The organism is Xanthomonas sp. JAI131 (assembly GCF_013410075.1).
GTDB classification, from domain to species: Bacteria; Pseudomonadota; Gammaproteobacteria; order Xanthomonadales; family Xanthomonadaceae; genus Xanthomonas_A; species Xanthomonas_A bonasiae.
The window spans coordinates 336,142-393,812 of record NZ_JACCCN010000005.1; the positions used below are offsets into that span (position 1 = coordinate 336,142).

The 57,671-nt window shown below is 69.5% G+C and carries 44 protein-coding genes (2 of these 44 only partly in view); 27 read left to right on the plus strand and 17 right to left on the minus strand.

Annotated elements, in window-relative coordinates; translation table 11 throughout:
* From HDC36_RS21055 to HDC36_RS21065, 3 genes are all read right to left on the minus strand, one after another.
* Positions 1-677, minus strand: the 5' end (the start) of a protein-coding gene (locus tag HDC36_RS21055) for a TonB-dependent receptor (protein ID WP_179570809.1). The gene continues 1,570 nt to the left of window position 1, outside the view; only the first 677 of its 2,247 coding nucleotides appear in the window; it begins with the start codon at positions 675-677; the stop codon falls past the left edge of the window.
* Positions 678-758: 81 nt separating this feature from the next.
* A complete protein-coding gene (locus HDC36_RS21060; RefSeq protein WP_218848611.1) occupies positions 759-2,273 on the minus strand; it encodes a thioesterase domain-containing protein in 1,515 nt (504 codons plus the stop codon).
* Positions 2,274-2,276: 3 nt separating this feature from the next.
* Positions 2,277-3,866: a hypothetical protein gene (locus HDC36_RS21065; protein ID WP_179570810.1), complete on the minus strand. Its 1,590-nt coding sequence runs from the start codon at positions 3,864-3,866 to the stop codon at positions 2,277-2,279.
* Positions 3,867-4,146: 280 nt separating this feature from the next.
* Here HDC36_RS21065 and HDC36_RS21070 point away from each other — a divergent pair, with 280 nt between their 5' ends.
* The 10 genes from HDC36_RS21070 (at position 4,147) to HDC36_RS21115 (ending at position 15,200) form a co-directional block, all read left to right on the plus strand.
* Positions 4,147-4,950 carry a PAS domain-containing protein gene (locus HDC36_RS21070; RefSeq protein WP_179570811.1) on the plus strand — a complete coding sequence of 268 codons (804 nt, stop codon included), beginning with the start codon at positions 4,147-4,149 and terminating at the stop codon, positions 4,948-4,950.
* Positions 4,951-5,346: 396 nt separating this feature from the next.
* A complete protein-coding gene (cyoA, locus tag HDC36_RS21075) occupies positions 5,347-6,288 on the plus strand; it encodes a ubiquinol oxidase subunit II (protein ID WP_179570812.1) in 942 nt (313 codons plus the stop codon).
* Positions 6,288-8,288: a cytochrome o ubiquinol oxidase subunit I gene (gene cyoB / locus HDC36_RS21080; RefSeq protein ID WP_179570813.1), complete on the plus strand. Its 2,001-nt coding sequence runs from the start codon at positions 6,288-6,290 to the stop codon at positions 8,286-8,288. Before cyoA ends, cyoB begins: the two co-directional genes overlap by 1 nt.
* Positions 8,289-8,291: 3 nt before the next feature.
* A complete protein-coding gene (gene cyoC / locus HDC36_RS21085; protein WP_179570814.1) occupies positions 8,292-8,915 on the plus strand; it encodes a cytochrome o ubiquinol oxidase subunit III in 624 nt (207 codons plus the stop codon).
* Complete coding sequence (cyoD, locus tag HDC36_RS21090) at positions 8,915-9,253, plus strand: cytochrome o ubiquinol oxidase subunit IV (RefSeq protein ID WP_179570815.1); 339 nt, start codon at positions 8,915-8,917, stop codon at positions 9,251-9,253. Before cyoC ends, cyoD begins: the two co-directional genes overlap by 1 nt.
* A gap of 235 nt (positions 9,254-9,488) precedes the next feature.
* On the plus strand, positions 9,489-10,337 hold the full coding sequence (locus tag HDC36_RS21095) for a class I SAM-dependent methyltransferase (protein ID WP_343204364.1): 849 nt from the start codon (positions 9,489-9,491) through the stop codon (positions 10,335-10,337).
* Between the two features lie 139 nt (positions 10,338-10,476).
* Positions 10,477-12,366, plus strand: a complete 1,890-nt coding sequence (locus tag HDC36_RS21100; RefSeq protein ID WP_179570816.1) for a tetratricopeptide repeat protein — start codon at positions 10,477-10,479, stop codon at positions 12,364-12,366.
* A gap of 218 nt (positions 12,367-12,584) precedes the next feature.
* A complete protein-coding gene (locus tag HDC36_RS21105; protein WP_179570817.1) occupies positions 12,585-13,256 on the plus strand; it encodes a hypothetical protein in 672 nt (223 codons plus the stop codon).
* 87 nt (positions 13,257-13,343) lie between these two features.
* Positions 13,344-14,729: a DNA repair protein RadA gene (gene radA / locus HDC36_RS21110; protein ID WP_179570818.1), complete on the plus strand. Its 1,386-nt coding sequence runs from the start codon at positions 13,344-13,346 to the stop codon at positions 14,727-14,729.
* An 84-nt stretch (positions 14,730-14,813) separates the two neighbouring features.
* Complete coding sequence (locus tag HDC36_RS21115; protein WP_179570819.1) at positions 14,814-15,200, plus strand: DUF805 domain-containing protein; 387 nt, start codon at positions 14,814-14,816, stop codon at positions 15,198-15,200.
* A 283-nt stretch (positions 15,201-15,483) separates the two neighbouring features.
* Here HDC36_RS21115 and HDC36_RS21120 read toward each other — a convergent pair whose 3' ends face one another.
* The 6 genes from HDC36_RS21120 to HDC36_RS21145 all read right to left on the minus strand — a co-directional run bounded on the left by HDC36_RS21120 (position 15,484) and on the right by HDC36_RS21145 (position 25,135).
* Positions 15,484-16,788 carry a jacalin-like lectin gene (locus HDC36_RS21120; protein WP_179570820.1) on the minus strand — a complete coding sequence of 435 codons (1,305 nt, stop codon included), beginning with the start codon at positions 16,786-16,788 and terminating at the stop codon, positions 15,484-15,486.
* 112 nt (positions 16,789-16,900) lie between these two features.
* Positions 16,901-18,205: a histidine-type phosphatase gene (locus HDC36_RS21125; RefSeq protein WP_179570821.1), complete on the minus strand. Its 1,305-nt coding sequence runs from the start codon at positions 18,203-18,205 to the stop codon at positions 16,901-16,903.
* Positions 18,206-18,356: 151 nt separating this feature from the next.
* Positions 18,357-21,251, minus strand: a complete 2,895-nt coding sequence (locus tag HDC36_RS21130; protein WP_179570822.1) for a TonB-dependent receptor — start codon at positions 21,249-21,251, stop codon at positions 18,357-18,359.
* A gap of 335 nt (positions 21,252-21,586) precedes the next feature.
* Positions 21,587-22,597 (minus strand): FecR domain-containing protein, encoded by a 1,011-nt coding sequence (locus HDC36_RS21135; protein ID WP_179570890.1) that lies wholly within the window; start codon positions 22,595-22,597, stop codon positions 21,587-21,589.
* A 65-nt stretch (positions 22,598-22,662) separates the two neighbouring features.
* Positions 22,663-23,187 carry an RNA polymerase sigma factor gene (locus HDC36_RS21140; protein WP_179570823.1) on the minus strand — a complete coding sequence of 175 codons (525 nt, stop codon included), beginning with the start codon at positions 23,185-23,187 and terminating at the stop codon, positions 22,663-22,665.
* A gap of 223 nt (positions 23,188-23,410) precedes the next feature.
* Complete coding sequence (locus tag HDC36_RS21145) at positions 23,411-25,135, minus strand: IlvD/Edd family dehydratase (RefSeq protein WP_179570824.1); 1,725 nt, start codon at positions 25,133-25,135, stop codon at positions 23,411-23,413.
* Between the two features lie 173 nt (positions 25,136-25,308).
* Between HDC36_RS21145 and HDC36_RS21150 the strand changes: the two genes are divergently transcribed.
* Positions 25,309-26,106: an SDR family oxidoreductase gene (locus tag HDC36_RS21150; protein ID WP_179570825.1), complete on the plus strand. Its 798-nt coding sequence runs from the start codon at positions 25,309-25,311 to the stop codon at positions 26,104-26,106.
* Positions 26,107-26,601: 495 nt separating this feature from the next.
* On the opposite strand, the gene HDC36_RS21155 is transcribed toward HDC36_RS21150, so the two are convergent.
* Positions 26,602-27,597: a LysR substrate-binding domain-containing protein gene (locus tag HDC36_RS21155; protein ID WP_179570826.1), complete on the minus strand. Its 996-nt coding sequence runs from the start codon at positions 27,595-27,597 to the stop codon at positions 26,602-26,604.
* A gap of 151 nt (positions 27,598-27,748) precedes the next feature.
* On the opposite strand from HDC36_RS21155, the gene araD1 reads away from it, so the two are divergent.
* From araD1 to HDC36_RS21205, 10 genes are all read left to right on the plus strand, one after another.
* Complete coding sequence (gene araD1, locus HDC36_RS21160) at positions 27,749-28,756, plus strand: AraD1 family protein (protein ID WP_179570827.1); 1,008 nt, start codon at positions 27,749-27,751, stop codon at positions 28,754-28,756.
* 17 nt (positions 28,757-28,773) lie between these two features.
* Positions 28,774-30,213 (plus strand): aldehyde dehydrogenase family protein, encoded by a 1,440-nt coding sequence (locus HDC36_RS21165; protein WP_179570828.1) that lies wholly within the window; start codon positions 28,774-28,776, stop codon positions 30,211-30,213.
* Positions 30,214-30,310: 97 nt separating this feature from the next.
* On the plus strand, positions 30,311-31,303 hold the full coding sequence (locus tag HDC36_RS21170; protein WP_179570829.1) for an ABC transporter substrate-binding protein: 993 nt from the start codon (positions 30,311-30,313) through the stop codon (positions 31,301-31,303).
* A gap of 12 nt (positions 31,304-31,315) precedes the next feature.
* Positions 31,316-32,830 carry a sugar ABC transporter ATP-binding protein gene (locus HDC36_RS21175; protein ID WP_179570830.1) on the plus strand — a complete coding sequence of 505 codons (1,515 nt, stop codon included), beginning with the start codon at positions 31,316-31,318 and terminating at the stop codon, positions 32,828-32,830.
* The gene (locus HDC36_RS21180; RefSeq protein ID WP_179570831.1) at positions 32,827-33,882 is read left to right on the plus strand and encodes an ABC transporter permease; all 1,056 of its coding nucleotides are present in this window, start codon (positions 32,827-32,829) and stop codon (positions 33,880-33,882) included. Before HDC36_RS21175 ends, HDC36_RS21180 begins: the two co-directional genes overlap by 4 nt.
* Positions 33,879-34,907, plus strand: coding sequence for a galactofuranose ABC transporter, permease protein YjfF (gene yjfF / locus HDC36_RS21185; RefSeq protein ID WP_179570832.1), 1,029 nt, complete (start codon positions 33,879-33,881; stop codon positions 34,905-34,907). The genes HDC36_RS21180 and yjfF overlap by 4 nt, the downstream gene beginning before the upstream one ends.
* Positions 34,904-36,859 (plus strand): glycoside hydrolase family 127 protein, encoded by a 1,956-nt coding sequence (locus tag HDC36_RS21190; RefSeq protein ID WP_179570833.1) that lies wholly within the window; start codon positions 34,904-34,906, stop codon positions 36,857-36,859. The genes yjfF and HDC36_RS21190 overlap by 4 nt, the downstream gene beginning before the upstream one ends.
* A gap of 11 nt (positions 36,860-36,870) precedes the next feature.
* Positions 36,871-38,823, plus strand: a complete 1,953-nt coding sequence (locus tag HDC36_RS21195) for a glycoside hydrolase family 97 protein (RefSeq protein WP_255432852.1) — start codon at positions 36,871-36,873, stop codon at positions 38,821-38,823.
* Positions 38,824-39,032: 209 nt separating this feature from the next.
* On the plus strand, positions 39,033-39,653 hold the full coding sequence (locus HDC36_RS21200; RefSeq protein WP_179570835.1) for a glutathione S-transferase family protein: 621 nt from the start codon (positions 39,033-39,035) through the stop codon (positions 39,651-39,653).
* A gap of 98 nt (positions 39,654-39,751) precedes the next feature.
* Complete coding sequence (locus tag HDC36_RS21205) at positions 39,752-40,471, plus strand: hypothetical protein (protein WP_179570836.1); 720 nt, start codon at positions 39,752-39,754, stop codon at positions 40,469-40,471.
* A gap of 124 nt (positions 40,472-40,595) precedes the next feature.
* On the opposite strand, the gene HDC36_RS21210 is transcribed toward HDC36_RS21205, so the two are convergent.
* Positions 40,596-41,873, minus strand: a complete 1,278-nt coding sequence (locus HDC36_RS21210) for a hypothetical protein (protein ID WP_179570837.1) — start codon at positions 41,871-41,873, stop codon at positions 40,596-40,598.
* 279 nt (positions 41,874-42,152) lie between these two features.
* Positions 42,153-42,419: a DUF2798 domain-containing protein gene (locus HDC36_RS21215; protein ID WP_179570838.1), complete on the minus strand. Its 267-nt coding sequence runs from the start codon at positions 42,417-42,419 to the stop codon at positions 42,153-42,155.
* Positions 42,420-42,562: 143 nt separating this feature from the next.
* Between HDC36_RS21215 and HDC36_RS21220 the strand changes: the two genes are divergently transcribed.
* Positions 42,563-43,489, plus strand: a complete 927-nt coding sequence (locus HDC36_RS21220; RefSeq protein ID WP_179570839.1) for a LysR family transcriptional regulator — start codon at positions 42,563-42,565, stop codon at positions 43,487-43,489.
* A gap of 27 nt (positions 43,490-43,516) precedes the next feature.
* Here HDC36_RS21220 and HDC36_RS21225 read toward each other — a convergent pair whose 3' ends face one another.
* Positions 43,517-44,785, minus strand: a complete 1,269-nt coding sequence (locus HDC36_RS21225) for a cation:proton antiporter (RefSeq protein ID WP_179570840.1) — start codon at positions 44,783-44,785, stop codon at positions 43,517-43,519.
* Between the two features lie 244 nt (positions 44,786-45,029).
* Between HDC36_RS21225 and HDC36_RS21230 the strand changes: the two genes are divergently transcribed.
* The gene (locus HDC36_RS21230; protein WP_179570841.1) at positions 45,030-46,193 is read left to right on the plus strand and encodes a membrane dipeptidase; all 1,164 of its coding nucleotides are present in this window, start codon (positions 45,030-45,032) and stop codon (positions 46,191-46,193) included.
* 95 nt (positions 46,194-46,288) lie between these two features.
* Here HDC36_RS21230 and HDC36_RS21235 read toward each other — a convergent pair whose 3' ends face one another.
* Positions 46,289-47,245, minus strand: coding sequence for a DJ-1/PfpI family protein (locus tag HDC36_RS21235; protein WP_343204365.1), 957 nt, complete (start codon positions 47,243-47,245; stop codon positions 46,289-46,291).
* A 169-nt stretch (positions 47,246-47,414) separates the two neighbouring features.
* Entirely contained in the window at positions 47,415-48,551 is a 1,137-nt protein-coding gene (locus HDC36_RS21240) for a DJ-1/PfpI family protein (RefSeq protein WP_179570843.1), read from the minus strand.
* 731 nt (positions 48,552-49,282) lie between these two features.
* On the opposite strand from HDC36_RS21240, the gene fusA reads away from it, so the two are divergent.
* On the plus strand, positions 49,283-51,346 hold the full coding sequence (gene fusA, locus HDC36_RS21245; RefSeq protein ID WP_179570844.1) for an elongation factor G: 2,064 nt from the start codon (positions 49,283-49,285) through the stop codon (positions 51,344-51,346).
* A 127-nt stretch (positions 51,347-51,473) separates the two neighbouring features.
* Positions 51,474-51,947 (plus strand): hypothetical protein, encoded by a 474-nt coding sequence (locus tag HDC36_RS21250; protein WP_179570845.1) that lies wholly within the window; start codon positions 51,474-51,476, stop codon positions 51,945-51,947.
* Positions 51,948-52,045: 98 nt separating this feature from the next.
* Here the strand turns inward: HDC36_RS21250 and HDC36_RS21255 are convergent, their stop codons facing one another.
* Complete coding sequence (locus HDC36_RS21255; protein ID WP_255432853.1) at positions 52,046-53,638, minus strand: alpha-L-arabinofuranosidase C-terminal domain-containing protein; 1,593 nt, start codon at positions 53,636-53,638, stop codon at positions 52,046-52,048.
* 621 nt (positions 53,639-54,259) lie between these two features.
* On the opposite strand from HDC36_RS21255, the gene HDC36_RS21260 reads away from it, so the two are divergent.
* Complete coding sequence (locus tag HDC36_RS21260) at positions 54,260-55,312, plus strand: aldose epimerase family protein (RefSeq protein WP_179570846.1); 1,053 nt, start codon at positions 54,260-54,262, stop codon at positions 55,310-55,312.
* Positions 55,313-55,470: 158 nt separating this feature from the next.
* Here HDC36_RS21260 and ccsA read toward each other — a convergent pair whose 3' ends face one another.
* Positions 55,471-56,265 (minus strand): cytochrome c biogenesis protein CcsA, encoded by a 795-nt coding sequence (ccsA, locus tag HDC36_RS21265; protein WP_179570847.1) that lies wholly within the window; start codon positions 56,263-56,265, stop codon positions 55,471-55,473.
* Between the two features lie 253 nt (positions 56,266-56,518).
* On the opposite strand from ccsA, the gene ffh reads away from it, so the two are divergent.
* On the plus strand, positions 56,519-57,671 hold the 5' portion of the coding sequence (gene ffh, locus HDC36_RS21270; RefSeq protein ID WP_179570848.1) for a signal recognition particle protein. 227 nt of this gene lie beyond the right edge of the window; 1,153 of the gene's 1,380 nt are visible here — the first part of the coding sequence; its start codon is at positions 56,519-56,521; the stop codon falls past the right edge of the window.

Genomic DNA, 57,671 nt, shown 5'->3' on the forward strand with positions numbered 1-57,671 from the left:
GGGTCCTGGCGCTGGAACAGGCTGACCCGCAGCGCGAAGCGGTCGGAGAACGGCAGGTTCACCGAGGTGCGCGCGTTGTAGCCGGAACCGCCGTGCGCGGCCGTGGAGCCGCCGGCCTCGACGCGGCCGAAGGTCGCGCTGGTGTCCGGATCGGTCATCACGTACTTGATCAGGCCGCCCATGCTGCTGGCGCCGTACAGCGTGCCCTGCGGGCCGCGCAGCACTTCGATCTGCTGCAGGTCGGACGGGTCCAGGTCGGGGATGGCACCGGTGCTGAGCGCCGACCCGTACGGCACGTCGTCGATGACGATGCCCGAGGTCGGGCGGCTGCCGAGGCCGGAGTCGGTGGCGATGCCGCGCAGCACGATGTTGCTGCTCATCGGCGACTGGATGTAGGACAGGCCCGGCAACTGCGCGAAGTAGTCGGCCAGCTTGTAGCTGCCTTCGCTGCTCATCTTCTCGGTGTTGAGCACCTGGATCGACATCGGCACGTCCTGCAACCGCTCGCTGCGCTTCTGCGCGGTCACGGTGATGGTGTCCAGCTGCTTGGCCGCGGTGGCGCCGTCGTCCTGTTGGGCGAGCGCGATGGACGGCAGCAGCAGGAGCGCGCTGGCCGGGCAGCACAGGGCGCGCGAAATGAACTGGGAGAGACGGTTGCGGCGGGCTACGGATGACATGGGCGGGACTCGTCTGGCGGGCGGTGGGCGGGATGGGTGGAGCGCGAACCACGGGTGCTGCGGGGACTGCGGAATGTCATGTCACCAGGTGCGGCGGACCATCTGGCGGATGTCGTCGGCGAGGCCGGCGGCGGTGCGCTCGACCGTGTACATCATGTGTCCGCCCTCGTAGTAGCGGGTGCGGACCTGCTGCATCGGAAACCCCGACTGCGCGGCGAGATAATCCATCGCGCCGATCGTGGTCTGGCTGTCGTAGTAGCCGTTGCCGACCAGCAGCCGGCACGTCGGATTGGCCACCAGCAGTTCGCGCAGTTGCCCGACCCACGGGTAGTCGCCGAACGGCGATTTGTTCGCGTCCCAGTCCCAGGCGTTGAAGTCGCTGGAGGTCGGCATCGCGGTGGAGTAGTGGCCCGCCTGCGCGGGGACCTTCAGCACCTGCCGGTAGTAGCGCTCGGCGGCGGCGTTGTAGTCGGGCACGCTGCCGGAATTGCCCTGCGCATCGAGCAGGTAGCGGCCATCGCTGGACGCCAGGATCCGGCCCGGGAACAGCTGGCGCGCGTAGGCGACCTTGGACAGTTTCAGATCGGCCTTGAGCCAGGCGTCGGCCGACAGGCCGGTGAAGCCCTGCAGCGCCTGCGCCACTTCCTCGCGCTGCTGCGCGCTGGCGCGGTTGCCGAGGAACAGGGTGCTCAGGTAGCGCTCGCGGCCGTAGGCGGATGCTTCGTCGACGAACTGCGCCAGGCTGCGGCCCTTGCGCTCGACCTTGCCGTGGTACCAGCCGAGCGCGGCCAGGGTCGGCAGCGACACCGCGTAGCTGACGATGTTGTCGCGGCGCTGTGCGTATTCGAGGATGTTGGCGGCCTGGCCGAGCAGGACGATGCCGTCCACCGCGATGCCGGCGGCCTGCAGTTGCGTGGCCGCTTCCGGCGCGCGCAAGGTGCCGTAGCTTTCGCCCAGCAGGTACACCGGCGAGCCGCGCCGGCCGTGCCGGTCCAGCCATGCCGCGACCAGTTGCGCGAGCTGGCGCGCATCGGCGCGGGTGGAGAACTGGCTGGCTGGCGCCACGCCCTCGGCGACGCGGCTGTAGCCGGTGCTGGCCGGATCGAAGATGACGATGTCGGCCGCGTCCAGCGGCGAATAGCGGTTGTCCACCAGCTTGAAGCCGGCGGCGTCGGCCTGCAGGTCGTTGGGCACGGCCAGCCGCTGCGGGCCGAGCAGGCCGAAATGCAGTGGCGTGCTGGCGGCGATCGGGCCGCCGTTGAAGGCGAAGAGCAGCGGTCGCGCGCTGGCGGCGGACGTGGCGACGTAGGCGGTGGAAACCAGGCGTGCCGCCGGGCGCCCGTCGGCGTCGGTAGTGGCATAGGTTTCCACCGTCGCGGCGTAGGCGATGCGCTGGCCGTTGAACACGCCGCGGTGCAGGGTGGTGACCGGCGAGGGCAACGACACCGGGCCCAGCGTGGTTGGATCGACGAAGCCCGGCTCCGCGGCGTGCGCGGTGCCGGCAGGCAAGGCCATCGCCAGGGCCAGCGCCAGCAGCGGCTGCAGCACTCGGGTCTTCGGCGGCACAGGGCCGGTGCGTGCGGTCGCGGAGCGCATGGGCTAGTCCGTGCTGGGAAGAGAGGGAGAGGCGGCGAGGAAGGCTTCGAACGCGTGGCGGCCCTGGGCACGGCTGGCGCGTTCGGAGTACCACATGTGTCCGCCCTGCAGGCACAGGTTGGTCACCCGCGCCGCGTAGCGCGGGCCGGCGGCGCGTGCGGTTTCCACCGAGCTTTCGCAGGGCCAGCCGTCGTAGCGGCCGCGCAGGCTCAGCACGCGCAGCTGCGGGTCCTGGTCCATCGCCTTGCGCAGCGGCGCGTCGGCGCCTTCGGGAAGCTTCTGCGAGAAATCCCACAGTTGCGCCATCCAGTCGTCGGGCATTCCGGACTTCGGGTCGACGTAGCGCGGCAGCGGATGGAAGGCGTTGCCGAACGGACCGCGATACAGCAGGTCGCTCTCGAAGCCGAGCTGCTGGCGCAGGTAGCGGTTGAACACACGCGAGGTGCCGTTCATCAGGCCGGCCATCGGCAGCAGACTCGGGTCGATCCCCGGCATCCACGGCGCGTCCTTGGCACGGCGCGGCGCGGTCATGCGCAGGTCGTAGCGGCCCAGCTCACGGCCCTGGTCGGCGAGCAGGCGGTCGGCGAAATCGGCGGTGGAGATGGTCAGTTGCTTGGCGTCGATGTCCTGCGCGCGCAGGCCGCTGAAGCGCGCCAGTGCGGCCAGGATCCGGCGCCGCGCCTCCGGCGTCTGCGCCGCCGGGGCGGCCAGGAACGGCAGGTAGTCCTGCTGCGTCCACGCCTGCGCCTGCGCCACCGCGGTGGTTTCGTCGAGCGCCTGCAGCGTGGCGTCGAGGCGATGATGGTAGTGCGCGGCGGCGGTGAACTGCGGCACGTTCAACGCGTCTTCCGGGTAGGCCGACGGTGGCGTGCCCAGATCGAAGTTGTAGGACACCAGCACCACGCCGCGCACCGGCATGCCGCGCCGCTGCAGCGCCGCGGCGACCAGCATCGCGCGGGTCACGCCATAGCTCTCGCCGGCCAGGTACAGCGGGCGGTCCCAGGCGTCGTGGCGGGTGAGATAGACCCGGATCGCTTCGGCGATCGTTTCGGCATCGCCATGCGAGGTGTACAGCGTCGGCAGGTCCTTGGCCTCGACTGCGCGGCTGTAGCCTGTGCCCAGCGGATCGACGAACACCAGATCGCTCGCGCCCAGCCAGCTGTCGGCGTTTTCGACCAGCGGCCGCTCGCTCTGCGCCGGCGTCCAGTCCGGCAGGCGATCGGCGGTGTCCAGGCGGCGCGGGCCGACGCCCATGTGCAGCTGTGCCGCATTGGAGCCGGGGCCGCCGTTCCACAGGAAGGTGAGCGGCCGCACCGCGCCGGCACTGGCGGGGGCGCTGTAGCCGACGAAGAACACCGACGCCATCAGCCGCCCGGTCGGATCGTCGTGGATCGGCAGCAGCCCGGCCTCGGCCGCGTAGCGCAACGTGCCATGGCCCTCGACGGCGACGCTGCCGGCCGAGCGTACCTGCACGTCGGCATGCGCCGGGACCGCCGCCGCCGCGTTGGCGACGCCGGCCAGCCACAGCGCCGACGCAACTGCGAACGGACGCAGCCAGGCGTTGGCGCGACAGCACGATCTGACGGACGGCATGGACGTCGACATGGTCTGCTTGGTTGTCCCCTGGAGCGTGGCGCCGCGCCCGATGCGAGGGCGCGACGGTGGTTGACCGGCCCGCGGAACCGGTGGCGCCGCCGGCCGAATGTTGCTTCAACAGTTTGTTGATATACAAAAATAATTTGTATGTCAAGAGCGCGTCACATGGTTCCTGTGCGGACATGCGCGGTTGCGTTGCCGTCTCGACGCCCGCGGGCGTAGCCGGCAAGATGGCCGGTGCGCATTCGCCGGGCACTGCTCAGGACGGGACGATTCGATGGCAATAGCGAAACAGGGCGGGGCGCCGCACAAGGGCGCGGCACCCGCCGCCAAGCGCAAGCGCGGCAAGGCGGCGCATGCGCCCGCGCCTGCGCAAGGGCTGGGCGCGGGCGTGCAGGTGCGCGACCTGTTCGAACTGCTCAAGCCGGTGGTGGCGCTGCTCGGCGGGGTGATCGGCGAGAACATCGAAGTGGTGCTGCACGACCTGTCCGCGCCGGGGGCCTCGGTGCTGGCGATCGCCAATGGCCATGTGTCCGGGCGCAATCTCGGCGATCCGATCCTCAGCGGCCCGCGCGAGGACGCCGGCTTCAGCGAGCTCTACCGCGACGTGGCCGGTACCGGCACGATCAGCTGGGCGATCGTCGACGAGTACCAGACCACCAATGCCGCCGGCCGCCACCTGCGCTCGGCCACGCTGCTGTTCCGCGACGGCGCCGGCCAGCCGGTGGCCGCGCTGTGCCTCAACGCCGACATGACCGTGTTCGAGATGGCCCATGGCTGGCTGGAGCAGATGCTGCACCGGAAGGCGAAGCCGCCGCGCAGCGAGGCGCCCGCCGGCGAGGTCGGGCTGGAGGCGATGATGCAGGAGATCATCGACGACGCGGTCAAGCGCTTCATGAAGCCGCCGGCGCTGATGAACAAGGAAGAGAAGATGTACGCGGTGGAGGCGATGATGCATCGCGGCCTGTTCCTGATCCGCAACAGCGTGGAACAGGTGGCCACGGCGCTGGGGGTCAGTCGCTTCACCATCTACAACTACATCGAGCAGATCAAGCAGAAGAAGGCGGCGGCGCGGCCGTAGCGCTGGAGCAGGGGCGGCCGGGGCGTGCGGCGCTCACGCCATGGCCGGTCGCTACGGTCGCTCCTCGTTGAAAGAACGTATGCCGCGCCGACGCGGGTGCCGGTCGCGCCCGATTTCATCTCAAATTGTAACGAGATCGACGTCGCCGGCTGCGCGTCGCGGACCGCATGCGGCGATCCGTCGCACGCAGGTGCGGCAATGTGTCGCACGCAAAAACACGCCTGTGCGCACGCTCGGCCTTGTCAATGGCTTTCGGAGATGCCGCACGGCAGCATAAAATGCGTGGTCGATCGCGCATGCCGGCCAGGATGCCGCAGGAAACGCGGAAACGCCCGTCCGGGCCGCTCCCCGTTCGCCGTTGCGCGGTCCGCATCCCCTACGCAATTGGATCGTTCGATGATTCCGTTGAAACAACTCCGGCGCTCGCTGCGCTCCGGTCTGTTGCTCCTGCCCGCGCTGCTGCTGGCCGGGTGCGACGCGGCCATTCTCAACCCCAAGGGGCAGATCGGCCACGACGAAAAGACGTTGCTGATCACCTCGGTGGTGCTGATGCTGCTGGTGGTGGTCCCGGTCATCGTGATGACCCTGGCCTTCGCCTGGCGCTATCGCGCGTCCAACACCAAGGCCCGCTACGAGCCGAACTGGTCGCACTCCACCGCGATCGAGGTGGTGGTGTGGTCGATCCCGTGCATGATCATCCTGGTGCTGGCGGTGCTGACCTGGCGCTCCTCGCACGAGCTGGATCCGTACAAGCCGCTGGACTCCAAGGTCAAGCCGATCGTCATCGAGGCGGTGGCGCTGGACTGGAAGTGGATGTTCATCTATCCGGAGCAGGGCATCGCCACGGTCAACGAGATCGCGTTCCCGGTGGATACGCCGCTGAACTTCAAGATCACCTCCGACACGGTGATGAACTCGTTCTTCATCCCGCACCTGGGCACGCAGATCTACGCGATGGCCGGCATGGAGACCAAGCTGCACCTGATCGCCAACGAGCCGGGCGACTACTTCGGCCTGTCGGCGAACTACAGCGGCCACGGCTTCTCGAAGATGGGCTTCACCGCGCACGCCACCGACCAGGCCGGCTTCGACGCCTGGGTGGCCAAGGTCAAGGCCGCGCCGAAGGCGCTGGACCAGGCCGAGTTCCAGATCCTGGCGGCCAACCGCAACGACAAGGCGCAGTACCCGGTGACCTACTACTCGTCGGTGCAGGACGGCATGTTCAAGTCGTTGCTCGACAAATACATGATGGGCAAGGGCCACAAGATGGAAGGCCACGACGCCCATCCGGCATCGGCTGCTGAGCCGGTCGCCATGTGCACTTCTGGAGACAAGTGATGCTAGGCAAACTCACGCTCGAGGCGGTTCCGTACCACGAGCCGATCATCATGGCGGCGCTCGGCGGCGCCGGCCTGCTCGGCCTGCTGGTGGTCGCGGCGGTCACCAAGTACAAGCTGTGGGGCTATCTCTGGAAGGAGTGGTTCACCTCGGTCGACCACAAGCGCATCGGCGTCATGTACATCCTGGTGGCGCTGGTCATGCTGCTGCGCGGCTTCGCCGACGCGGCGATGATGCGCACCCAGCAGGCGATCGCGCACGGCGGCAACGAGGGGATCTTCCCGCCGCACCACTACGACCAGATCTTCACCGCGCACGGCGTGATCATGATCTTCTTCATGGCCATGCCGTTCATGACCGGCCTGCTGAACCTGATCGTGCCGCTGCAGATCGGCGCGCGCGACGTGGCGTTCCCGTTCCTGAACTCGCTGAGCTTCTGGCTGTTCGTGGCCGGCGCGGCGCTGGTCAACATCTCGCTGGGCGTGGGCGAATTCGCCCAGACCGGCTGGCTGGCGTATCCGCCGCTGTCGGGGCTGGAATACAGTCCAGGGGTCGGCGTCGATTACTACATCTGGGCCTTGCAGATATCGGGTCTAGGCACATTGCTGACCGGCATCAACTTCTTCGTGACGATCATGCGCATGCGCACGCCGGGCATGACCCTGATGCGCATGCCGATCTTCACCTGGACCGCGCTGATCACCAACATCCTGATCATCGCCGCGTTCCCGATCCTGACCGTGGCGCTGGCGCTGCTGGGCGCCGACCGTTACCTGGGCACCCACTTCTTCACCAACGACGGTGGCGGCAACGCCATGATGTACGTCAACCTGATCTGGATCTGGGGCCACCCGGAAGTCTATATCCTGATCCTGCCGGCGTTCGGCATCTTCTCCGAGCTGATCGCCACCTTCAGCCGCAAGCGCCTGTTCGGCTACACCTCGATGGTGTATGCGACCTCGGCGATCGGCGTGCTGTCGTTCATCGTGTGGCTGCACCACTTCTTCACGATGGGCTCGGGCGCCAACGTCAACGCGTTCTTCGGCATCACCACGATGATCATCTCCATCCCCACCGGGGTGAAGATCTTCAACTGGCTGTTCACCATGTTCCGCGGCCGGGTGCGCATGACCGCGCCGGTGCTGTGGACGATCGGCTTCATCATCACCTTCACCATCGGCGGCATGACCGGGGTGATGCTGGCGATCCCGGCGGTGGACTTCGTGCTGCACAACAGCCTGTTCCTGATCGCGCACTTCCATAACGTGATCATCGGCGGCGTGGTGTTCGGCTACCTGGCCGGCCTGACCTACTGGTTCCCGAAGGCGTTCGGCTTCAAGCTCAACGAGACGCTGGGCAAGGCCTCGTTCTGGTGCTGGATCATCGGCTTCTTCATCGCCTTCATGCCGCTGTACGTGCTCGGCTTCATGGGCATGACCCGGCGCATGAACAGCTACAACCACCCGGAGTGGGCGCCGTGGCTGATGGTGGCCGCGGCCGGCGCGGCGATCATCGGCATCGGCATCTTCCTGAACCTGGTGCAGATCGGCTACAGCGTCTGGAAGCGCAAGGACAACCTGGACCTGACCGGCGACCCGTGGGACGGGCGCACGCTGGAGTGGGCCACGTCCTCGCCGCCGCCGTTCTACAACTTCGCCGTGCTGCCGCACATCGACGACCGCGACCAGTTCTGGGAAGACAAGCTCAAGGGCAAGGGCTGGACGCGTCCGGCCAAGTACGAACCGATCCACATGCCGCGCAACACCGCGGCCGGGGTCTGGATCGGCGCCTTCAGCGTGGTGCTGGGCTTCGGCTTGATCTGGCACATCTGGTGGATGGCGATCATCGGCCTGGTCGGCATGATCGGCAGCTTCATCGCGCGCACGTTCGACGACGACGTCGACTACTGGGTGCCGGCAGAGGAAGTGGAACGCATCGAGAACGCGCGTTTCGCCCTGCTGGAGCAGCAACAGGCGGCACATGCCGCAAAGGCGGTCTGAACCATGTCCTCCACGACGCTCGACAACCACGCCGTCCACGCCGACGGCCACGACGACCACGCCCACCACGACAGCGGCGGCAACACCGTGTTCGGGTTCTGGGTCTACCTGATGAGCGACTGCCTCATCTTCGCCGGCCTGTTCGCGACCTACGCGGTGCTGGCCGGCGCGACGGTGGACGGCCCCACCGCCAAGGAACTGTTCGACCTGAAGTTCGTGCTGGTGGAAACCTTCCTGCTGCTGTTCAGCAGCCTGAGCTTCGGCCTGGCGATGATCTCCGCGCACAAGCGCAGCCTGGGCGGCCTGTATGGCTGGCTGGCGGTCACCGCGGCGCTGGGCCTGGGCTTTTTGGGCATGGAAATCTACGAGTTCCACCACCTGATCCACGAAGGGGCCGGCCCCGGCCGCAGCGCGTTCCTGTCCGCGTTCTTCACCCTGGTCGGCACCCACGGCCTGCACGTGGCCTCGGGCCTGCTGTGGATGGCGGTGCTGGTGATCCAGATCGCCAAGAACGGCCTGACCCCGCGCAACACCACCCGCCTGGCGTGCCTGAGCCTGTTCTGGCACTTCCTGGACGTGATCTGGATCGGCGTGTTCACCATCGTCTACCTGCTGGGAGCGCTGTAATGGCCAACCACCATCCTTCCGACGCACACGCCGAGCAGTCGCACGGCAGCGGCCTGAAGTCCTACCTGATCGGCTTCGTGATGGCGGTGGTGCTCACCGTGATCCCGTTCGGCATGGTCATGAGCGGCGCGTTCCCCAAGGGCGTGACCGTCATCGTCATCGCGGTGCTGGCCGCGGTGCAGATGCTGGTGCACCTGATCTACTTCCTGCACATGGACCGCTCCGCCGAGCAGCGCTCCAACGTGCACGTGGGCCTGTTCTCGCTGCTGATCATCGGCATCGTGGTGGTCGGCTCGCTGTGGGTTATGCACAACCTCAACGTCAACATGATGCATTGAGGCCGGGCAGTCGCCGCATCGAACAAGGCCGCCTCCGGGCGGCCTTGTTCGTTTCGCGTTCGCGGTGGCTGCGCCGCTGCGGGCAGGTGGACATGCTGCGCGGCAGCTTGCGCATGGCGGCGGGCGGCAGGCGCCGACCGCGGCGGCGCAGCGGTGTTGCGGCGGCGCGTCGTGCCAGGACGTCGCACCCGCGACATTGACAGCAACCGCCCGCGTTTGTAGGTTCGATGGCGGCTTGCTGCGTGCCGAAACGCTGGGCCAAGCGGTTTCCTCCGCGGACGGAAGCGCGCACGCGCCATGCGTGGCCGGCGCAGACGGGACGCCGGACGCCAGGCGTCGCGTTCGATTGGCGCGGCAGCGTCGGTGTTTCTCGCAAGCGGATCTTCGGAGCACAGACATGACGCAAGGCACGCCATCCCCGTTTGCCGACCCGACCGCCGTCGCCTCCTATGCGGCGGACGCGCCACGCAAGGTGCCCGGCCTGGCGGACCTGCATCGCATGGCAGGGTTGCTGCTCGCCGAGCGCGCGGCGGCCGCGGCGCATGTGCTGGTGGTCGGTGCCGGCGGCGGGCTGGAACTGGCGGCGCTGGCCCAGTCGCGGCCAGCGTGGCGCTTCACCGGCGTCGATCCGTCGCCGGCGATGCTCGATCTCGCGCGCCGGGCCGTGTCGCCGTATGCCGATCGCATCGTGCTGCTGGAGGGCACGGTCGACCAGGCGCCGGCCGGTCCGTTCGACGGCGCCACCTGTCTGCTCACCCTGCATTTTCTCGATCGGGCCGAACGGCTGCGCACGTTGCAGGCGATCCGTCGCCGCCTCGCACCGTCCGCCACCCTCGTGATCGCGCACCATGCCGCTGTCGGCGACGACCCGCAGCGCTGGCTGGCGCGCTCGGCCGCCTTCGGCGATCGCGCCGACGTCGATTGGGCCAAGGCGATGGCCAGCGGCGAGGCGATGGCGGCGCGGCTGCCGCTGCTCGCGCCGGCCGAGGAGGAGGCATTGCTGCGCGAGGCCGGCTTCGCCGATGTCGCGCTGTTCTATGCCGCGCTCTCGTTTCGCGGCTGGGTGGCGACCGCGACGGCATGATCGCGTCGCGCCAGGATGCAGACCTGCAGCGACGAATGTCTGCGGGCGGCGCGAGGCATGACCAATGGCATAGAGCGCCAGCGGACGGCGGGCATAGGATCGTGGGTCGCTCGTCCGCCTTACCCCCACTGGAGACCCCATGACCAAGTCCACCGCCTGGATGGCGCCGCTGCTGCTGGCCGCCACTGTCGCGTTCCAGGCCTCGGCGCAGACTGCGCCGCCGCAGGACGTGCCGTTCGCCGGCACGCTGAAGATCGATGTCGATGCCACCGACCTGGCGCACCGCATCTTCCGCGTGCGCACCACGATGCCGGCCGTGCCGGGTCCGATGACCCTGCTGTATCCGCAGTGGATCCCCGGCAACCATTCGCCGACCGGGCCGATCGACAAGCTGGCCGGGCTGGTGATCAAGGCCAACGGCCAGGTGTTGCCGTGGAAGCGCGACCAGTTCGACGTGTACGCGTTCAAGGTCGAGGTGCCGCAGGGCGCCAGCGAGATCGTCGCCGAGTTCCAGTTCCTGTCCTCGCAGGGCGACGGCCAGGGCCGGGTGATGATGACCCCGGAACTGCTCAACCTGCAGTGGAACACCACCGCGCTGTACCCGGCCGGCTACTACGCGCGCAACATCAAGGCCCAGGCCAGCGTGACCCTGCCGCCGGGCTGGAGCTACGCCACCGCGCTGGAGACCGCCACGCGGGTCGGCGACACGGTGACGTTCAAGCCGATCGACTTCGACGATCTGGTGGATTCGCCGATGTTCGCCGGCAAGTACTACAAGCGCATCGCGCTGGATGCCGGCGGCAAGGCGCCGGTGTACCTGAACGTGTTCGCCGACGAGGCCAAGTCGCTGGAGGCCAGGCCCGAGCAGATCAAGGCGCACGCGGCGCTGGTGCAGCAGATGGACAAGCTGTACGGCGCGCGCCATTTCGACCACTACGAATTCCTGCTGGCCCTGACCGAGAAGCTCGGCGGCATCGGCCTGGAGCATCACCGTTCCAGCGAGAACAGCGGCCCGCTCAACTACTTCACCGAGTGGGACAAGAGCTGGGACCGGCGCGACCTGCTTGCGCACGAGTTCAACCATTCCTGGAACGGCAAGTACCGCCGCGGCGCCGACCTGGCCACGCCGAACTTCAACGTGCCGATGGGCGACAGCCTGCTGTGGCTGTACGAAGGCCAGACCCAGTTCTGGGGCGAAGTGCTGTCCGCGCGTTCCGGTCTGTGGACGCAGAGCCAGGCGCGCGACATGCTCGCCGACGTCGCCGCCACCTACCAGCGCGGCCGCCCCGGCCTGGCCTGGCGCGCGTTGCAGGACACCACCAACGATCCGACCATGTCGATGCGCCGGCCGCGCGCCTACCGCAGCTACCAGATGAGCGAGGACTACTATTCCGGCGGGCAGATGCTGTGGCTGGAGACCGACGCCAAGCTGCGCGAGCTCAGCGGCAACAAGCGCTCGATCGACGACTTCGCCAAGGCCTTCTTCGGCATGCACGACGGCGCCTGGGACGTGAACCCGTATACCTTCGAGGACATCGTCGCCACGCTCGACGGCGTGGCCAAGTACGACTGGGCGACGTTCCTGCGCAGCCGCGTCGATGGCCACGGCTCGCTGGTCGGCGGCATCGAGGCCAGCGGCTGGAAGCTGGTCTATACCGACCAGCCGAACGAAGCGATCAAGACCTACGAAGCGACCAAGAAGGGCGTTGGCCTGACCTATTCGCTGGGCCTGAGCCTGGACGAGAAGGGCAGCGTGCAGGACGTGCTGTGGGACGGTCCGGCGTTCGATGCCGGCATCATCGCCGGCAACAGCGTGGTCGCGGTCAACGGCCGCGAGTTCAGCGCCGACACGATCAAGGAGGCGATCACCGCGGCCAAGGGCGGCACCGCGCCGATCGAGCTGCTGGTCAAGCGCGGCAACCGCTACGACACGCTGCGCATCGCCTACCACGGCGGCCTGCAGTATCCGCACCTGGAACGCATCGCCGGCAAGCCGGACCGGTTGAGCGAGCTGTACAAGGCGCGCTGAGCGCTGCGTGCATTCCACGACGCCGACGTTGCAAGATGTGGAGAGCGAGCTCACATGAAAGCGCGCAGCGGCAAAGGGCGGTCTCGAATCACGATGAGCGCCCCAGTCGATGATTTCGGTTGATCGCTGAACGCCAGGGTCCAGGTCATGCCGGCACCACCGGTGCAGTCGATGGCCCGGATGTATGCATTGTGCAAAAGGTCGCTTAGGAGAAGCCCGTGACAACCATGCTCGTCAATTCCAGCCGCAAGGCCATCGCCGGCTCCGTCAAAGGCGGCGTAAGGAGCCTTCTCGGTAGCAGACAGAGCATCCATTCTTCTGGATGGGCGCTGAGCCTGGTTGTGCTGCTAACAGCCTCGGCGGCGTCAGCCGCGCCAGGCGATGCGCACGCCTTGCAGGTTATGTTGCAGGCGTCGTCACCTGGCTCTGCCGTGGCCTGCACCAGCGACACGCACGGTAACCCTGCCTGCACCATTGACGGCATGGCGGTCGACGCCGGCGATGACTGCACCTCGAACCTGTCGTTCGGCGCTGTTGCAGCGGAAAACGGCGTCACACTCAAGGACAGTTTCAAGCCAGCCGCAGGCAAGCCCGTCGCACATGTCGGAGTAAACCAGCTGCTCTGCCTGCGGGCGGCCCAACGCAGGCAAGGGGTTTTGGTTCGTGCCCTGGTCATGGCGATTCCAACCCGTACCGTGAAGCTCTGTCGGGGCAACGCGATGTGCAAGGGCGCCGACTCGCCGACCGAATGGAAACGCCCGACAACCGGCATCGCCTGCGCACTCAAGCCGGATGGCCACTACGCTGGCGACTGCGCCACCGGTTGGGTCGATGGCAAGGAGATCGAGGAATACTCGATGGGCCTCAAGCCCGAGGACACTGGTGCCTGAGACACCCACGTCGCGACGACCCTCTGTCGCGCAACCTGAGACCGCCAGCGCCTATGCTGGTGCCTCCTGGCAGCGGACAAGAACGAGATGGCAAAAGCGAAAACGGCCTATGTATGCGGCGACTGCGGCGCCGAATACACCAAGTGGCAGGGCCAGTGCACCGAATGCGGAGCGTGGAATTCGCTGAGCGAGATCGTGCTGGAAAGCGCGTCGGCGGCGAAGGCGCCGGCCGCGGCGCGGCGCAGCGGCTGGGCCGGCAAGACCGAGGCGCCGAAGATCACCGCGCTCAAGGACGTGGAGCATCGCGACCAGGCGCGCGTGTCCACCGGCATTGGCGAGTTCGACCGGGTGCTCGGCGGCGGGCTGGTCGAAGGCGCCGTGGTGCTGATCGGCGGCGACCCGGGCATCGGCAAGTCGACCCTGCTGCTGCAGGCGCTGGCCAAGATGGCCGGCACGCTGCCGGTGCTGTACGTGACCGGCGAGGAATCGCTGGCCCAGGTCGCCGGCCGCGCGGTGCGCCTGGATCTGCCGCTGGACGGCCTCAACGCGCTGGCCGAGACCGGCATCGAACAGATCCTGCAGCACGCCAGCGCGGCGCGGCCCAGGCTGATCGTGGCCGACTCGGTGCAGACCCTGTGGACCGAGTCGCTGACCGCCGCGCCCGGCTCGGTCAGCCAGGTGCGCGAGAGCGCGGCGCGGCTGGTGCGCTACGCCAAGGAGACCGGCACGGCGGTGTTCCTGGTCGGCCATGTGACCAAGGAAGGCGGCATCGCCGGGCCGCGCGTGCTCGAGCACATGGTCGATGCGGTGCTGTATTTCGAGGGCGAGAGCGGCAGCCGCTTCCGCCTGCTGCGCGCGTTCAAGAACCGCTTCGGCGCGGTCAACGAGCTGGGCGTGTTCGCGATGGGCGAGAAGGGCCTGAAGGAAGTCTCCAACCCGTCGGCGATCTTCCTGTCCGGCAGCAGCGCCAACCAGCCCGGCAGCTGCGTGATGGTGACGCGCGAAGGCACGCGGCCGCTGATGGTGGAAGTGCAGGCGCTGGTCGATGCCTCGCCGCTGTCCAATCCGCGGCGGGTGGCGGTGGGCCTGGAGCAGAACCGCCTGGCGATGCTGCTGGCGGTGCTGCATCGGCACGGCGGCATCCTGGTCGGCGACCAGGATGTGTTCGTCAACGTGGTCGGCGGCATCCGCGTGCAGGAGACCGCGGCCGACCTGCCGGTGCTGCTGGCGGTGCTGTCCTCGCTGCGCGACAAGCCGTTGGCGGAGAAGACCATCGCCTTCGGCGAGGTCGGCCTGTCCGGCGAGATCCGCCCGGTGCCCAACGGCGAGGACCGGCTGCGCGAAGCGGCCACGCACGGCTTCAAGCGCGCCATCGTGCCCAAGGCCAATGCGCCCAAGACCGGCGTGGTCAAGGGCATGGAGGTGATCGCGGTGGAGCGCCTGGCGCAGGCGCTGGAGGCGGCGAGCGAGTAGCTGCAAGCGTTTCCCTGCGGCGGGGTTTATGCCACCATGCCGCCCGCTGCAGTGACGCAGCGGTTCGAAAAAAAGGGAAACACAATGGAATGGATGTTGATGCCGCTCAAGCGCTACGCGGATTTTTCCGGGCGTTCGCGGCGCAAGGAGTACTGGATGTTCACGCTGTTGAACATCGTCGTGATCACCGTGCTGATGGTGTTGATGGGAATCGGCGGCGGCGTCGGCGGCCAGAACGGCACCGGCGCGCTGTCGCTGGTGGCGGTCGTGCTGCTGGGCCTGTATTCGCTCGCGGTGCTGGTGCCGTCGATCGCGGTGCAGGTGCGCCGTTTCCACGACCAGGGCAAGTCCGGCTGGTACGTGCTGCTGGGCCTGATCCCCTGGCTGGGCGGCGTGGTGATCCTCGTCTTCATGTGCATGGAAGGGATCAGAGGCGCCAACGCCTACGGTCCGGATCCGAAGCAGGCCTGATCTGCGGTTCGATCCCGCAGCGGCCGGGTCTCGCGATCCGGCCGCTGCCGATGCATTGGCGCGCATGCGCCGCCTGCGGTGATGCCGGCATCGACGCTGGAAACCGCGGCACCCCGATCCGGGGTGCAGCGCTGTGGCGCTGCACGCGCAGCGACGCATCGGCGTTCGCCGGGATGCCGGCCGCAGGTGCAGCGCAGAGACAATCCGCGTAACCGAAACGGCGCTCGCTGTTGCGAGCGCCGTTCTCGTTGGTGCGCGAGCGCGAGCGACCCGCCGCGACCCTTCAGTCCTTCCGGTACACCACGCCGAGCTTGTCGATCGCGTCGCCGGCACGGCCGGTGAAGCCGGCGATGTGCCAGCCGCTGGGCGCGGTCAGCGTATAGGTCTCGCTGGTCGGCTTGCCCGCCTGCACGCTGCGGCCGGTGCTGGTGCGCAGGCTCAGCGAGAACACGCGGGTCGTGTCGTTGTACTTGCCGACGCTGACGGTGGCCGAGGTCAGCGTCTCGTTGGCGCCCAGCGACAGGGTGGTCGCCTGTCCGCCGGTGCCGCCGTGCGCGAGCAGCTTGCCGGTGTCCAGGATCGCGCCGACGTTGTCCAGGCGCTCGCCGCCACGCAGGGTGACCCCGCTGAGCGGACGCCCGCTGGCGCTGTCGGCCAGATCGTTGAACGGGATGCCGTGCGGGCCGCCGACCTGGTCGCTGGTGCGCACGTCGGTGCCCACCGCCCAGCCGAACTGCGCGTACAGCGGGTAGTGGTCGGACAGCGGCTTGCCGGCGCTGTCGTAGAACGTGCCGGGGTCGAGCTGGTAGCGGTTGGCGACCAGGGTCAGCTGCGGCGCATCGCGGTACAGGATCTTGTCGACCACTTCGCAGGCATTGGTCGGCGGCGTGCCGCACAGCAGCGGCTCGGCGCCGGCGGCCGGCGCGCTGCCCTTGACCAGTTCCACCCACGGATCGGTCAGCCCGTTGGCCGCGATCAGCGTGCGGATGTTGTCGTCGGCGCGGGTATAGCGGGTATTGGAATCCATCATCACCAGCACCGCGTTGCCGGCCGACCAGGTCTGGATGAACTGCGAGAGCTGGCCGATGTTGGCGCGGCGCGCGGACAGGTCGCCGGCTTCGGTGCCGGCGTTGGGATGGGCGTTGTACACGTCCAGCAGCACGCCGTCGGCCAGGCGCACGCGCATGTAGCTGAAGCCCTTCGGGGTCAGGCAGTCGGTGCCGTTGCACTGGTTCCACTTGACCCGGGTGAAGTCGCTGAAGGGATAGTTGCTCAGCGTGTTGAGGCCGTCGCCGATGGCGGCGCCGCCGCTGGTGGCGGTGCGGTAGGGATGCGCGTCGCCGGCGTACAGGGTGGCGTGGTAGTTGAAGTCCTCCTGCACGTGGACCAGGCCGTACGGCGCCAGTTTCGGTGCCAGCTGCGCGGTGTTGGCTGAAGGGTTGCTGCTGGAAATGCCTTCGGGCAGACCGGCCACGTTGTAGCTGAGGACGTCGAGCACGCCGGTGTCCGATTGCGCGTGCGCCGCGCCGGCACAGGCCAGGCTCACTCCGATGCCGAAGCTCACGAGGGTGCGTAGATGCTGGATCATGAATCGCCTCTTGCGGTGGTGGGGAACAGCGGCTGGCACGATGGCCAGGGAAGCGGCGCGGGATGCGCCGATGCGGCAGCCATGGCGCCGGCCGGCGGCCGGAGGCATGGCGTCATTCGCTCATGAAGTGCGGGTCGATCGCGGTGCCGATCAGCGCCGCCAGCGTCGGCAGCGCACAGTCGTAGTCCGGGGTGGCGCTGCTGCAGCCGGGAATGAACACCGGCGCGGATGGCGGCGGCGCCTGCAGCGTCAGCGCGCGCTGTTCGCGCAGCTGGGCCAGGCTCTGCGCGGTGTAGCGCAGGCGGATCACGCGTTGCCCATCGGCGCGGCGCCAGCGCTCGAACACCAGCGCGCCGCCGGGCACGGTCTGGTCCGGTTGGTAGCCGGGCAGTTGCCAGTGCAGATCGAGCATGCCGGCCAGCAGGGTCAGCGTGCCGTCGTGTCCGGAGACGACAACCAGCCGCGCGGCGCCGCCGATCGGCGCGGCATGCGCGGGGCTGTCGCTGCCTTGCTGCAGCGTGGCCAGCACGCGCGCGGCCAACGGCGAACTGGCCATGCGCGCCACCGTGGGCGCGCGCAGGCGCAGCGCGAACTCGGCCTGGTGCGGGGCGAACGCGCGCAGCAGGCTGGCTTCGTCCAGGCCTTGCCAACCCAGTGCGGCGAAGTCCTGGCCGTCGGCCCAGCCCATCAGCAGGCTTTCGCTGATACCGGAGGCCGCCGCCGCCGGGCCTTCGATGCCGGGAATGCCGTCTTCGCTGTCGCCCATCCGCGCCGCCACCGCGTCCAGGCGCTGCTTGCCGGCGTCCGCGTCGGCCGGGCACGGCCGCTGCGCGCACTGCAACAGCAGCTGCTGCAGCGTGTCGATCGCATCGCGCTGCGCCGCGTTCCAGGCGGCGGCGTCGCCGCCGATGCGGCCGGCGATGGCCGCGCGCATCAGCGCGGCCGCGGCGGGCGTGCGCAGGGCCGGCGCGCCGTCGAACAGCGGATCGGACGCGCCGTCGGCGACGCCGTGCACCTCGTTCGCGCAACCCGGCGTCAGCGTGCTCGCCAACGCCTGCGCCGAAGCGATGGTGCGCTGGGTGCGATTGGCCCAGTAGTAGGTGCTGGCGCAGGCGTCGCCGGCGAACAGGCCCTGCGGCGCATAGCGCGCGCGGTAGTAGGCGCCGAACAGCGCTTCCAGGCGCGCGCCGTTCTCGGTCAGGTGCCCGGCGGGGACGCCGAAGTGCGGCCATGGGCGCGCCGAGTAGTGGCCCAGCTGCTCCGGACTGGACATCGCCGAACGCACGCCGTGGCGCTTGAGGATCAGGACTTTTTCCAGGGTGTCCTGCGGTGCCGCGACGGCGGCGTGCGCGGCGGCGAACGGCAGCAGGGCGAGCGCGAGCAGCGCGGCGACGGCTAGGCGAGGGATCGATGGCATCGCATGTTTCCGGAAGAGGCGGTACGGCAAGGCGCGCCATGCCGCTGGCCGAGGCACCGGCCGGGAAGACGGGTCGGCGGACAGCGCCGCAGCGGGCGCTGCCGCCTTCGCGCGCGGCGCCGCACGACGGCGGCGACCGCGCGGGCACGGCTCAGAAGCGGGCGCGCAGGCCGACCGACCAGGTGCGGCCGTAGTCGGTGTAGCCGCCGAACAGATGGTCGCCGACGTACTGGCGCTGCACTTCGCCGGTGAGGTTGATCGCGTTGACGAACACCGACAGGCTGTCGTTGACCTTGTAGGCCACGTTCGCGTCCAGGCTGCCGAACTTGTCGCTGTTGAGCGTGGCGACGTTGGCGGTGCCGACCGCGTTGAGGATGTCGTCGCTCCAGCCGTAGCTGACCCGCGCCATCAGCGGTCCCTTCTCGTAGAACAGCACCGCGTTGTAGGTGTTCCTGGCCACGCCTTCCAGGCTGTCGGTGAAGGTGCGGGTGCCGTCGCGGTAGCTGGCCTCGCTGTCGGTCCAGGTGTAGTTGAGCTGCATGCCCAGTCCGTCCAGCGGCACCGGCAGGCCGGCGAACACCTGCTGGTAGGCCACTTCGGCGCCCTTGACCTTGGCCTCGCTGCCGTTGGTCTTGGACGACAGCAGATAGGTCTGGCCCTGGTAGACCAGGTTCGACATCTGGGTCTGGATGAAGCTGGAGATGTCCTTGTAGAACACGCCGCCGGTCAGCGCCGAGGTGCCGTCGATGTACCACTCGAAGGTCAGGTCGTACTGCCACGCCTCGAACGGCTTGAGCCCGGGATTGCCGCCGCTGGCGGTGAGGATCTCGCCGCTGGAGTTGAAGGTGAGCTTGGACGACAGGTCGGTAAGGTCGGGGCGGGTGATGACTTTGGCCGCGGAGCCGCGCAGCACCATGTCTTCGCGCACGTCCCAGGCGGCGTTGAACGAGGGCAGCACGTTGTTGTAGCTGCGCTCGAAATGCACCGGCTGCGCGGTGCCGTTGACGTCTGCGTGGCCGTCGGTGGTCTGTTCGGTGCGCACCAGGCGCACGCCGAGATTGCCGCGCAGGGCGCGGCCGGCCAGTTCGCTGCCGAAATCGGCCATGGCGTAGGCCGAGCCGATCTTTTCCTTCACCTCGTAGGAGTTCTGCAGGTCGGCGCTGTTGGGCGTATTGGCCAGGTCCGCGGCGGTCGGCCAGTTGCCCCAGAAGGTGGATTCGATCGGCGCCAGCCATTGCCGCGGCAGGTTGCCGTTGGCGTCGGCGAGCATGTCGTCCACCGGCAGCGCGGTGAAGTTGCCGGCCGGGAAACGCACGCCGGCGATGCTGTTGAGCAGCAGATCGGCGCGGTCGTAGCTGCGCGAGCGCTGGCGGTATTTTGCGCCGACCTTGAGGTCGCGGAAGAAGTCGCCGTCGAGCGCGCGCTTGGCGTCGAACTGCAGCGCGTCCTCCTTGTCGCGCGCGTCGATCTCGCGCCATTCCAGGCGCCGTCCGGCCACGGTGGACGGGTTGTTCGGATCGAAGCCGTTGGTGAAGCTCCAGTCGGGCACGTTGTCGCCGTCGGCCTGCGGCATCTCCACGCGCATCGACAGATTGGTGCCGCTGCGCAGGCGGGTGCGCCGGATCGGGTCCGAATCGTAGCTGTGCGCCTGCGAGTGGAACGCCACCGCGCCCAGCGTCCAGCGATCGCCGCTCCAGGTGCTGGACAGGCGCGCGCTGCGGTTATCGTCGGTGATGCCGGAGGTCTCGCGCGAGATCTGCACCTGGCCGTTGCGGTAGTCGAAACCGGTGATGCCGCCGTGCTCGACGCGAATGTTGCTCATCTTCGCCAGGCTGTCGAAGCCCACGCCCATGCTGTACTCGTCGTAGTGCACGGTCTGCTTGGCGTAGAGCAGGTCCAGGTTGGTCTCCCATGCCGCGCTCGGTTTCCATTGCAGCGAGGCGGCCACGCCGGTGCGCTCGCGCTGCTCCAGTTCCAGCGTCGGACGCAGGCCGGTCGGCGCGTAATAGGCGCCGGGCGCGCCCGGCACGCCGTTGGGGTAGTAGTCCCAGCTCACTTCGTTGACCCGGTCCTGGCGCAGGCTGCGCTGCGCGTAGGCGCCGGAGATCAGCATGCCGAAGCTGCCGTCGGCGTTGACCCAGTTGAACAGGCCGGACACGCGTGGATCGTTGGCGTGGGTGCGCTGCGCCTGGCTCGATTCCAGCGACAGGTTGGTCAGGGTCTTGCCCAGTTCCAGCGGACGGAACGTGCGCACGTTGACGATGCCGCCGATCGCGCCTTCGTCCAGGTCGGCGGTGGGACTCTTGATCACCTCCAGGCCGGACACCAGTTCGGCCGGTAGGGTGTCGTAGCGGAACTGGCGGCCGGTCTGGCCGGAGGTGCGCACGTTCTCGTTGACCGCCATGGTCTGGCCGTTGAGCGTGGTGACCTGGAAGTTCGGGCCCAGGCCGCGCACGCGCACGTACACGCCTTCGCCGCGGTCGCGCACGATCGACACGCCGGGCACGCGCTGCAGCGCTTCGGCCACGTTCTGCGCCGGCAGCTTGCCGATGTCCTCGGCGGCGATCACGTCGACCACGCTGTCGGCGTAGCGCTTCTCGCGCAACGCGGCGCTGAGGCTGCCGGCGTAGCTGCCCAGCACCTGGATGCGGTCCAGTTCCTTCACCGGCGCGTCCGCCGTGGGCGCGGCGGCCGGCATTGCGGCGGATGCCGCTGGCGGTGCCGCCTGCGCCGCGTCGGCCTCTGCGCCTGCGGCTTCGATCGTCACCGTGGTCGGGTTGAGATAGCGGTAGCGCAGGCCGGTGCCGTCGAGCAATTGCCGCAGGGCCTGTTCCGGCGTGGCGCCGGCGCTGGTGCCGCGGGTCTGCGGATTGCCGGCCACGCCCGCGGCATAGACGAACTGCAGTCCGCTCTGCCGCGACAGGGTGTTGAGCGCGCGCGCCAACGGCTGTGCGGGAATCGCATCGACCGCGACGGGCGTGGTCTGGGCGCCGGCGGTACCGGCATGCAGGGCGAGGGCGATGGAAAGGAACAGGGTGCGGCGCATCGTCGTTGTCCAGTGGGAGCGGAAGGTGGGGCGCAGCGCTGCCGCAAGGGCGGAATGCTGCGTTGTGCCTGGACTACGAGGATCGACAGCGACGATCGGGCACCGCTTTTCGATGAATTTTCTGTGACACGTGCGTGGGGGCGAGGCCGATCGGTCGTTTTCTCCGCTGGTCGCGCGCGCGCGCGTGCGAACGAACGCTCGCGCCATGACCGGGTGCGCGCTGGGCGGTGGTGGGTGGCGCGTCTGCACGCGTAGTGCCACGGCGCTCGCGGTTGCGCCGCGATCTGACCAGGCGCGCAGACGTCGGTCGCCGCGTTCGGCGACCGACGCCGCGGTCAGCGTGCGACCGGTCGCGGCGCGGCGCGGCTGCCGACGCGGATCGCATCGGCGCTGACGGTGACGCGCAACGTCGGTTGGTCGGCGAGGAACGCGCGCAGCGAGGCGATGTCATCGCCTCGCAGGTTGCCGGTCAGGCGCATCGCGCCGGCGGCGGTGTCGTCGATCAGCAGGCGGGTGCGGTTGAGCCGGTTGAAATCCTCGGCGACGTTGGCCAGCGGTTCGTCGCGGAACACGATGCGGCGTTGCCACCAGGCATGCATCGCGGCGACATCCTCGCTGGCCAGTTCGACCCGGCCGCTGGCAGCGTCGACGCGCGCGCTCTGCCCGGCGCCGAGATCGGCCAGCATCGGCTGCCGCGGGCGATCGGCGCGCCATACGTGCACGCGGCCCTCGGCCACGTCGATGCGTGCCTGCTGCCGGTACAGGGCGATATCGAAGGTGGTGCCGATGTCCTCGACCCGCAGCGCGCCGGCCAGCACCTGCAGCGGGCGCCGATCCGGCGCGACCACGAAGCTGGCCTGGCCATGCAGCAGCTGCAGGCGCCGGCTCCACGGGGTCATCGTCGCGCGCAGCGCGCTTTGCGCGTTGAGGTGCACGGTGCTGCGATCGGCCAGTTGCACGCTGCGCTGTTCGCCGTGCGCGGTGCTGTAGGTCGTGGTGCGCGGCCAGGCCCAGGCGGCCAGTACCGCCACGCCGCACAGCGCCGCGGCCAGGCCCATGCCCCAGCCGCGCAGGCGCGCGTGCCGGCCTGCGGAGCGGGAAATTTGCGCGGCAGGGCGCGGCGGCCGTTGCGGCAGTGGCAGCGCGATCACGTTGCGCGGCGCTGCGTCGGTGTCGGCGCGACGGTCGGCGTCGAGCAGCGCGTCCACATCCAGGTCCATGCCGCGCATGGCCTCGCCCAGTTCGCCGGCCACGCGCAGCACCGCCATGTATTCGCGCAGGTGCAGCGGCGATGCGGTCAGCCAGTCCATGAGCTGCGCCTGCTGGCTCGCGTCCAGCGCCTGCATGCGTTGCAGGGCATGCCAGTGCGCGGCCTCGGCAGTGGCGCTGCGCGGCGGGAAGGCGGCCTTGTTCACCAGCTTTCTCCGCTCTCGGCCAGCGCCCGCCGGCACGCCGACAGCCCGCGCACCACGTGCTTCTTGACCATGTGCGCGGACACGCCCATGCGTTCGGCGATCTGCTTGTAGCTGAGGCCGTCGCGGTACTGCATCACCAGCACCGCGCGGGTGCGTTCGGGCAAGCCGGCCAGCAGGGCCTGCAGGCGCTGTTGCCGCTGCTGTCGCTGTGCCGTGTCTTCCACGTCGTCCCCTGCGGCCAGCAATTGCGAAAACTGCTCCATCTCGTCGATGCGCAGCGGCGCCTGCTTGCGCCGCGCGGCCTGTTCGCGCGCCAGGTTCAGCGCCACCGTGTACAGGTAGGCCTCGGGATTGGCGATCGCCTCGCCCTGGTGCTGGTGCGCGCGCAGCAGGCGCAGATAGGTTTCCTGCACCATGTCCTCGGCGTCCTCGTTGGCGCCGCGGCGCACGAAGAAGCCGCGCAGCACCGGACCGTGTTCCGCGAACATGCGCGCCCACGCGCGCTTGGGATGTGCCGCCACCGACCTGCCTTGCCCCTTGGATGCGGCGCAGGCTAGAGGCTGCGGATGACGTTTCGGTGACGGGCTGCGTGTCCGATCCTTGGACAGGGCTTTCGCGGAGAAGCCTGATGGCATGCGGCCAGGGCTGTGCCGGATATCGATTTTTGTAGGAGCGGCTTCAGCCGCGACAGGCGCTACCGGTAAGGCCTGTCGCGGCTGAAGCCGCTCCTACAACAGCGCGGCGCTAGTGCGAATCGCGCGCCACGTCGGCGCCGCTGCCGCCGACCAGGAAATCCAGGTCCGCGCCCAGGTGCGCCTGCTGCACGTGCTCGACGTACAGCTTGCTCCAGCCGCGCAGCGGCGTCGGCAGCGGCGTCCATTCGCTGCGCCGGCGCAGCAGTTCCTCGTCGCTGACCTCCAGGTGCAGCGAACGTCCGGGCACGTCCAGTTCGATGATGTCGCCGTCGCGCACCAGCGCCAGGGTGCCGCCGGTGGCGGCTTCGGGCGAGGCGTGCAGGACCACGGTGCCGTAGGCGGTGCCGCTCATGCGCGCATCGGAGATGCGCACCATGTCGGTGACGCCGGCGCGCAGCAGTTTCGGCGGCAGCGGCATGTTGCCGACCTCGGCCATGCCGGGGTAGCCGCGCGGGCCGCAGTTCTTCAGCACCATGATGCAGTCGGCATCGATGTCCAGCGCTTCGTCGTCGATGCGCGCCTTCATGTCCTCGATGCTTTCGAACACCACCGCGCGGCCGCGGTGCCGCAGCAGGTGCGGCGAGGCGGCCGAGGGCTTGATCACCGCGCCGTCCGGGGCCAGGTTGCCGCGCAGCACGGCGATGCCGGCCTGTTCGCGGAACGGCGTGTCCAGCGCATGGATCACCTCGCGGTTCCAGCACGGCGCGTCGGCCACGTTCTCGCCGAGGGTGCGGCCATTGACGGTGAGCGCGTCCAGGTCCAGCTCGGCGCCGAGTTCGCGCATCACCGCCGGCAAGCCGCCGGCGTAGTAGAAATCTTCCATCAGGTACTGGCCGGACGGTTTCAGGTTGACCAGGCACGGCAGCCGCGACCCCAACTGGTCCCAGTCGTCCAGGCTCAGCGGCACGCCCAGGCGCCCGGCGATGGCGAGCAGGTGGATCACCGCATTGGTGGAGCCGCCGATCGCCGCGTTGACCTTGATCGCGTTCGCGAACGCGGACCGGGTCAGCACCTGCGACATGCGCAGGTCTTCCTCGACCATCTGCACGATGCGCCGGCCGCTGAGCCGCGCCAGCCGCGCGCGGCGCGCATCGACCGCCGGGATCGCCGCGTTCTCCGGCAGCGAGATGCCCAGCGCTTCGACCATGCTGGCCATCGTCGAGGCGGTGCCCATGGTCATGCAGCTGCCCTTGGAGCGCTGCATGCAGGCTTCGGCCTCGACGAACTCGTCCTGGCTCAGGGTGCCGGCGCGGACCATCTCCGACATCTGGATCACCCCGGTGCCCGAACCCAGCGGCTGCCCGCGCCAATTGCCGGACAGCGACGGGCCGCCGGACAGGCCGATGGTCGGCAGATCCACGCTGGCCGCGCCCATCAGCAGCGACGGGGTGGTCTTGTCGCAGCCCATCAGCAGCACCACGCCGTCGAGCGGATTGGCGCGGATCGATTCCTCCACGTCCATGCTGGCCAGGTTGCGGAACAGCATCGCAGTGGGCAGCATCTGCGTCTCGCCCAGCGACATCACCGGGAATTCCAGCGGGAAGCCGCCGGCCTCGTAGACGCCGCGTTTGACGTGCTCGGCCAGCTCGCGCAGGTGGCCGTTGCACGGGGTCAGCTCCGACCAGGTGTTGCAGATCCCGATCACCGGGCGCCCGTCGAACATGTCGTGCGGGTGGCCCGCGCTCTTGAGCCAGCTGCGGTAGTAGAAACCCTGCTTGCCTTCGCGACCGAACCACGCCTGGCTGCGGCGGACCGGTTTGGTGGGTGAGCCCATGCTGGCGGAATCCTCGAGACCTGATCGGCCCGGATCGGTGCCTGCGCGGCGTCGCCCGGGTGCTTTACGTCGGCGATGCTAGCGGGCATATTGATACATGAAAAATAACAAATATCTGACTATGGATATTTGTTTTCATATATCGAAATCCTATCCACCTAGAGCGAAACGGCATGGACAACACGGCAAGCGCGGCGTCTCCCGGCATCGGCAACGCAACCTACGGCAGCCTGCACGGCCGCCGCGTCTTCATCACCGGCGGCGGGTCGGGCATCGGCGCGGCGTTGGTCGAGGCCTTTGCCGGGCAGGGGGCGCAGGTCGCCTTCGTCGACGTGGCCGCCGAGGCCAGCGCGGCGCTGGCCGAGCGGCTGGCCGCGGCCGGCCTGGCCAAGCCGTGGTGGCGCCGTTGCGACGTCACCGACGTGGCCGCGCTGCAGGCGGCGCTGGGCGAGGCCGCCGCCGAGTTGGGCGATTTCCACGTGCTGCTCAACAACGTCGGCAGCGACGACCGGCACGCGCTGGACGCGGTGACCCCGGAGTACTGGGAGCGCTGCGTGGCGATCAACCAGCGCGCCGCGTTCTTCGCGATCCAGGCGGCGGTGCCGGGCATGAAGCGGCTCGGTGGCGGTTCGATCGTCAATCTCGGCTCCACCGGCTGGCAGACCAAGACCGGCGGCTATCCGGTCTACGCCACCGCCAAGTCGTCGGTGAACGGACTGACCCGCGGCCTGGCGCGCGAACTGGGCGCGGCGCGGATCCGGGTCAACGTGCTGACCCCGGGCTGGGTGATGACCGAACGCCAGGTCACGCTGTGGCTGGACGAGGCCGGCGAGCGCGAACTGGCGCGCAACCAGTGCCTGCCGGACAAGGTGATGCCGGAGGACATCGCGCGCATGGCGCTGTTCCTGGCTTCGGACGAGTCGCGCGCGATCACCGCGCAGGAGTTCGTGGTGGATGGTGGGTGGACCTGAGCGAGCGGGTGCATCGCTGACATGTCGGAGGGGCTTGGCTCCGCCGATCGTTGAAACGGTCGCGCTTCCAGGCTCCGCTCGTCGCGACTGAAGTCGCTCCCACAAGATGGTCGCGATTGCCTGGCGGGTTGCAGGGTGGGAGGGCTTCGGCTCCGATGGTTTGGCGGCGCGCATGGGCTGCGGCTGCGTTCGGTCGCGGCTGAAGCCGCTCCTACAGGGGGTTGCGGTTGGTCGGCTGCGTGCACTGTGGGCGGGGCTTCAGCCCCGACGGTGTGCGCAGACGGAATGTCTACCGCTACGTTCGGTCGCGGCTGAAGCCGCTCCTACAGGGGGTTGCGGTTGGTTGGCTGGGTGCACTGTGGGAGGGGCTTCGGCCCCCGACGGTGTGCGCAGACGGAATGTTTACCGCTGCGTTCGGTCGCGGCTGAAGCCGCTCCTACAGGGGTTTGCGGTTGACCGGCTGGGTGCACTGTAGGAGGGGCTTCAGCCCCGACCTCATCCTTCGGTTCGCGCATCCGCCGGCGCCAGCGCATCCTCGGCCGGCGCGACGTAGCCATACACCGGCCCGGCGGCCGCCTGCAGGGCCTGCAGCATGATCCGCGCGCCGGGCGACAGCAGCCAGTCGGTGCGGGTGATGATGCCGAACGCGTCCATCCGGCACGACAGTTCCACCGGCACGATCGCCACGCTGCCGTGGTCGGCGAAATGCCGGGCCACGTCCACCGGCACCACCGCCAGGTAGTCGCCCAGGCGCAGCAGCTGCGGCAGCACCACCAGCGCCGAGGTCTCCACCACCCGCTTCGGCGGCTCCAGCCCGGCGTTCTGGAACATCAGCTCGAAGCGGTGGCGCAGCACGCTGCCGTCCGGCGGCACGATCCAGCCGGCGTCGGCCAGTTCGCGCAGCGCCGGCTGCGGCATCGCCAGGATCGGGTGGCCGGGGCGGGCGATCGCGCACACCTCTTCCTCGGCCAGCGCCTGGTAGTGCAGGTTGCGCTTGTCGTGGCGCGCGAACAGCCGCGCCACCACGATGTCGAGCTTGTTCTGCGCCAGTTGCTCCAGCAGCACGTCGCTGCCGTCCACGCGTAGCGCCACGCGCAGCAGCGGATGCTGTTCGGTGACCTGGGCCAGCGCGGCCGGCAGCAGGGTCATCGCCGGCCCGGCGATGGCGCCGACGCTGACGCTGCCGAAATAGCCGGCCTTCAACGCCTCGATCTCGGCGCCGGCCTCGCCCAGGCTGGACAGGGCGATGCGCGCGTGGCGGATCATCGCCTCGCCGTACCAGGTCGGGCGCATGCCGCGCGGCAGCCGCTCGAACAGCGGCACCTCCATCATGTCCTCCAGGTCCTTGAGCAGCTTGGACGCGGCCGGCTGCGACATGTTCAAGGTCTCGGCGGCGCGATGGATGTTGCCTTCCTCCTCGATCGCCAGCAGCAGCATCAATTGCCGGGTCTTCAGGCGGGCGCGGACGAACCAGGGCGTGGCGGCAGGCATGGCGGCCCTATGCATATGAATGTTCGTATACATTAAGCCAAAAACGATATTTGTTGCATATAGGTCATCCGGCCAGAATAGAACCGCATCCGCGGCACCGGCGGTCTGTGCTGCCGCGCGGCTCTTTCGTATTCCGACAGGCGACCGATTCATGCGATTGATCCAACTGCTCGACGAGTCCGGCATCCCCAGCGTGGGCGCGGTGGCGGCGGACGGCACCCAGGTGCGCCTGCTGCGCGAAGTCGGCTCGACCTATGCGCTGGCCAACGCCGCGCTCGCCGCCGGCCTCGGCCTGGACGACTACGCCACGCATCAACTCGGCGACATCGTGCTCGACTACGCCGAACTGCTGGCGAACCACCGCGTGCTGTCGCCGCTGACCCATCCGGACCCGGCGCACTGCCGCGTCACCGGCACCGGCCTGACCCACCTGGGCAGCGCCGCCACCCGCGACGCGATGCACCAGAACCTGCAGCAGCAGGCCGACCAGGGCACGCTCACCGATTCGATGAAGATCTTCCAGCTCGGCGTGGAAGGCGGCATCCCGCGCGACGGCCAGCCCGGCGCGCAGCCGGAATGGTTCTACAAGGGCGACGGCAGCATCCTGGTCGCGCCGGGCGCACCGCTGCCGTCGCCGGATTTCGCGCTGGACGGCGGCGAGGAGCCGGAGTTGGTCGGGCTGTACGTGATCGGCGCCGACGGCGTGCCGTACCGGCTCGGCTTCGCGCTGGGCAACGAGTTCTCCGACCACGTCACCGAGCGCCAGAACTATCTGTACCTGGCCCATTCCAAGCTGCGCGCCTGCGCGGTCGGGCCGGAGCTGCGCAGCGGCGAACTGCCGCGCGACCTGCGCGGCAGCAGCCGCATCCGCCGCGGCGATGCGGTGATCTGGGAGAAGCCCTTCGTCACCGGCGAGGCCAACATGTGCCATTCGCTGGCCAATCTGGAATACCACCATTTCAAGTACGCAGCGCATCGCGTGCCCGGCGACGTGCACCTGCACTTCTTCGGCACCGCCACGCTGAGCTTCGCCGACGGCGTGCAGGCCGAGCCGGGCGACCGCTTCGAGATCGAACTGCCGGAGCTGGGCGCGGCCCTGGTCAATCCGCTGCAGCGGGTGTCGGCCGGGTTCGAACTGGGCGGCGTGCGCGCGCTGTAACCGAACAGGAGAACGGCATGAGCCAACGTTTCCAGAGCTATATCGACGGCCAGTGGGTGGCCGGCAGCGACATCGCAGCGGACGAGAACCCATCCGACCTGTCCGCGCCGGTCGGCGAGGTCGGCAGCGTCGACGCCGACGCGGTGCGCGGCGCGATCGCCGCGGCCAACGCGGCGCAGGCCAAGTGGGCGGCGAGCACGCCGCAGCAGCGCGCCGACGCACTCGAGTTCGTCGGCAGCGAGATCCTGGCGCGCAAGCAGGAACTGGGCACTCTGCTGGCGTCCGAAGAAGGCAAGACTCTGCCGGAGAGCATCGGCGAGGCCGCGCGCGCCGGGCAGATCTTCAAGTTCTTCGCCGGCGAGGCGCTGCGCATTCCCGGCGAAAAGCTCGCCTCCACCCGCCCCGGAGTGGACGTGGAGATCACCCGCGAGCCGGTCGGCACGGTCGGCATCATCGCGCCGTGGAATTTCCCGCTGGCGATCCCGGCGTGGAAGATCGCCCCGGCGCTGGCCTACGGCAACACCGTGGTGTTCAAGCCGGCCGAGATCGTGCCCGGCTGCGCCTGGGCGCTGGCCGAGATTCTCGGCCGCGCCGGCCTGCCCAGCGGCGCGTTCAACCTGGTGATCGGCAGCGGCCGCACCGTCGGCCAGGCGCTGGTCGAGGACCGCGGCATCGATGCGCTGAGCTTCACCGGCTCGGTGCCCACCGGCAACCACCTGCTCAAGCAGGCCGCCGCGCGCGGGCTGAAGATCCAGCTGGAAATGGGCGGCAAGAATCCGCTGGTGGTGCTGGCCGATGCGGACCTGGACCTGGCGGTGGAGATCGCGGTCAACGGCGCCTACTTCTCCACCGGCCAGCGCTGCACCGCCTCCAGCCGCCTGATCGTGGAGCGCGCGGTCTACGACGACTTCGTCGCGCGCGTGAGCAAGCGCCTGGCCACGCTGAAGATCGGCCATGCGCTGACCCCGGGCATCGATATCGGCCCGGTCGCCAGCGCCAGCCAGTTCGCGCAGGACCGCGACTACGTGCGCATCGCCCAGGAAGAAGGCGCCGAGCTGGTGTACGGCGGCGACGCACTGGAATGCGAGCACCAGGGCCACTACATGCGCCCGGCGCTGATCGCCGCGCAGCCGCAGCACCGCATCGCGCGCGAGGAAGTGTTCGGCCCGGTCGCGGCGGTGATGCCGGCCGACGACTACGAGCACGCGCTGGCGCTGGCCAACGACACCGAATTCGGCCTGTGCGCCGGCATCGCCACGCGCTCGCTGCAGCACGCCACGCATTTCAAGCGGCATGCGCAGGCCGGCATGGTGATGGTCAACCTGCCCACCGCCGGGGTCGATCCGCACGTGCCGTTCGGCGGGCGCAAGGCCTCCAGCTATGGCCCGCGTGAGCAGGGCCGCTATGCGGTGGAGTTCTATACGACGGTCAAGACGGCCTATACATTCGCGGGATGAACTGATCGATCCATTCGCGCGCCTGCCTGGGAGGGTGGGCGGCCGCCGCGGCCCGAACGCCGCGCGACCGCCAGCGTGCAACGAACGAGGAGGGGTTATGCAGAAGTCAGCTGTGCGTGCGGCGGTGCTGGGGATGGCGGTACTGCTGGGCGCGGCGTTGAGCGCGTGTTCCGGCGGCGGCAAGGACGCGGCCGGCAAGTCGGGCCAGATCACCGTGGGCTTCAGCCAGGTCGGCGCCGAGAGCGAGTGGCGCACCGCCAATACCGCCTCGGTCAAGCAGGCGATCGAGCAGGCGGGGATGAAGCTGAAATTCTCCGACGCGCAGCAGAAGCAGGAAAACCAGATCAAGGCGCTGCGCTCGTTCATCGCCCAGCGCGTGGACGTGATCGCGTTCTCGCCGGTGGTCGAATCCGGCTGGGAGACCGTGCTGCGCGAGGCCAAGGCGGCGAACATCCCGGTGGTGCTGACCGACCGCGCGGTCAAGGTGTCCGACGACAGCCTGTACACCACGCTGATCGGTTCGGATTTCGTCGAGGAAGGACGCAAGGCCGGGCGCTGGTTGCTCGAGAAATCGCCGTTGAAGGATGGCGACAAGCCGGTGCGCATCGTCGAGCTGCAGGGCACGGTGGGCTCGGCGCCGGCGATCGACCGGATGAAGGGCTTCAAGGAGATCATCGCGGCCAACCCGCGCTTCCAGGTGGTGCGCTCGCAGAGCGGCGACTTCACCCGCGCCAAGGGCAAGGAAGTGATGGAGGCGTTCCTGAAGTCGGAAGGGCGCAACATCGACGTGCTGTACGCGCACAACGACGACATGGCGATCGGCGCGATCCAGGCGATCGAGGAAGCCGGGCTGAAGCCGGGCAAGGACATCCTGGTGATCTCCATCGACGGGGTGAAGGGCGCGTTCGAGGCGATGCAGGCCGGCAAGCTCAACGTCACCGTCGAGTGCAATCCGCTGCTCGGCCCGCAACTGGTGCAGGCGATCCGCGACGTCAAGGCCGGCAAGGCGCTGCCCAAGCGCATCGTGGTCGAGGAATCGGTGTACACCCAGGAGCAGGCCGCCGCCGAACTGCCCAAGCGCAAGTACTGACGGAGCCTGCCGATGACGCCGGTGGTGCTGCACGCGCAGGGACTGAGCAAGGCCTACGCCGGCGTCGCCGCGCTGGACGACGTGGCGCTGTGCCTGCGCCGCGGCGAGATCCACGCGCTGATGGGCCAGAACGGCGCCGGCAAATCGACGCTGATCAAACTGCTGACCGGCGCGGTCGCGGCCGACGCCGGGCGCATGGCGCTGGGCGGCGACGCGATTGCGCCGAGCTCGCCGCTGCAGGCGCAGCAGTTGGGCATCAGCACCGTGTACCAGGAAGTGAACCTGTGCCCGAACCTGTCGGTGGCCGAGAACATCTTCGCCGGCCGCTATCCGCTAAAGGGCTGGCCGCGGCGCATCGACTGGCGCCGGGTCGAGCGCGAGGCGCGCGAGTGCCTGCAGCGGCTGGGCGTGGACATCGACGTGCGCCGCGCGCTGTCCGCCTATCCGGTGGCGGTGCAGCAGATGGTGGCGATCGCGCGCGCGCTGAGCGTGTCGGCGCGGGTGCTGATCCTCGACGAACCCACTTCCAGCCTCGACGAAGGCGAGGTCGCCGAACTGTTCCGGGTGATGCGCGGCCTGCGCGAGCAGGGCATGGCGATCCTGTTCGTGACCCATTTCCTCGACCAGGTGTACGCGGTGTCCGACCGCATCAGCGTGCTGCGCAACGGCCGCCTGGTCGGCGAATACCTGGCCGCGGACCTGCCGGCGCCGCGGCTGATCGCGGCGATGGTCGGGCGCGAACTGGACGTGGCCGCCGCGGCCGCCGCGGCGGTGGACGCCGCGCCGCCCGAAGCCGCGCCGGTATTGCTGCAGGCGCAGGGCCTGGGCCGGCGCGGCCAGCTGCACCCGATCGACCTGCAACTGCGCCGCGGCCAGGTGCTGGGCCTGGCCGGCCTGCTCGGCGCCGGCCGCACCGAACTGGCGCGGCTGCTGTTCGGCCTGGACCGCGCCGATTGCGGCCGCGTCTCGATCGACGGCCATGACGTGGCGCTGCGCGGCCCGCCCGACGCCATCCGCCACGGCCTGGCGCTGTGCCCGGAAGAGCGCAAGACCGACGGCATCGTCGCCGAGCTGTCGGTGCGCGAGAACATCGTGCTGGCACTGCAGGCGCGCATGGGCCTGCGCCGGTTCCTGCCGCTGGCCGAGCAGGTACGCATCGCGCAGGGCTACGTGGACGCGCTGGGCATCAAGACCGCCAGCGTGGAGACGCCGGTCGGCCTGCTGTCCGGCGGCAACCAGCAGAAAGTGGTGCTCGCGCGCTGGCTGGCGACGCGGCCGCGGCTGCTGATCCTCGACGAACCCACCCGCGGCATCGACATCGCCGCCAAGCAGGACATCATGACCCGCATCCTGGCGCTGGCCCGCGAGGGCATGGCGGTGTTGTTCATTTCCGCCGAGGTCGCCGAGATCGAGCGCATCGCCGACCGCATCGCCGTGCTGCGCGAACGCCGCCTGGTCGGCGAACTGCCCGGCGGCTGCGGCGAGCGCGCGGTGTTCGACCTGATCGCCGGGAGCGCGGCGGCATGAGCGCGGCGGCCACCCGATCGCCCAGCGCGCCGCGGCTGCCGGCGCGCATCGCCGCCCACCCGCTGTTCTGGCCGCTGGCGACGCTGGCGCTGCTGCTGCTCGGCAACGGCCTGTGGAATCCCGGTTTCCTGGCGCTGCAATGGCGCGACGGGCACCTGTACGGCAACCTGGTGGACATCGGCAACCGCGCCGCGCCGCTGGCGTTGGTGGCGCTGGGCATGACCCTGGTGATCGCGGTGCGCGGCCTGGACATCTCGGTCGGCGCGGTGGTGGCGATCGCCGCGACGGTGGCGGCATGGATGATCGGCGGCGGCGAGCACAGCCGCTTTCCGCTGTGGGCGGTGATCGTGGCGCCGTTGCTGGTCGCCGCCGCGTGCGGGCTGTGGAACGGCCTGCTGGTGGTCAAGGTCGGCATGCAGCCGATCATCGCCACGCTGATCCTGATGGTGGCCGGACGCGGCGTGGCGCAGCTGATCGGCGACGGCCAGATCCTGACCATCTACTACCCGCCGTACTTCTACCTCGGCAACGGCTTCCTGCTCGGCCTGCCGTTCGCGCTGTTCGTGGTCGCCGCGGTGTTCGTGGTGTTGCAGCTGCTGCTCGGGCGCACCGCGCTGGGCCTGTTCGTGCGCGCGATCGGGCACAACCCGCGCGCGGCGCGGGTGGCCGGGGTCAAGGCGCGGCTGATCGCGGTGCTGCTGTACGTGTTCTGCGCGTTCAGCGCCGGCCTGGCCGGGCTGCTGATCAGTTCCAACGTCAAGAGCGCCGACGCCAACAACGCCGGCCAGCTGATGGAACTGGACGCGATCCTGGCGGTGACGCTGGGCGGCACGCTGCTCGACGGCGGCCGCTTCAGCCTGGCCGGCAGCCTGATCGGCGCGCTGATCATCCAGACCCTGACCGCGACGATCTACGCGATCGGCGTGCCGGCGCAGGTCAACATGTTGATCAAGGCGCTGCTGGTGTTCGCGGTGATGCTGCTGCAATCGCCGCAGTTCCGCGCCAGCGTGCGCGGCTGGGTGCGGCGTCCCGAGCCGGGAGCGGGGCGATGAGCGCGGCCGGCGTACCGGTCCAGACCGCGCGCGGCCTGCGCCGCGCCGGCGCGCTGCTGCATGGCGCGCGCCTGCCGCTGGCGATCACCGTGGCCCTGTTCGTGGCCATGGCCGGCGCCGGTGGCGCGCTCTACGACGGCTTCCTGTCGCCGCAGGTGTTCGCCAATCTGCTGATCGACAACGCCTTCCTGTGCATCGCCGCGGTCGGCATGACGTTCGTGATCCTGAGCGGCGGCATCGACCTGTCGGTGGGCGCGGTGATCGCCTTCACCACGGTGCTGTCGGCGTCGCTGGTGCAGCACCACGGCTGGTCGCCGCTGGCGGCGATCCCGCTGGTGCTGCTGCTCGGTGCGCTGTTCGGCGCGTTCATGGGCATGCTGATCCAGCGCTACCGGCTGCAGCCGTTCGTGGTGACCCTGGCCGGCATGTTCCTGGCGCGCGGCGCCAGCTATCTGATCAGCGTCGATTCGATCCCGATCGACGACGCGCTGTACGTGGCCATCGCCCAGTTCCGCGTGCCGATCGGCGCCGGCGCGTCGCTGTCGATCGGCGCGCTGATCGCGCTGGCCACGGTGGCGCTGGGCATGTGGCTGGCGCACAGCACGCGCTTCGGCCGCGGCGTGTACGCGCTGGGCGGCAGCGAAGCCTCGGCGCGGCTGATGGGCCTGCCGGTGGCCGCGACCCAGGTCAAGGTCTACGCCTTCAGCGGGTTCTGCTCGGCGCTGGCCGGGGTGGTGTGCACGTTCTACATGCTGTCCGGTTACAGCCTGCATGCGCTGGGCCTGGAACTGGATGCGATCGCCGCGGTGGTGATCGGCGGCACCTTGCTGGCCGGCGGCAGCGGCTACGTGATCGGCACGCTGTTCGGCGTGCTGATCCTGGGCGTGATCCAGACCCTGATCGTGTTCGACGGCACGCTCAGCTCGTGGTGGACACGCATCGTGATCGGCGCGCTGCTGCTGGTGTTCTGCCTGCTGCAGCGCTTGTTGACCCGGCGCACGCCGGATTCGGGAGCGGACGCATGACGGAACATGAAGAGGCGGGCCTGGCCTGCACACGGCGCGATTTCCTGCACTACGGCGGCGCCTCGCTGGCCGCGCTGGGTGTGCTGGCGCAGGGCGAGGTGCTGGCCGTGACGCCATCGGCTGCGCCGGCCGCCGCGAAACGGCAGCCAGCGGTGCAACTGCGCGAGCAGCCGTTCGCGATGGGCCAGGTGCAACTGCTCGACGGCCCGTTCCTGCAGGCGCGCGAACGCGACCGCCGTTACCTGATGTCGATTCCCAACGATCGCCTGCTGCACAATTTCCGGCTTGTCGCGGGACTGGACTCGCACGCCGAACCGCTGGGCGGCTGGGAATCGCCGCACTGCGAAATCCGCGGGCATTTCTCCGGTGGCCACTATCTGTCGGCCTGCGCGCTGCTGTACGCGGCCACCGGCGACGCGGCGCTGAAGGACAAGGCCGACGCGCTGGTCGCCGAGCTGGCGCGCTGCCAGCGCGCCGACGGCTACCTCGGCGCGTACCCGTCCTCGTTCTACGACCGGCTCGGCCGCCGCGAGGAGGTGTGGGTGCCGATCTACACCGCGCACAAGATCCTCGCCGGGCACCTGGACATGGCCCGCCATGCCGGCAACGCACAGGCGCTGCGCACCGCGCAGCGCTTCGCCGACTGGCTGGGCGCGTGGATGGACGGCTTCGACGACGCGCAGTGGCAGCGCATCCTCGGCGTGGAGTTCGGCGGCGTGCACGAGTCGCTGCTGGAGCTGTACCTGCTCAGCGGCGACGACAAGTACCGGCGCTGGGCCGCGCGCTACGAGCAGGCATCGCTGCTCGAGCCGCTGGCGCAGGGCCGCGACGCGCTGGCCGGGTTGCATGCCAACACCCAGATCCCGAAGATCGTCGCCGCCGCGCGCGCCTACGAGATCGGCGGCGAGCCGCGCCAGCGCCAGATCGCCGAATTCTTCTGGCGCACCGTCAGCGGCCACCATGCCTATTGCACCGGCGGCACCAGCGACTTCGAAATGTTCGGCAAGCCGGACCACTTCGCCGGGCGCCTGAGCGGGCACAGCCACGAGTGCTGCTGCAGCTACAACATGCTCAAGCTGACCCGGCACCTGTACACCTGGCAGCCGGACGCGGCGCTGATGGATTACTACGAGCGCGTGCTGTTCAACGCGCGCCTGGGCACCCAGGACGAGGCCGGCATGATGATGTATTTCGTGCCGATGGATGCCGGGTACTGGAAGCTCTACAACACCCCGTTCGCTTCGTTCTGGTGCTGCACCGGCACCGGGGTGGAGGAGTTCGCCAAGAGCAACGACAGCATCTACTTCCGCGACGATGCCGGCCTCACCGTCAACCTGTTCATCGCCTCGCAGCTGGACTGGCCAGAGCGCGGCATGCGCGTGGTCCAGCGCACGCGCTTCCCGCAGCAGGAAGGCACCGCGCTCGAGTTCCAGTGCAAGCGCGCGCAGCAGATGACGCTGCGCCTGCGCATCCCGTACTGGGCCACGCAGGGCGTGCGCCTGCGCATCAACGGCAAGGCGCAGGCGGTCAAGGCGACCCTGGGCAGCTACCTGGAGTTGGAGCGCGGCTTCGCCGACGGCGACCGCATCGAACTGGACCTGCCGATGGCGCTGCACGCCGCGCCGCTGCCGGACGAACCCAGCCTGCAGGCGATGATGTACGGCCCGCTGGTGCTGGCCGCGCAACTGGGCAGCGACGGCATCGATCCGGCGCAGCTGCACGTGTCCGACCAGCGGCCGTCGTTGAACAGGATCGTCGGCCGCCAGTTGCCGGCGGTGTATTTCGCGCCGGAACAGCTGTGGGCGCGCAAGCGCGAGGGCCAGGAACTGGTGTTCGAGGCCGACGGACTGCAGGGCCCGCTGACCCTGGTGCCGTTCTACCGCATCGCCCACGAGCGCTATGCGGTCTATTGCCGAGCGAGGCCGGTATGGGAAAAGAATCCGCAGTTCTGAGCCGCTGGCGCATGGCGTCGGCGGTCCTCGTCGCGGCATGCGCGTTGCTGTGCGCGCTGCCGGCGCTGGCCGCCGAGCGCATGGTCGGCGAGGTGGCCAGCCCGAACGCCTCGCTGCGCGCGCAAGTGAGCGTGGACGAGGCCGGCACCGCGCACTACCGCGTGCTGCGCGACGGGCGCGAGGTGCTGCTGCGCTCGCGCCTGGGCCTGGTCCGCGACGATGCCGATTTCTCCAGGGGCCTGCGCCTGCTCAAGGTGTCGCCCGTCGCGACGGTGCACGACCGTTACGAACTGCTCACCGGCAAGCGGCGCATCAACGACTACCGCGCCAACCGCCGGGTGTTCTCCTGGCGCGGCGCCAACGGCGAGCGCCTGCAGATCGAATTCCAGGTCTCCGACGACGGCGTCGCATTCCGCTACGACTTCCCGCAGCGCGACCCGACGATCCGCGAGTTGCGCGAGGACGCCACCACGTTCCGCTTCGCCGCCGCCACGCGCGCCTGGCTGCAGCCGATGTCGCCGGCCAAGACCGGATTCGGCAGGACCAATCCCTCCTACGAGGAGTACTACCTGCAGGACATCGGCGTCGGCACGCCGTCGCCGCTCGCGGCCGGCTGGGTGTATCCGGCCCTGTTCCGCCATGCGGCGGACTGGGTCCTGCTCAGCGAGGGCTCGCTCGGCCGCGGCCATGCCGGCAGCCGCCTGCGCGATGTCGCCGACGCGCCCGGCGAGTACGCGATCGGCATGCCCGATCCGCGCGAGGTGCTGCCCGGCGGCGCCGCCAATCCGCGCTTCGCGCTGCCGTGGCGCTCGCCGTGGCGCATCGTCGCGGTCGGCAGCCTGAAGACCATCGCCGAGTCCACGCTCGGCACCGACCTGGCCGACCCGCCCGCGGCCGCGCCGGTCGCGCCGCCGCAGCCGGGCAAGGCGTCGTGGAGCTGGCCGCTGCTCGGCGATGGCGCCACCACCTTCGCCGTGCAGAAGCGCTACATCGACTTCGCCGCGCGCATGGGCTGGCGCTACACCTTGATCGACGCCCTGTGGGACACGCAGATCGGCGAGGACAAGCTGCGCGAGCTGATCGACTACGCGCGCGGCAAGCAGGTGGCCATCCTGCTCTGGTACAACTCGGCCGGCAGCTGGAACGACGCGCCGCAGACCCCGCGCGACCGCATGCTGACCCACGCCAGCCGCATCCGCGAGTTCGAACGGCTCAAGGCGATGGGCGTGGCCGGAGTGAAGATCGACTTCTTCGGCGGCGACGGGCAGTCGATGATCGGCTACTACCTGGACATCATGCAGGACGCCGCGCCCTACGGACTGATGCTCAACTTCCACGGCGCCACCTTGCCGCGCGGCTGGCAGCGCACCTGGCCGGACCTGATGACGATGGAGGCGGTGCGCGGGCTGGAGTTCGCCACTTTCGAGCAGGTCAATGCCGACCAGGTGCCGGCGCATGCGGCGATGCTGCCGTTCGCGCGCAACGTGTTCGACCCGATGGACTTCACCCCGCTGGCCCTGGTCAAGCTCAACGACAAGGTGCAGCGCCGCACCACGCCGGGCTTCGAACTGGCCGAGACGGTGCTGTTCGTGTCCGGCATCCAGCATTACGCCGAGACGCCAGAGAATCTGGAAAAGGCCGCGCCGGAAGTGCAGGCGCTGCTACGCGAACTGCCCTCGGTGTGGGACGACAGCCGCTATGTGGACGGCTATCCCGGGCGCTTCGCGGTGTTCGCGCGGCGCGGCGGCACGCGCTGGTACGTGGCCGGCATCAATGCCGACGCGCAACCGCGCACGCTGCGGCTGAACCTGGCGGAGCTGGGGGTGGCCGGCCGTGGCGCACGCCTGATCGTCGATGGCGACGGCCCGCTGGGGCTGGCCAGCCGGCGTATCGAAGTGGGGCCGACGCAGAACGTCGAGGTGGCGTTGCCCGCGCGCGGCGGTTTCGTGCTGCAGTTCGACTGAGCGCGCCTGCGCCTGCCGCGTGCAGGGGCGGGCACGGCCGCAACGGCGCCTGCGCATAGCGATGGCGCGGGATTGCCGATGCCGCGCCGGGCCGCCAAGGCTGAATCCGCGCCATTGCGGCGGCGGCACGACGGCCGCACTCGCACGCATCGGCATCGCAGCGGCGGATGCGGCAGCATAGAATTGGCGCTCGCGACAGGAGCGCCGTCATGCTGAAGATCTGGGGCCGACACAATTCGAGCAACGTGCGCAAGGTGCTGTGGTGCGCCGAGGAAATCGGCGTGGCGTACGAGTCGATCGAGGTCGGCGGCGCGTTCGGCAAGACCGCCGATCCGGCCTACCGCGCATTGAATCCCAACGGCCTGGTGCCGGCGATCGAGGACCACGGCCTGGCGCTGTGGGAATCCAACGCCATCGTGCGCTACCTGGCCGCGCGCTACGCGCCGGGCACGCTGTACCCTGAAGATCCGGCCGCGCGCGCGCTCGGCGACAAGTGGATGGACTGGACTACCTCGACCTTCGCCGGTCCGTTCCGCGATCTGTTCTGGGGCACGCTGCGCACCGCGCCCGAAGCGCGCGACGCGGCCCGGATCGCCGCCGCGCTGGCGCGTTGCGGCGAACTGCTGGGCATGGCCGATGCGGCGCTGGCGCAGCAGCCGTGGCTGTCGGGCGCGCAGTTCGCGATGGGCGACATCCCGCTGGGCAGCTTCGCCTACGCCTGGTTCGAGATGCCGATCGACCGGCCGGCGCTGCCGCATCTGCAGGACTGGTACCGGCGCCTGCAACTGCGTCCGGCCTACCGCAAGGGCGTGATGACGCCGCTGACCTGAGCATGGTGCGGCCTGCGGCCAACGCTGCCGTGCCCGTTTCGCTGCAGCGGCCATTCCGCTCGCGCGTATCCGATACCTGACGGCAAGGAGCCGCCACCTTGATCGAAACCCCGAAAATCGTGTTGTGCATTCCCGGCCCATGGCAGGACCGCTCGGATCTGGTTGCGCGCATCGTCCGCGACAGCGGCGGTTACCTTTTTGCCGGGCGGGTCCTGCTGCACACGGAAAGCGGCGACGCCTTCGAACTGCAATACGAGCCGCGCGACCCGCGCATGGCGGACGCGTTCGCCGCCGCCGGGCCGCATTGGTTCGATTCCGACGACATGGCGCGCATCCACGCGCATGCCTCGGTCGTGTACCTGATCGGCGCTGGCGGTTCCCGGGCGCGCGCCGAGGCGATGATGCTGGCGGCCCGAGGGTTGCTGGATGCGGGCGGCCTGGGAGTGAAGGTCGAGAGCAGCGGTGTCGCGCACGGTCCGGGGGCGTGGCGCCAGCTGTGCGCGGACCTGGGCTTTTTCAGCGCCCATCGTGCCTATGTGTTGAACCTCACCGGCGAGCAGGTCCATTCCTGCGGCATGCACCATTTCGGCATGAAGGACGCGATCGTCGCGGCGCAGGCGGCAGACGACCCGGTCGCGCTGCTGCACACTTTCACCTGGTATCTGTTCACCGAAGCGCCGGAGATGCGCGAGGGCCACACCTTCGCCGTGGCGGAGGATGCGCCGCGCTACCGGCTCGACGCCGAACCCAGCACGCAGTTCCAGCCCGGCGACCTGTTCGCCAATCCCTACGGCTTGTGGCGGCTGACGCCGCTGTAAGCGGCCGGCACGGCTGCGCGGCACGCTCGCACGTGTTGCTGGCGCCGGACGCGATCGTGCGCGGTGATGCCTTGCACCCGCGCGGTGCCGGCCATCGCCACGGTGCGTAGCGCGGGCAGCGGAACTACCTCCTGGAGGAGCCGTTGGTCGCGGCATTCGCCGCGGCCAAGGCGGCGTCGGCGGCCTCGTTGGCTTGGCGGATGGCAGCTGCCGCCACGGCCTCGGCTTCTGCGATGAGACGCTCGGCGATGCGCAGCGCCTCGTCCACCTGCTGCTGCGCCTGTTCGAGGTGTCGCTCGGCGTCCGCGCTTGCCTCGCGAACCGGCGGCGCAGCGGCTGCCGGGCTTGGCTGCGAGCGTCGCGGCGGTGCCTTGGCGGCCGCGTCCACGGCGTCGGCGAGATCGGCGATCGTCAGGACGTCGCCAGTGAACTGCAACCGCACGCGGCGGTCGCCGTCTTGGGCCAGCCACTGCAGGCTGCTGCCGTCCTGGCCCAAGCGTCCTGGCTGCAGCGAAGCGTTGCCCAGCAACGCCTGCGCTGCCTGCAGCACGGACGCGACGCTGCGACGGAGACGATCGGGGTCGCCACCGAGGCCGGGAACCTGGCCTGCGATTTGTTGCGCGGCCAGCGACAGGCGCGGGAAGCCGATCGCGCGTCCCGTCGCCAGGTAGCTGTGGAGCGCGCGCGGCAGCTCGTCCACCGTGGGCGAGCCGTCGAACCGTGGCCCGCCAAGCGCATCGAACAACGCGGGCAACAGCGTGTCCAGCGCTTCGGTGGTGGCCTGTCGGCGTGCGGCGGCGCTGCGGCCATCGGCGGCGGACTGCAGGTAATAGCGGTAGTAGTCGCAGAATTCCAATGCAGACCGGGCCCGCGCCAGCGCGAAATCGGCGGCTTCGCGACGGCTGACGGCGCGCGCGGCCGGTTGTGGGTCCGCCGCCGCCAGGCGCCACACGGCCATGCGGTCGTCGAAGTCCAACCCCTGCAGCAACGGCGCCGTCGCCACCCCGAGTTCGGCCAGGAACGCATCGGCGGAAGCCAACTCGGCATTGGTCACCAGGTCGTGTGCGGCCAGCACGTCTCGCACCCGGCGCGCCAGCGCCTCGCTGTCGCCTAGGCTTTCGGCGTTATGGATCAGGGCGAGCTCATGGAGGGCCAGCGTCAGCAGCTTGGCCGGCCCGACCTGCAGGCCGATCCGCGGCAGCCACAGCATGGAGGTGCCGTGCAAGCCTTGCTGCACGTCATCGAGCAGGCTGCGCTCGTCCGCGAAATCGTAACGTTGCGCGGACCCGCTCGCCCATTCGAACCACTGCGTGCCGCCATCGATGCGTGCCAGCGTCAGTTGCGCGGGTTCGGTGAGCGTGCGCGGGGATCGAAGCAAGCGGCCGGCAACGGACAAGGTCATCGCAAAAGCTCCTGTATGGGTCGTCGCCGAGCCGATGCTGCGGCGATATGGCCATGCGCAGCGTGCTGGACTGTCGCCGTCACCGCATCGGTCACCGCCTCAGCGTAGCAACGGCGTACGGACCGTTATCGATGCGGTTGGCAGGATGTGGGGGAGTTTGCTTCGGAACTTAGATGCGCAGCACTTATTCGGGCGAGGCACGCCGTTCGGCTATCCGCTCTCCGCTCATGCCAGCCCGCGGGCGCGGGGCGTCTTGCCGCTAGGGCTGCCCGGGCATCGCTAGCGCGGCGGATGCACCGTCGCCGCCACCAGCCGCATCACCAGCGGCCGTACCACCAGGATGCAGCAGAACGCGGTCGGCATCGCCAGCCGGTACGCCCCGAGCACGCGCTGCAGATAGTCCTCGCCGAGCCCGGCATTGGCCGCGGTGATCACCAGGCACATCAGCATGGCCATGATCGTGGCCATGTAGAAGGCGAACACGAACGGGGTGGCGCGCACGCCCAGCTTCAGGCGGCGTGGCGCGGCGATGTCGAAATCCTGCATGGGCGATATCTCGGTGGTCGTTGCGGGCCGGACGGCTCGGGAGGCGGCACGTTAGCAAGCCGATCGCAGCGCCAGTAGGCGAGGGCGGCTTGCGACTTTGTAAACTGCAACTTACGAATGCATCGCGTATACCGGTTTGCGTAGTGAATCTCCTTCAGTCCATCCGCAGTTTCATCCACACCGTCGAGGCCGGCAGCGTCGCCGGTGGTGCCAGGGCCCTGGGCGTGAGCGCGGCGGCGGTGAGCCAGAACATCGCGCGGCTGGAGGCGCATCTGGGCGTGCGCCTGCTCAACCGCAGCACGCGCAGCCTGGCGCTGACCGAGCGCGGCGCGCTGTATCTGCAGCAGGTGCGGCGGGTGGAACTGGATCTGGAGCGCGCGCGGCAGTCGGTGGCCGATCCGCAGGCCGAGCCGGAAGGGCGGTTGCGCGTGGCCAGCACCGCCGCGTTCGGCCGGCATGTGCTGGCGCCGCTGCTGCCGGCGCTGGCGGCGCGGCATCCGCGCCTGGCGATCGAACTGTTGAGCGCCGATCACCGCGTGGACCATGCGCAGGAAGGCGTGGACGTCAGCATCCGCATCGAGCCGCAGTTGCAGGACGGCTTGGTCGCGCGCTGCATCGCCGCGGTGCCGTTCGTGTTCTGCGCGGCGCCGGAGTATCTGGCGCGTGCCGGCACGCCGACGACGCCGGAGCAACTGAAGGACCACGCCTGCCTGTTGCTGCGCTGGGCGGTGGACGGCCGCTACCTGCGCTGGGGCTTCGTCCGCGACGGGCTGCGCTTCGACGCCGAGGTGACGCCGGCGCTGGTCGGCGACGACATCGATGCGCTCGCCGGCATGGCCGCGGCCGGTGGCGGCATCACCCGGCTCGCGGCGTTCGTGGCGCAGCCGTACCTGCAGCGCGGCGCGTTGCGCGCCTTGTTTGAGTACGACGCGGCCGGTGCGGTCAACGCCGCGCCCGAACCGATGCGGCTGTACCTGTGCGTGGCCGACCGCCGCGACTTCACCCCGAAGGTGCGCGCCTTGCAGGAGCACCTCGTCGCCGGCCTGCCGCCGGCGTGGCGGGTGGCGTAGGCGTAGGCCCGCGCTGCGGGCGAGGCGTTACAGCCTGCCGCCCGCCACCGCCGGCGCCGCCTCGCGCGCGGCGGCGCGGCGCATCACCCAGTTGAACAGCGGCGTGGCCATCAGCGTGGACACGATCGCCATCAGCACCAGGATCGAGAACAGGCCCTGCTCGATGACCCCGGCCTGCAGGCCGATGTTGATGATGATCAGTTCCATCAGCCCGCGTGCGTTCATCAGCGCGCCGATCGCCATCGCGTCGCGGTTGTTCTCGCCACTGACGCGCGCCGCGGCCCAGCAGGCGATGCCCTTGCCCAGGAACGAGGCGAGCAGGATCGCCACCGCGGCGATCAGGATCTGCGGGTCCAGCAGCACGCTGAGCTGGGTCTTGAGCCCGGAGAAGGTGAAGAACATCGGCAGCAGGAACACCACCACGAACGGCTGCAGCTGTTCGCGCAGCTTCTCGGTCAGCGCGCCCTTGGGCAGGCAGGCGCCGAGCAGGAAACCGCCGAACACCGCGTGGATGCCGATCGCGTCCATCGCCCAGGCGCTCATGCAGAACAGCATCAGCACCACCGCCAGCACGCTGGCGCTGAGCGGCTGGTCGGGACGCACGTGATCGGCCAGGCGGCGCAGCCAATGGCGGCCGACCAGCATCATGAACAACGCGTAGCCCACGCCGCCGCCGATCGCCAGGTAGGCGCTGTTCCAGCTGCCGCCGAAACTGGCCAGCACGATCGCCAGGATGCACCAGGCCGCGGCGTCGTCCACCGCGCCGGCGGTGAGCGCCAGCGTGCCCAGCGAACTGCCGGTGAGGCCGCGCTCGTGGATGATGCGCGCCAGCATCGGGAACGCGGTGATGGCGATGGCCGCGCCCAGGAACAGCGAGGCTTCCAGGATCTTGGCCTTGGCCGAGAACAGGCCCGGGGTGTGCAGCAGCCACGGCACCAGCGCGAAGGCGAGCACGAACGGCACCGCGATGCCGGCCAGCGACACGCTCATCGCGCTGCGGTAGCGGGCGCGGAAATGGTCGCCGCGGAAGTCGGTGCCGACCAGGAACATGTACAGGCCCACGCCGAACTGCGCGACCACGTACAGCATGTCCAGGGTCTGCTTGGGGAACAGCGCCTGCTGCACGTCCGGCAGCAGCCAGCCGAACAGCGACGGCCCCAGCGCCACGCCGGCGATCATCTCGCCCACCACCTGCGGCTGGCCCACGCGCTTGGCCAACAGGCCGACCAGCCGGCAGATCAGGAGGATCGCTGCCGCCTGCAGAAAGAAATAGACGGACATCTGCGGTGTGGTCATCGGCACGCATCCTTGATATGTCGGCGGATGATAGGAGCGCGGCGGGGAGAAAGCCACGCTTGCCCCCGCCAGCGCCGCGTGCCGGCCGGGGCGGCCGAGCGGCGTCGCGGGTGTCGCGGCGCGCGGCCAGCGGTACTTTCGGCACTGACCGCCGCGCGCCGGATGCAGTGCTATGCGGGGCGGCGCGCCCGGCCGGCAACGGCCACGGGCGGGGTATCACCTGATGACAGTGGGAGAGAAAGCGATGAGCGAAGCATGGACGCGGCGGCAATGGCTGGGCCTTTCCGGCAGCGCGCTGCTGGCGGGGCTGCTACCCGGCACGGCGGCGGCGAGCGGCGCCGCGGCACGGTCCGCGAACGACACGGCCGGCAATGGCGCGGGCGCAACCGACGCGCAGGCGCTGTATCGCCGCGCCCTGGTGCTCGACGCCAACACCCTGGCCTCGATCGGCCGGCTGGCCGGCGACGGCGACAGCGCCGATCGCATACGCCAGTTGCGCGATTCCGGCGTGACCGCGCTGAAGACCACGCTGGGCGATGCCGACGGCGACTTCGAAGCGGCGGTGAAGGACATCGCCGCGGCGCAGGCGCTGGTCGAAACCTATCCGCAGCACTTCCTGAAAGTGCTGCAGCACGACGACCTGCAGCGGGCCAAGCGCGAGGGCCGGATCGCGCTGATCTTCTCCTTCGAATCGGCGGCGATGCTGGAGGACAAGCCCGAGCGTATCGATCTGTTCCGCCAGCTCGGCGTGCGCGTGATGCAGCTGTCCTACAACCGTGCCTCGCCGTTCGGCACCGGCTGCCTGGACGGCGATGCCGGCGGCGTCACCGCGCTCGGGCGCGAGGCGATCGCGCGCATGAACCGGCTCGGCGTGGCGCTGGACCTGAGCCATGCCAACGCGCAGACCACCCGCGACGGTATCGCGCTGTCGCAGCGTCCGCCGGTGTTCACCCATGCCGGCTGCAGCGCGGTGTTCGCGCATCCGCGCAACAAGCTCGACCGCGACATGCGCGCGCTGGCCGACAAGGGCGGGGTGATGGGCATCTACATGCTGCCGTTCCTGACCGAGGACAGCCGCCAGCCGCAGCTGGCCGATTATCTGCGGCACATGCGGCATGCGCTGGACGTGTGCGGCGAGGACCACGTCGGCATCGGCACCGATTCGATGTTCTTCCCGGTCACCGAGCAGGACATCCGCGAGATGGACACGCTGATGCAGCAGCGCCGCCACGACGGTGTCGGCGCGCCCGGCGAGAACCGCACCCCGTACCTGCCCGACGTCAACAGCGTGCGCAAGCTCGAACGCGTCGCCGATGGCCTGCTGCGCTACGGCTACAGCGCACGGGTGACCGAGAAGGTGCTGGGGCTGAACTTCGACCGGGTGTTCGGCGAGATCTGGGCGGCCTGAGGCGCGCCGGTAGGCATAGGTATATGCCGTCTTTCAGGCTTTCGTGCTTGCTCTGATCGTTCCTCAAGCGGGCCGCTTTCGCTCCGCTTCGATGCCTAGGGATGGGTTGAGAAGCGCGAGCGATGCGTGCCTGGATTGGTGCCGAACTGGCGTCGAAACGCGCGGCGCAGCTGCTGTTCGTCGCCATAGCCCACTTGCAAGGCGATGCTCTTCAGGGGCAGCCCGGTTTCCTCCAGCGCGCGGCATGCCGCCTCGAGCCGCATCAACTCGACCGTCTTGGCGGGCGTGCGCCCCACCTTGGCAGCATAGATGCGCGCGAAGGTTCGCGGCGCCATGTTTGCACGCTCCGCGAGCTGCGGGACCGACAGGTCCGCGCCCAGATTCGCCGCCATCCACGCGTGCAGCTCGACGAAGGCACGATCCCGCGCCTGCGCCGCCAACGGCACGCTGAACTGCGATTGCCCGCCGGCGCGCTTCATGAAGACCACCAGCTGTCTGGCGGCGTCGATCGCGACGCGCGGCCCATAGTCCTGCTCTATCAGCGCCAAGGCGAGATCGATTCCCGCACTCACCCCGGCCGAGGTCCACAGATTGCCGTCGCGGATGAAGATGCTGTCCGGATCGACCTCCAGTTCCGGATGCCGGCGCTTCAATTTATCGAGCCAGGCCCAGTGCGTCGCCACGCGCCGTCCATCGAGCTGGCCGGCGGCTGCCAGAAGGAACGCGCCCGTACAGACGGAGCAGAGCCTGCGCACCGATCCGGCGCGCGCGGCGATGAAATCACGCAAGGCGGGCGTGACCTCGAACTCCTCGCCCGCACAGCCGCCCGGCGCGATCAGCGTATCGATCGCGACGTTCGCCAGCGCGCAGACCGGGACGGTGACTACGGGCAAGCCCGACCCGGTGACAATCGGGCCGCCCTGTGCCGATGCCACGATCGTGTCATACCGTGCCGGCGCGCCCGGTCCCGCGCCCCGGTTGGCCGTGGTCAGCGCCTGCAACGGACCGGCGAGGTCGAGCAGGTTCATCCCGTCGTAGGCGAGAAGCACCACGCGCAGCGGTCCGTGCGGCTGTCCCACGTGACCGATGCCGATCGGCTTTCCATCTAGGACAGCGGGAGCGCTCCGCGCTGGCAAAGACGTCATGGGCTATTGTCCGATCGCGGCATGTGGCCACCATGTGCCCTGGACCGGATAACGCCGAGTGGGGGGGGCGCGCATGTCACCGTGCCGCCTTCAGGTCGCCCCACGGATATTCCATGGCAAGCGCGGACAGACGTGCGGTGCCGCTGCCGTAACGCTCGGCGATCAGATCGAAAGCGGCAGGAAGCGCCGTGCCGGCAGGGGCGGCCGCGGCCAATGCGATGCGCACGTCCGCAGTCGGGGACGCAGCCGCCTGGGTCAGCACGCGCAGGCCGCCGCGCAGCCGTACCGGACCGGCCGTGTCGGAGACAATGCGGACTTCGTTGCGCATCGTGCGCGACCATGCTTCGGCGTGCAGCGACAACGCCACCTCGTCGTCGCCGTCCCGCACCTCCAGCGCCACCACGTCTTCGCGCTCGACGCGCATGTTGGCGCGGTGCGTGGCCTGGTCCGTCGGGAGAACCTTGAACATGTCGCTGTCGTGCGCGGCTTCCCATGACGCAACGCCCAGGCGCTCGGCGGTCGCGCGCGCCGCTTGCGTCCCGGCGATCGTCTCGACCAGTGCGAGGCTGATCGGCAGCGCGGCAGAGACCCCGGCGCTCGAGGCGACATCGCCGTCGGCCACATAGCGCAGGTTCGTCAGCCAGGTGACCTGCCGGTAGTGCTTGCGACGCTCGCGCAGCGAGGCCCAGTGGCCCGTGGCGCGGCGACCGTCGAGCGCGCCGATCTCCGCCAGCAGCTCGACGCCGTCGCAAATCGACACCAGCGCTGCGCCGTGCGCGCGTTGTGCCCGCAACCAGGCCGTTTCCTCGGCATGCTTGTCCGCCGTCGCCGGGACGATCACGTAGTCGGCCCCATCGGGGTAGGCCTTGTCGAACGCGGAGACGGTCATGTCGGGCAACAGCGTGAGCGGGCCGGCCTTCAACGGACGGTCGGTCATGTTCAGGGCGATCACGGTTGCCGCACCGGATTGCGCCAGGACGCCGTATGGCACGACGAAGTCCGACAGCACGGCCTTGTCCTGGGCGACCACGACCACCACCGGGAGCGCGTCCGGATGCTTGCGGACGTGGACGATCGGCAAGCCCGTCGCCCGCGCATTCTCTGGCTGCGCTGTCGCCGGAGAATCGGCGGCGGCAATCGATCCACAGACAGCGAAGAGGCCGGCGACGACGAAAAGGGCCATGCGGGAGCGGCGACGGGGATGGTGCGACATGGTGAAATCCGATGTGGTTGGGGTCCCACTCTCTCGGGATTCACGCTTGGCTTAAAGGTCGATCTTCCATCATTTTCTGCCAGGAAGGGAAGCGAGGGGTTCCGGAAGCTCTTTCCGCTCCAGCGTCGTCGATGCCGGCTCCAGCGCGGTATTCGCGCATCCGCGCAACAAGCCCGCTCGCGACATGCGCGCGTTGGCCGACAAGGGTGGGCGATGGCATCGACGTGCTGCCGTTCCTGACCGAGCACAGCTGCCAGTCGCAGCTGGCTCACATCAGCCGCCTGGACACGCGTCGCGACAACACCGGCGAGCGGCCCGGTCGCGTCGTTGCACGCGCCGCGCCGGACTGTTCCAGCAGCGTGGCGCCGAAGGCATTGACCCGCCTGCGGCGCAGGTCCAGACTTGCGCCCTCGTCCACGTATCGCCCGCCCTCCCATGTCGCACGCACCGCTGCTGATATTGCCGACCGACGCCCTGCGCATCAGCGCGGGCCGGGTGCGCCTGCCTGACGGGATGGAACGAGCCGAGCCGTAGCGCTCCGCCACCGCCGATCCGCCGCAGACAAGCACCCGATGGGTGCTTTTTTATTGCCTTTTTTCCAGCTGTCCCACTTTCCGAAACGCGAAGGAGAACGTGCCATGCACTACGCCGCCGAACCCGAAACCTAGCCGCATGCCCACGCGCCAACCGGGGCATGCGGCCTCCCCGTGTTGGCATCTGGAACCCCTCTCATGAACACCCAAACCCTTTCCCGCTGGCGCAACCTCGGCATCATCGCCCACATCGACGCCGGCAAGACCACCCTCACCGAACGCCTGTTGTGGGCCACCGGCGCGATCCATCGCGTCGGCGAAGTCCACGACGGCGCCGCCACCACCGACTTCTCCGACATCGAACGCGCCCGCGGCATCACCATCGGCGCGGCCGCGGTGCAGGCGCAGTGGGCGCCGCGCGGGCAGCCGGCGCATCGGCTCACCCTGATCGACACTCCCGGGCACATCGATTTCGCGATCGAGGTGGAACGCTCGCTGCGCGTGCTCGACGGCGCGGTCGCGGTGTTCTCCGCGGTCGACGGCGTGCAGCCGCAATCGGAAACCGTGTGGCGCCAGGCGCGCCGGCACGGTGTGCCGCTGGTCGCGTTCGTCAACAAGATGGACCGCGCCGGCGCCTCGTTCGAGGGCGTGCTGGCGCAGCTGCGCAGCAAGCTCGACGCCACGGTGTGGGCGGTCGGCGTGCCGCTGCCGGGCGATTCCGGCTTCGACGGCTGGGTCGACCTGGTCGGCCGCCGCGTCCTGGCGTGGGACGGCGACGGACGCATGGCCACGCGTGCATGGAACACGGACGATGCCGCTGCGTTCGCCGAGGCGCGCGAACGGCTGGTCGCCGCAGTGGCCGAGCACGACGACGCGCTGGCGCAGGCCTATCTGGAAGAGCGTGCGATCGACGACGACGCGCTGCGCGCCGCGCTGCGCCGCGCCACCCTGGCCGGCGCCGGCGTGCCGGTGCTGGCCGGCTCGGCATTCAAGAGCAAGGGCATCGAGCCGTTGCTGGACGCGATCGTCGACTGGCTGCCGTCGCCGCTGGACCGCCCGCCGGTGCCGGCGACGCGCGACGCGGACGACGTCGGCGGCACGGACATGGCGCTCGCCGCGCAGCTGGCGCCGGATCCGTCCGGCCCGTTGGTGGCGCTGGTGTTCAAGGTCGCGCATACCGCACAGGGGCCGCTGGCGTTCGTGCGCGTGTATGCGGGCACCTTGCGCGTCGGCGACATGGTGTGGACGTCGCAGGCGCGGCGTCTGCGCCGGGTCGGGCGGCTGGCGGTGGTGCAGGCGCAGCGCACCCACGACGTGGCGCAGGCCTGCGCCGGCGAGATCGTGGCCATCCTCGGCTGGAAGGAGGCGGCCAGCGGCGAGACGCTCAGCGGCGGCGACGCGCGCTGGGTGCTGGAGAGCATCCGCACGCAGCCGCCGGTGCTGGCGTGGCGGTTGGGCGCGGCCAATGCCGCGGAGCTGGTGCGGATGGGGCAGGGACTGGCGCGGCTGGCGCAGGAAGATCCCTCGTTCCGCGTCGACAGCGATGCCGAGACCGGCGAAACCCTGGTCTGGGGCATGGGCGAGCTGCACCTGGAGGTGATGGTGGAGCGCCTGCGCAGCGAGTGGCAGGTGGACGTGCGCACCGGTGCGCCGCGCGTGGCCTACCAGGAAACGCTGCGCGCCGCGGCGCTGGGCGTGGTCGGGCGGCTGTCCAAGCAGAACGGCGGCCATGGCCAGTTCGCGCAGGTGGTGCTGGACCTGGTGCCGCGCGCGGACGGCGCGGTGGTCTTCGCCGACCGCAGCCGCGGCGGCGTGGTGCCGAAGGCGTTCGTCGCCGCGACCGAGAAGGGCGTGCGCGCGGCGCTGGCGGAAGGACCGCGCGGCTACCCGGTGGTCGGCGTGGAGGTGGTGCTGGTCGATGGCCAGGCGCATGCGGTGGATTCGTCGGACCAGGCGTTCCAGCGTGCGGCGTCGGACGCGGTGAAGGCGGCGCTGGCGCAGGCCGGCACGCTGCTGCTGGAGCCGGTGATGGCCTTGGCGATCGATACCCCGGCCGCCAGCGTCGGCGACGTGCTCGGCGATCTGCAGCGGCGCGAGGGGCGCGTCGTGGCGATCGCCGAGCGCGGCACCCGCGCCGACGTGGTCGCGCAGGCGCCGCTGGCGCAACTGCAGGCCTACACCACCGCGTTGCGCTCGCTGACCCAGGGGCGCGCGTCGGCGAGCATGACGTTCGACGGCTACGCGGCTGTCAGCGCGGCGTAGCCCGCCGCCTGCGAGAGGCGCTGCACGAGGTCGAGGAGCCGGTTCGCCGGCTCCTCTTTTTTTGCCCGGCGCTTGCGCACACGCCGCGATCCGGGCTTCATAGGCGCCCCCGATACCGGAGCCGCGCATGCGTCGACTCGTTGCCATCCTTGCCTTTTTGCCTGCGCTCGCCGCGGCGCAGGCGCCGCCGTGCGCGACGCCGCTGCAGGTGGCCGAACGGCTGTACCAGGCGCGCGATTTCTATTGGCGGCCGCAGAACCTGGACGGGCTGCTGACGCCGTCCTTCGCCCATGCGGTCAAGGACGAACTCGCCTGCGCCGAGCGCGAGGGCATCTGCCGCCTGGACTACGACCCGTGGACCAACGCGCAGGACGGCGACATTGAGGGCACTCCGCGCTTTACACTGGTGTCCGGCGGCTCCCTGGCGACGGTGCTGGAAGTGCGGGTGGACTATCGGCTGGCCATCGATGCGACGCGCAAGCAGCCTGGCAGCGTGAAGATCGAACTGCAGCGCCGCGGCAACGGCTGCTGGGCGGTCAGCGACCTGATCTCGCCGGACGGCGACTCGCTGTTCGCGCGGCTGTCCGACACCCCGGAATAGGCGCCGCGCATAAAAAAACCACGCCGACCTGCGCCGGCGTGGTTCGGACGACCTGCCCGCGCCCTGCAGCGGGAGGGTAGGCGCGAAGGCGTCCGCGACTATTGCAGCTTCAGCATCACGATCGCCTTGGCCGGCAGCGCCACCTTCAGCGTGCCGCCCTGCAGGCTGGCGCCGCCGAAGGCCGCCGGCTTCACCACCTGCGGCTGCTCGAAGGTGTTGAGCGCAGTGATCTTCGGCGCGGTGAGGATCTGCCCGCTGACGCCGCTGGCCTGTACGCCGTCCACGCTCACCGCCACCTCCGCGGCGCGGTTCGGGTCCAGGTTGGTCAGCGCCACGTAGACGTGGCCGTCCTTCGCCTTGACCGCCGAACCGTGCACCGACGGCACCGTGTACTCGCCGTGCTTGTAGTCCGGCGCCTTGATCTGCAGCGGCAGCGCGGTCGCGTCCTGGTACGGCTTGTACATCGCGAACACGTGGTAGGTCGGGGTCAGCAGCATCTTGTCGCCGTCGGTGAGGATCATCGCCTGCAGCACGTTGATCATCTGTGCGATGTTGGCCATGCGCACGCGGTCGGCGTGCTGGACGAAGATGTCCAGGTTGAGCGAGGCCACCAGCGCGTCGCGCAGCGTGTTCTGCTGGCGCAGGAAGCCCGGGTTGACGTTGGGCAGGCCGCTGTACCAGGTGCCCCATTCGTCCACCACCAGCGCGACCTTCTTGCCCGGGTCGTACTTGTCCATGATCGCGCTGTGCTTGCTGATCAGCTCGTCCATCAGCAGCGTGCGCGACAGCGTCTCGATCCACGCGGTCTCGTCGAACTCGGTGGACGAGGCGCGCGGCGGCCAGCCGCCGGGGATGGTGTAGTAGTGCATGCTCAGCCCGTCCATGTACTTGGTGGCCTCCCGCATCATCACTTCGGTCCAGTGGTAGTCGGCATCGCTGGGGCCGGGCGCGATCTTCATGATCTTCTGGTCGGCCGGCGCCTTGACGAAGGTCTGGTAGCGGCGGTACACGTCGGCGGCGTATTCCACGCGCATGTTGCCGCCGCAGCCCCACAACTCGTTGCCGACGCCGAAGTAGGGCACCTTCCACGGCGCGTCGCGGCCGTTGCCGCGGCGCTGGTTGGCCAGCGTGGACTTGGTCGGCGCGGTCATGTACTCGACCCATTGCGCCATCTCGTCCGGCGCGGCGTCGCCGACGTTGCCGGCCACGTAGGCCTGGGTGCCGAGCAGCTCGGTGAAGTCCATGAACTCGTGGGTGCCGAAGCTGTTCGGTTCCTCGACGCCGCCCCAGTGCGTGTTGATGCTGGTCGGGCGCTTGGCGCGCGGGCCGATGCCGTCGCGCCAGTGGTATTCGTCGGCGAAGCAGCCGCCGGGCCAGCGGATGTTGGGCACCTCCAGCGCCTTCAGCGCCGCGACCACGTCGTTGCGGTAGCCGCGGGTGTTGGGGATCTTCGAGTCCGGCCCGACCCACACGCCGCCATAGATGCCGTTGCCCAGGTGTTCGGCGAACTGGCCGAACAGGTTGCGCGAGACCTGCGCACCCGGCTGGTCGGCGTGCAGCGTGCCGCGCACCGCGACGTCGGCGGCCTGCGCCAGGCCGGCGCCGAAGGTCAGCGCGGCCACCGCGGCGGCCAGCGGCAGGCGTCGCCGCCAGCGTCGCGCGGCGTTCTTCAGTGAGCGGGTCGAGAGCATCGTGGGTCTCCTAGGTGGATGGTGCGGCGGTGCCGTGCACGGACGCCGCGTCGGTGATGAGGGGCGGCGCCGGCCGCACGCGGCGCATGCACGGGATCGGTGCTGCACGGGGCCGCTGCGGCGCACAGCGGCAGTCGCGGGTGGCAGGGCGCGGCGTGGTGGCGGTATCGGTGCAGATCGCAGTCCTTGTGATCGGTGAGGGTGCGGCGCTGCGGCAGCCCCCGGCCGCGGTTCGAGCATAGGCAGGCCGGCGCGTTGCGACCAATGACTTAAATCCTCGCTGCTATAGCCGATTCGCATCGCTGGCGCGGCTGTCCGCTGACGTGGTCGCCGCGCCGTCCCGTTGCGCTCCCCGATGCGCGCATCGAGGATAGGCGAGCGACAGATAGCCGACCAATGATTTAAATCGGCGTATCGATATGGGGATTGCAATGATGCGATGCCGCAGATCGTGCATGGAGTGCGCCTCGCACCCATCTCGCCGTGGCGCGTGATCGCAGTCGCAAGCATGTGGCGTGGTGCATCGATGCACCAACCTGCGCGGCGATGGCTTGCGAGCGGCCGCGCTGGTTATGCTGCGCGGCACGCGTGGACTCCGCACGCGCCTACAAAGGACCCCGCATGTCATCGATCTTCGGCCAGCTTCCCGACGGTACCGCCATCCAACGCTTGCTCCTGGACAGCGGCGCCGGCTTGCGCGCGGAAGTGCTGACCTATGGCGGCCTGCTGCGCGGCTTGAGCCTGGAGACTGCGCGCGGCCGCACCGAACTGGTCCTCGGGCTGCCGACGCTGGACGCGTACCTGCACGACCCGGCCTATCTCGGCGTGCTGGTCGGCCGCTTCGGCAACCGCATCGCCGGGTCGGCGTTCAGCGTGGACGGGCAGCGCTACGCGGTCACCGCCAACGAAGGCGCCAATCATCTGCATGGCGGCGCGTGCGGATTCGGGCGCCGGGTGTGGTCGGTGCAGGCGCAGTCCGAGCGCAGCCTGCAGTTGCGCTACGACTCGCCGGCCGGCGAGGAAGGCTATCCGGGCAACGTGCAGGTCAGCGCCGAGTTCAGCGTGCACGGGCGCACCCTGGAACTGCAGTTCGCTGCGCAGACCGATGCGCCGACCCCGCTCAATCTCACCCATCATCCGTACTTCAACCTGGCCGGGGATGCCGGCGTGGCGGCCGCCGCGCAGTGGCTGCGCGTGCCGGCCGACCGCTACCTGCCGGTGGCCGACGCGGCGTTGCTGCCGACCGGCGAGGTCGCCGCGGTGGCCGGCACGCCGTTCGACTTCCGCCGTCCGCGCGCGATCGCCGACAAGGGCGGCGCGGCCGATCCGCAGTTGCGCCTGAGCGGCGGCTACGACCATTGCCTGGTGCTGGCCGAGCCGCGCGACTGCAGCGCCATCCTGTATTCGCCGCACAGCGGCGTGGCCATGCGCATCGCCAGCGCGATGCCGGCGCTGCAACTGTACGAAGGGCACTGGCTGGATCGCCAGCATCCGGGCCTGGGCCGCGGCGTGTGCCTGGAGCCGCAGGGCTATCCGGATGCGCCGAACCAGCCGGGCTTCCCCGACACCATTCTGCGTCCCGGCCAGGTCTACCGGCACCGCATCGAATACCGCTTCGCCGAGGTCGGCGCGCATGCCGATTGGGTCGCGGTGGAGGCGGCATTGGCCGATTGAGGTGTGATGCAGAGCTGCCGGCAGGCAGCGCGCCCTGTAGGAGCGGCTTCAGTCGCGACAGATCGTTTCCGCAACCGACATTTCCTCGGCGCCGGCGTCGCGGCTGAAGCCGCTCCTACAGGGGAGACATTGCATCCCCCAATGCCGACACGCAGCCGCTACTGCGGATGCCCGAGCACCAGTTCGATGACGAACTTGCTGCCGAAGAACGCCAGCAGCAGCAACAGCATCGCCGCCAGGGTCCAGTGCACCGCCTTGATGCCGCGCCAGCCGTAGCGCCAGCGACCGAACAGCAGCGCGCCGAACACGATCCACGACAGCACGCTGAGCACGGTCTTCTGCACCAGCCGCTGCGCCAGGAAATCCTGCACGAACAGCACCCCGGTCAGCAGGGTCAGGGTCAGCAGGATGAAGCCGACCACGATGGTGCGAAACAGCAGCGTCTCCAGCGCGGTCAGCGGCGGCAGCGCGCGCAGCCACGGATGGAAGTCGCGACGGCGCAGCGCGCGCTCCTGCAGCCACAGCATTACCGCCAGCAGCGCGGCGATGCCCAGCGTGGCGTAGGCCAGCAGCGCCATCCATGCATGCAGCTGCAGCCGCCAGTCCAGCACCGGCGCCGGCTCGTGGCCGTGCGAGTGGTAGGCCAGCAGCAGCGCCGCCGACAGCGGAAACACCACCACGCCCAGCGCCGCCATGCGCCCGCTGGCGCCGACCAGCGCGGTCATCAGCGCCATGCCCAGGCTGACCAGCGACAGCGCGGCGAAGAAGTGCATGTCCGGCCCGCCGGCGGTGTGCAACGCCACCTGCACGTGGTAGCCCGCATGCAGCGCCACCGCCGGCAGCGCCGCCCACAGCCAGCCGCGGCTGCGCTCGACCCGGTCGCGCACCACCGAGCCGACCAGCAGGCCGGTAGCGGTCAGGTACAGCAGGGTCGCGACGAGGATCAGGAGCATCGCGCCAGTTTCGCATATCGGGCCTGCGCTCGTGGCGGCGGCCCGGTCGATCGGACGCACCCGCTCGCGCCGCGCCCACGGCAGCGCGCCATGCGCGGCGGCATCGGCGGCACCACGAGGAAGCCGGCAGGCGGCGGCACCAGGGCGGGGGCGGCCTGCCGATGCCGCTACGGGCCCGAGCCGGGGCCGGCTCCGGGATCGCCGGCCGGCGCGGCTATAATCGACGACCGTTTCCCGTCTGCGACCCGCCCGCATGTTCGAATCCCTCACCCAACGCCTCTCCGGCACCATGCAGCGCCTGCGCGGCCGCGGCCGCCTGACCGAGGAGAACATCCGCGAAGCCACCCGCGAAGTGCGCATCGCGCTGCTCGAGGCCGACGTCGCGCTGCCGGTGGTGCAGGCGCTGATCGAACGCATCAAGGTGCGCGCGGTCGGCCAGGAAGTGCTCAAGAGCCTGACCCCGGGCCAGGCGCTGATCAAGGTCGTGCGCGACGAGCTGACCACGGTGATGGGCTCGGCCGCCAGCGACCTCAACCTCAACGTACCGGCGCCGGCGATCGTGCTGATGGCCGGCCTGCAGGGCGCGGGCAAGACCACCACGGTCGGCAAGCTGGCCAAGCACCTGAAGGAAAAGCGCAAGAAGAAGGTGATGGTGGTCTCCGCCGACGTCTACCGTCCGGCCGCGATCGAGCAGCTCAAGACGCTGGCCGAGCAGGTCGGGGTGCTGTTCTTCCCGTCCGAGGCCTCGCAGCAGCCGGTGGACATCGTCCGCGCCGCGATCGCCGACGCGCGCAAGTCCTTCGTCGACGTGCTGCTGGTCGACACCGCCGGCCGCCTCGCCATCGACGCGGCGATGATGACCGAGATCAAGGCGCTGCACGCCGCGATCAACCCGGCCGAAACCCTGTTCGTGGTCGATGCGATGACCGGCCAGGACGCGGCCAACACCGCCAAGGCGTTCAGCGAGGCGCTGCCGCTGACCGGCGTGGTGCTGACCAAGACCGACGGCGATGCCCGCGGCGGCGCCGCGCTGAGCGTGCGCTACATCACCGGCAAGCCGATCAAGTTCATCGGCGTGGGCGAGAAGCCCGACGGCCTGGACGTGTTCCATCCCGACCGCCTGGCCAGCCGCATCCTGGACATGGGCGACGTGCTGTCGCTGGTCGAGCAGGTCGAGCACCAGGTCGACAAGGACAAGGCGCAGAAGCTGGCCGAGAAGGTCGCCAAGGGCAAGAAGTTCGACCTCAACGACATGCGCGACCAGCTCGAGCAGATGCAGAACATGGGCGGCATTTCCGGGCTGATGGACAAGCTGCCGGGCATGGGCCAGATCCCCGAGCACCTCAAGCAGCAGGTCGCCGGCAACAAGGACGTGCCGCGGATGATCGCGATCATCGGCTCGATGA

Excerpts from the sequence above, each read along its gene's own strand:
- HDC36_RS21060 (WP_218848611.1), bottom strand. The coding sequence starts at position 2,273 with ATGCGCTCCGCGACCGCACGCACCGGCCCTGTGCCGCCGAAGACCCGA.
- HDC36_RS21065 (WP_179570810.1), bottom strand. The coding sequence starts at position 3,866 with ATGCCGTCCGTCAGATCGTGCTGTCGCGCCAACGCCTGGCTGCGTCCG.
- HDC36_RS21070 (WP_179570811.1), top strand. The coding sequence starts at position 4,147 with ATGGCAATAGCGAAACAGGGCGGGGCGCCGCACAAGGGCGCGGCACCC.
- cyoA (WP_179570812.1), top strand. The coding sequence starts at position 5,347 with ATGATTCCGTTGAAACAACTCCGGCGCTCGCTGCGCTCCGGTCTGTTG.
- cyoB (WP_179570813.1), top strand. The coding sequence starts at position 6,288 with ATGCTAGGCAAACTCACGCTCGAGGCGGTTCCGTACCACGAGCCGATC.
- cyoC (WP_179570814.1), top strand. The coding sequence starts at position 8,292 with ATGTCCTCCACGACGCTCGACAACCACGCCGTCCACGCCGACGGCCAC.
- cyoD (WP_179570815.1), top strand. The coding sequence starts at position 8,915 with ATGGCCAACCACCATCCTTCCGACGCACACGCCGAGCAGTCGCACGGC.
- HDC36_RS21100 (WP_179570816.1), top strand. The coding sequence starts at position 10,477 with ATGACCAAGTCCACCGCCTGGATGGCGCCGCTGCTGCTGGCCGCCACT.
- radA (WP_179570818.1), top strand. The coding sequence starts at position 13,344 with ATGGCAAAAGCGAAAACGGCCTATGTATGCGGCGACTGCGGCGCCGAA.
- HDC36_RS21115 (WP_179570819.1), top strand. The coding sequence starts at position 14,814 with ATGGAATGGATGTTGATGCCGCTCAAGCGCTACGCGGATTTTTCCGGG.
- HDC36_RS21120 (WP_179570820.1), bottom strand. The coding sequence starts at position 16,788 with ATGATCCAGCATCTACGCACCCTCGTGAGCTTCGGCATCGGAGTGAGC.
- HDC36_RS21125 (WP_179570821.1), bottom strand. The coding sequence starts at position 18,205 with ATGCCATCGATCCCTCGCCTAGCCGTCGCCGCGCTGCTCGCGCTCGCC.
- HDC36_RS21130 (WP_179570822.1), bottom strand. The coding sequence starts at position 21,251 with ATGCGCCGCACCCTGTTCCTTTCCATCGCCCTCGCCCTGCATGCCGGT.
- HDC36_RS21135 (WP_179570890.1), bottom strand. The coding sequence starts at position 22,597 with ATGCAGGCGCTGGACGCGAGCCAGCAGGCGCAGCTCATGGACTGGCTG.
- HDC36_RS21145 (WP_179570824.1), bottom strand. The coding sequence starts at position 25,135 with ATGGGCTCACCCACCAAACCGGTCCGCCGCAGCCAGGCGTGGTTCGGT.
- HDC36_RS21150 (WP_179570825.1), top strand. The coding sequence starts at position 25,309 with ATGGACAACACGGCAAGCGCGGCGTCTCCCGGCATCGGCAACGCAACC.
- HDC36_RS21155 (WP_179570826.1), bottom strand. The coding sequence starts at position 27,597 with ATGCCTGCCGCCACGCCCTGGTTCGTCCGCGCCCGCCTGAAGACCCGG.
- araD1 (WP_179570827.1), top strand. The coding sequence starts at position 27,749 with ATGCGATTGATCCAACTGCTCGACGAGTCCGGCATCCCCAGCGTGGGC.
- HDC36_RS21165 (WP_179570828.1), top strand. The coding sequence starts at position 28,774 with ATGAGCCAACGTTTCCAGAGCTATATCGACGGCCAGTGGGTGGCCGGC.
- HDC36_RS21170 (WP_179570829.1), top strand. The coding sequence starts at position 30,311 with ATGCAGAAGTCAGCTGTGCGTGCGGCGGTGCTGGGGATGGCGGTACTG.
- HDC36_RS21175 (WP_179570830.1), top strand. The coding sequence starts at position 31,316 with ATGACGCCGGTGGTGCTGCACGCGCAGGGACTGAGCAAGGCCTACGCC.
- HDC36_RS21180 (WP_179570831.1), top strand. The coding sequence starts at position 32,827 with ATGAGCGCGGCGGCCACCCGATCGCCCAGCGCGCCGCGGCTGCCGGCG.
- yjfF (WP_179570832.1), top strand. The coding sequence starts at position 33,879 with ATGAGCGCGGCCGGCGTACCGGTCCAGACCGCGCGCGGCCTGCGCCGC.
- HDC36_RS21190 (WP_179570833.1), top strand. The coding sequence starts at position 34,904 with ATGACGGAACATGAAGAGGCGGGCCTGGCCTGCACACGGCGCGATTTC.
- HDC36_RS21195 (WP_255432852.1), top strand. The coding sequence starts at position 36,871 with ATGGCGTCGGCGGTCCTCGTCGCGGCATGCGCGTTGCTGTGCGCGCTG.
- HDC36_RS21200 (WP_179570835.1), top strand. The coding sequence starts at position 39,033 with ATGCTGAAGATCTGGGGCCGACACAATTCGAGCAACGTGCGCAAGGTG.
- HDC36_RS21210 (WP_179570837.1), bottom strand. The coding sequence starts at position 41,873 with ATGACCTTGTCCGTTGCCGGCCGCTTGCTTCGATCCCCGCGCACGCTC.
- HDC36_RS21215 (WP_179570838.1), bottom strand. The coding sequence starts at position 42,419 with ATGCAGGATTTCGACATCGCCGCGCCACGCCGCCTGAAGCTGGGCGTG.
- HDC36_RS21225 (WP_179570840.1), bottom strand. The coding sequence starts at position 44,785 with ATGACCACACCGCAGATGTCCGTCTATTTCTTTCTGCAGGCGGCAGCG.
- HDC36_RS21230 (WP_179570841.1), top strand. The coding sequence starts at position 45,030 with ATGAGCGAAGCATGGACGCGGCGGCAATGGCTGGGCCTTTCCGGCAGC.
- HDC36_RS21240 (WP_179570843.1), bottom strand. The coding sequence starts at position 48,551 with ATGTCGCACCATCCCCGTCGCCGCTCCCGCATGGCCCTTTTCGTCGTC.
- fusA (WP_179570844.1), top strand. The coding sequence starts at position 49,283 with ATGAACACCCAAACCCTTTCCCGCTGGCGCAACCTCGGCATCATCGCC.
- HDC36_RS21250 (WP_179570845.1), top strand. The coding sequence starts at position 51,474 with ATGCGTCGACTCGTTGCCATCCTTGCCTTTTTGCCTGCGCTCGCCGCG.
- HDC36_RS21255 (WP_255432853.1), bottom strand. The coding sequence starts at position 53,638 with ATGCTCTCGACCCGCTCACTGAAGAACGCCGCGCGACGCTGGCGGCGA.
- HDC36_RS21260 (WP_179570846.1), top strand. The coding sequence starts at position 54,260 with ATGTCATCGATCTTCGGCCAGCTTCCCGACGGTACCGCCATCCAACGC.
- ccsA (WP_179570847.1), bottom strand. The coding sequence starts at position 56,265 with ATGCTCCTGATCCTCGTCGCGACCCTGCTGTACCTGACCGCTACCGGC.